We start from the raw sequence: 57,671 nt of genomic DNA on the forward strand, positions 1-57,671 counted from the left end.
ATCTGACGGACAAGATTTAAGCATCGTAAATGTAGCACTGCTGACTTGTTGGGTTATAGTTGTATCTGTGACTGCCGTGTCGCTTAAGTTCCCAGCTACTTTATTATTGCCTGTGGTGTATGGATTTGCAGCCCTTTTAACTGTTGCGAGCTTGTTTATACCCCATCATATATTACTGCAAAGTGTAGACGTTGAGCTTGGTTTGGTTGCTCATATATCACTTTCCTTACTTGCTTATTGTATTTTGATTATTGCAACCTTATACGGCGTACAATTTTACTTTATAGATAAACGCCTTAAGCGCAAAGACCTCGCTATTGTGCACAGTCATTTGCCTCCACTGATGGTAGTGGAGCGCCAGCTATACCAACTTCTTAATCTTGGCACTGCACTGCTTACAGTTGCGCTCGTTTGCGGATTTGTATTTCTCGATGGCATGTTTGCCAAAGAGTTTATCCATAAAACCATACTTTCGTTGGTAGCATGGGCAATTTTTGTTGTTGTCGCACTTGGCCATATGAAACAAGGCTGGCGTGGTAAACCTGTGGTCATTACCATCATGGTTGCAGCATTTACCCTCACATTGGCCTATTTTGGCAGCCGTTTTGTACAAGAAGTGGTGCTAAACAAGTTTTAACTTGACTCTAGTAGCTCACTCTAGCTTAATACCCATTGATTTATAAAAAAAGGATCCATCGTTGGACGACATATCGACAAGTACCCTGTTTATCACATTAGGATTATTGGTACTTTTTTCTGCTTATTTTTCTGGTTCAGAAACCGGGATCATGTCAATCAATCGTATACGCTTGCGACATCTTGCAAAGCAAGATCACCGCGCAGCTAAACGAGTCAGTAAGTTACTTAGCCGTCCCGATAGGCTTATAGGTCTCATTTTAATTGGTAACAACTTAGTAAATATAGCGGCGGCTCAAGTAGCCACTATTATAGGTATTCGTTTATATGGTGATTTAGGTATTGCGGTAGCAACAGGTGTGCTTACCTTAGTTGTACTTATATTTGCTGAAGTAACGCCTAAAACACTTGCAGCGCTCTATCCTGAAAAAGTAGCCTTCCCAAGCTCAGTAATTCTTAAAGGGTTACTTAAAATAATGTTCCCGTTTGTTGTAGTTGTAAACTGGCTAACTAACGGCATATTACGTTTATTTGGTATTAGTGCGGCTCAAATTGATGAGCACAGCATGAGTAAAGAAGAATTAAAAACGGTAGTTAATGAGTCAGGTGCTTTATTACCTGCTCGCCACCAGAGTATGTTGACTTCTATTTTAGATTTAGAGCAAGTCACTGTTGAAGACATTATGATCCCACGTAATGAAATTGTGGCGATTGATATAAACGACGATTGGAAAGTAATTAGCCGTCAACTAACACATGCGCAGCATACGCGTGTTTTACTGTACCGTGATAACATTGATGATGCCGTTGGTTTTATTCACTCACGTGATGCACTGCGCCTTTTAACAAAAGAGCAGTTTGACAAACCGTCGCTGTTGCGTGCCGTTCGCGAAATATACTTTATCCCTGAAGGGACGTCACTAAATACCCAGCTCTTTAAGTTTCAACAATCCAAAGAGCGAATTGGTATAGTGGTCGATGAATACGGCGATATTCAGGGATTAGTAACACTTGAAGACATTTTAGAAGAAGTGGTGGGCGACTTTACTACCACTCAAACGCGTACGCCAAGTGAAGAAGTAACTACGCAATCTGATGGCTCGTTTATTGTAGATGGTGGCGCAAACGTTCGTGACTTAAACAAAGAAATGGAATGGGACTTCCCTCTTGATGGTCCTAAAACATTGAGTGGCTTAATTGTTGAATATTTAGAAGATATCCCCGACGCAAATATCAGTTTACGTATTGCGGGTTATCCATTAGAAGTACTCGAAGTAAAAGAAAACATGATTAAGTTAGTTAAAATACAGCCTAAAAAGCGTACTCGCCAATAACAAATAAGGAGCCAATAGGCTCCTTATTCACGCTGTTTTTCGATTACGTAAATAACCGTTCCAACCAACCTTTATCAAGTTCATCCTCACATCGTTTTAATTGCGCACCATAACGGCTCGCTCTGTTTTTTACCTTGTTAGCTACGCTCATGAGCCACTTTTTTTTCTTGTAAGTGCCACGTTTATATCCACCCCAACCTTCATGATAATTGAGGTATTGAGCGTAAGCATCCCATTTAGAAATGCCGTTTACTTTATGCGTTTTATAAACAAACCATGCCATAAAGTCGATTGCATCATCAAAGTCATCTCTATCAGCTCCACTGTTCCCTGTTTCACGAACGTAATCAGCCCAAGTAGGTGTTTTGGCTTGTGAATAGCCATATGCCGAGCTTGCTCTACCTGTTGGTATGATCCACAAAAAGTATTCCATTGGTGGCGCTGCATCGTGTTTAAATGAACTTTCTTGATACATCATGCTCATGAGTACATGTTTAGGAGAGCCCCATTTATCTTGCGCGTCTTTTGCATCAAAGTACCAGTCAGGCTTTTCTTCAAAAATTTTACACAGATCGTTTGGCTGTTTAGGGGGCGCTGTAGCACACCCGGCAAGGGTAAAAGCGAGAGTGAGAGATAAAATAAGTGCTTGTTTGTTCATTTTTTGTGTTCTCACTGAACTTTTATAAAAAGTGTCGGTCGTAATAATTAATGCAGCTGTATAGCATTGTTTCATCCCTGAATAGTATTTACGCAGCCATATTAGGCTGCGTTTTTTTTGCGTGCATATTGGGTATCAGTTTTTATGAAAGTACTCATCTAAAAACATTGTAAACGACTGCGCATCTGCATCTTCTATACTACGCTGAGCTTCATTTGACTGCTCAACTTGCTGCTCAAGCCACGGCTTTAAAAACTCACTGTAGTCTGTGTTTACGTGGCTTTGCTTATACTTATTTGCTAAGTCTAAGGCAAAATGACCATTGTCTAAACCTGACTCTTTTAGTTTTGCTACATATCGCCCAGAGTAAGTAAGCGAAGGATCATTAACCCATGTGCTCATGCGCTCAATTGTTTCTGAGTAGTAACTAACGCCGTAAGCTTTATCCATCCACTTTGCAACATCTGTTAATTGAGAGAATATTTGATGACCCCAAGATTGCAGACTACGCGGAGTATTATTATCATTGAGCATCAACCCTTGCTCTCTGCCCTGATTTACCACCGCATCTAAGTTTTCAGTACTACGAGCTTGTTCTTGCCAATCCATTTGTGGTGAATCTTTTAATAAGCAATACGTTAAAAATACATCTAAAAAGTGAATTTGCTCTATATCGATACCCACTTCACTAAACGGATTTACATCTAGTGCACGAATTTCAACATACTCTATACCTGCCCTTAATAAAGCATCCGTTGGTGTCTCACCACTGTTTGCATTACGTTTAGGGCGAATTGGCGAGTAAAACTCATTTTCTATTTGAAGAATGTTTTTATTTAACTGTTTTGGCTGTTCGCTAGTGTAGTCGTCAATATCACTGTAAATATCTGATGGCGTATTGATAGCTTTTTTCAAACCGGCAACGTATTCATCAAGCGAGTTATACATAACACGCAACGACGATTGTGCACTATTTGTGTACCCTAAGTTACCTAAACGCAGAGCAGTTCCTACCTCTAAATATAAGGTGCCTTTACCTAACTTTTTAAATGGTAAATCTGTTTTTCGACCTTGCAAAAATGAGTTACACAGTGCAGGCGATGCGCCAAACATGTAACTAATAAGCCACAGCTCGCGTTTAAAGTTTCTTATCAGGGATAAATAACCATCAGATATAAAATCTTGCAAGCTCGCATTACTTTGCTTTAATGAGCGCAGAGACTTCCAAAGTGACTCTGGAAAAGAGATATTAAAATGCACACCAGCAATAGCCTGCATCATACTGCCGTATCGATTTTTAAGCCCTTCACGGTAAAGCGTCTTCATTTTACCTATATTTGAGCTACCAAACTGAGCAAGTACAATATCGTCTTGATGATTTATAAAACAAGGCATACTGATGGGCCAAAGCAGTTCATCACCCATATTTTCAAGCGTAAATTTTTGAAGGTCGCGCAGCTGCTTCAGGGTCTGTGTTGATGACTCGCTAACAGGCGTAATAAACTCGAGTAAAGACTCCGAAAAATCAGTCGTTATGTGCCCGTTAGTTAATGCACTCCCCACCCCTTTTGGATGACCTTGAGAAGAAATAGCACCGTTACTTTGAATTCTTAGCGACTCGCGTTCAATGCCACGCTTAATGCCCTTAATTGCGTTTTGGTGTTCACCAGTTGATAACGCGTTAAGCGCATTTGTTAGATCATGTGTTGTCAAAAATATTTCCTCAGGCCACGTGGCGTAATCATTCGGTTATGGGGGCTAATTACCTATTACTCAAGATTAAATTGTTAAGAACAATATAGTTTTTTCAATTAGTCCTCATATCCATGATTTGAGCATACGCTTGATATAACTATCTTCATGCAATGATGTTGTAATCTTGCCATTGCTATTCACTTTATACAATTGCTTTACGTAGCTATTTGCTAATAAAGCAGTATTAAACCAAGCTGTTCAAAAGACCTGTAATTAATAATAAACAATTCAAACTTTATTTGGTAAACATTGTTAACTAAAAAAAACTTGATACAGATCAATAAAGCATTAGATTTACCTTAAATATAAATATAAACGAGCTGTAATTTTGCTTTGTATAAATAACTGAATATACTTCAATTAATTAAAAAGGATGATAGTGAATGCAATGCACAGTAATAAAACACTAATTAATGAAGAAGTTCTCTTTGATGAGTCACAAGAGCTTGTTTCTACAACCGATCTACGAGGTGTTATTACCTACGCCAATACAGAGTTTTGCACCGTTGCGGGTTACTCAATACAAGAGCTTGTTGGCAAAAATCATAATATAGTTCGTCACCCAAATATGCCCAAAGCGGCGTTCAAAGAAATGTGGGAAACATTAAAACAAGGTCACTCTTGGCGCGGTATGGTAAAAAACCGCTGTAAAGATGGTCGCTACTATTGGGTTGACGCTTTTGTTACCCCAATTTTTGAACATGGTCAGCTCGTTGGTTATCAATCAGTAAGAACAAAGCCAAGCCAAGCGCTTAAAGATAAGGCGCAAAGCTTATACGATACACTTAATGCTAAAAAATCGTTATTTAGTATTCGTGAGCAAACAGGAGTAAGGCAAAGTATCACCATCGCGTGTGTGTTACTTTGGTTAATAAGCTCTGCGGTATTTGGCCCAATAGCCATTACTTTGCTTAACGTTATTGTTTGTGTATTAGTAGTCGCCCTAAATTACGATGAGCTTGTTGCAACCCCAAAGATATTACGTGAGCATAAAGCGAAATCAGATTCTGTTTCTCGCTATATTTACAGCGGCACCACAGCCCACAGCGTGAGTGACTTCAAAGAACAACTGCTAAATGCCAAGTTGCGTACTGTACTTGGGCGAATGAAAGATTCAACTCTTAATTTTAATAGTATTGCGACTAATTTAGACAAACAATCAACACTTACAGAGCAAGGAATTGCCTCTCAGGGAGAGCGTTTAGAACAGATTGCATCTGCGATGACACAAATGGGATCGACCATTGGCGAAATTTCAGTAAACACAGCTGAAACCGCAGATAAAGTTAATGCAACACACAGCAGTTGCTCTGAAATTAAAATACACATTGCCGATAACAGTAATATGATCTCAGATCTGGCCGTTCAAGTTGAGCATGCAGCAAGCACTGCAAGCAGTTTGGCATCAGAAGCTGATAAAATTGGTCAAGTAATGAGTGAAATAGAAGGCATTGCAGATCAAACAAACCTACTTGCACTTAACGCAGCAATAGAAGCAGCAAGGGCAGGTGAACACGGAAGAGGGTTTGCTGTCGTTGCCGATGAAGTAAGAACTTTATCGTCTCGTACACAAAGTGCTACAACACAAATTCACAGCTCAATAAAAGAAATACAAGATACCTTATTTAGCTGGTCAAAAGTGATGCAAGAGACTAAAGAACAGGCAGATAATTGTGTAAATACCACAGAAAAAACGCAAGTGGAACTGGAAGGTATTTTTTCTCAAATTAGTGAAATATCGCATTTAGCCATTCAAATATCGTCTGCAGCAGAAGAGCAACAAATGGTGAGTAACGATATCAGCAACAATGTGACTGATATTAAAGCCTTTGGCAATAACAATTTGAGTTTAAGCTTTGAAGTAGCTAAAGGTGCAGCAGAACTGGTTGAAGGCTCACGAAAAGTAAATGACCTACTTTTAACTTTTAAAGTATAAACACTATAGGTTAAAAAACCGCTTAGTTTCAGGAGATAAGCAACTAAGCGGTTTTTATAATTATTTATCGGCTAGTAAATACTAACCCATCACTGCCAGCATCAATAACAATGACACATCCCGGAATATAATCACCATTAAGTAACTTTTGCGCCAACGGATTTTCAATTGTTTGTTGAATGGCTCGTTTTAATGGACGTGCACCATACACAGGATCAAATCCACTTGCAGCAATAGTGTCGAGAGCTGCGTCGCTAATTTCTAATAAGTACCCCATCTCAGTTAAACGTTCACGTAACTTCATTAACTGAATATCAGCAATCTCTTTAATGTGCTGATTCGCTAGCGGATGAAATACCACAGTTTCGTCAATGCGGTTTATAAACTCAGGTCTGAATTCACTGATCAATACATCCATTACTTTTGATTTTAGTGTTGCGTAATCATTATTACCCGCCTGCTCTTGAATAATATCTGAACCTAAATTTGAGGTCATGATGATTACGGTATTTTTAAAATCAACAGTACGCCCTTGTCCGTCGGTTAACCTGCCGTCGTCGAGTACTTGCAATAAAATATTAAACACGTCGGGATGTGCTTTTTCTATTTCATCAAGCAATATGACCGAATATGGCTTACGACGAACAGCTTCTGTTAAGTAGCCCCCTTCTTCATATCCTACATAACCAGGAGGCGCTCCCACTAAACGAGCAACAGAATGTTTTTCCATAAATTCAGACATATCAATGCGTACCATGGCATCTTCTGTGTCAAACATAAACCCAGCAAGGGCTTTAGTCAGCTCTGTTTTACCTACGCCTGTTGGCCCTAAAAACAAAAATGAGCCAATCGGTCGGTTAGGATCAGCAAGCCCTGCTCGGGAGCGACGAATCGCATTTGACACTGCCACAACGGCCTCGTCTTGCCCTATTACTTTACTATGCAGTTTATCTTCCATTTGCAACAGTTTTTCACGTTCACCTTGCAACATGCGTGACACTGGAATACCTGTCCACCGAGAGAGTATTTCTGCAATTTCATCTTCGCCTACTTGGTTTTTAAGCAGCGTCATGTCTTGCATTTCAGCTTGTGACGCTAAATCTAACTTGCGTTCAAGCTCTGGAATACGACCATATTGCAACTCAGACATGCGCTGTAAATCACTTGCTCTGCGAGCAACGTCTAAGTCGAGTCGAGCTTGCTCAAGCTCAGCTTTAATTACTTGCGTACCTTGCAGTGATGCTTTTTCTGCATTCCAAATTTCATCGAGTTCGCGGTATTGGCCGTCAAGATCGGTTATAAGCTCTTGCATTTCACTGCGGCGCTTTTGACTCGCCTCATCTTTTTCTTTAGCGAGAGCATTATCTTCAAGTTTTAACTGAATAATGCGGCGTTCAAGCTTGTCCAATGACTCAGGCTTCGAATCAATTTGCAAACGAATAGAAGAGCCGGCTTCATCAATTAAATCTATTGCTTTATCAGGTAACTGACGGTCGCTAATATAACGATGCGATAACTGCGCGGCAGCAACAATTGCAGGGTCGGTGATTTCAACTGAGTGATGCAGTTCATAACGTTCTTTTAAACCACGCAATATTGCAATAGTGTCTTCAACTGAAGGCTCTTCGATTAATACTTTTTGAAAACGGCGCTCAAGGGCTGCATCTTTTTCTATGTATTTACGGTATTCGTCTAGTGTGGTTGCGCCTACACAATGCAGCTCGCCACGTGCGAGCGCAGGCTTAAGCATATTGCCTGCATCCATTGCGCCATCGCTTTTACCTGCACCCACAATGGTATGAATTTCATCAATAAATAAGATGACTTGGCCTTCTTCTTTTGCCAACTCGTTTAAAACCGATTTTAAACGCTCTTCAAATTCACCTCTAAATTTAGCACCAGCAACCAAGGCTCCTAAATCAAGTGACAGTACGCGTTTATTTTTTAATCCCTCTGGTACTTCACCATTAATAATACGCTGCGCTAAGCCTTCTGCTATGGCGGTTTTACCAACCCCAGGCTCGCCAATAAGTACCGGGTTGTTTTTAGTTCTGCGCTGTAATACCTGGATAGTACGGCGTATTTCGTCGTCTCGACCTATAACAGGGTCAAGCTTGCCTTGCTCTGCGCGTTCGGTTAAATCAATTGTATACTTTTCTAAAGCTTGACGCGTTTCTTCCGCATTCGGGTCGTCAACCTTTTGACCCCCACGGATTGCTTTTATGGCGCTTTCTATTTTTGTTGCAGTGATATTAAGCGATCTCAATATATCCCCAAGCGGACCTTTGTCATCGCACGCAGCAAGAACAAATAACTCACTAGAAATAAATTTATCTTTGCGCTTTTGAGCGTACTTATCACATAAATTTATAAGCGTAGCCATATTATTAGATAACTGTACATCGCCCCCAACCCCTTCAACTTTAAATAGCTTTTCTATTTCTTGGGATAACTTTGTATTAAGCTCGTCTGCACTGACACCTGTTTGAGCAAACAGTGCACGAACGCTTGAGCCGCTTTGCTGGAGCAATGCATACATTAAATGAACGGGTTCAATAAATTGATGGTCGCGACCAAGGGCCAGCGATTGCGCATCAGAAAGCGCAGATTGAAATTTACTTGTAAATCTATCTAAACGCATGGGGGTTACCTATTAAAAAATCTAATTGATTAATAAATGGGTATGTTGCACGATTTGTTCAAGATGCTAAAGAAAATATATTCGTTAAATTGTTAATTACTTGCGCCAGATCAAACTTGCCATACGCCCTGTTTGTCCATCGCGACGATAAGAAAAAAATAAATCAGGTTGAGATACAGTGCAATATTCGCCGCCAGTAATATTTTTAACGCCAAGCTGGGTTAATAAAATATGTGCAATACCATAAATATCAGCAAGATACTTATTATTTGGCTGTAAATTAAATACATCAGTAAACTGCGGGGATTGATTGTTAAATAACTCAAATACCTCGGCGCCTACCTCAAACTGTTGCGCCCCGATTGCGGGTCCAAGCCATGCGTAAATTTTATTTTTGGGCGCGGTAAAGCATTTAAGTGTATTTTGGATAATGCCTTGTTCTAACCCTCGCCAACCGCCGTGAATAGCCGCCACCTCAGTCCCATCATTACTCGCAAGCAATATAGGTAGGCAATCAGCAGTCATTATAGCCAAGGGTTGGTCAACTAAACGCGTATAGAGTGCATCGGCATCATGTAATTTATTAAAATCAAACTTCTTATCAACTGTAATTACATTTGCACTGTGTATTTGATTCAGCCAGATAGCTGGCTTTGGGAGGATATTATTGAGTACTAAGCGATTTTGTAATACATCAGCGTGGCTATCATTAACATGAAGCCCCAAATTTAAACTATTGTATGGGGCCTTTGACACACCGCCTTCACGTTTAGTACTTAAAGTACTTACACTGTGGAGGCTTTGCCATGGTGCTGATAGCAACTGCATTATCTATCGATATCTGGGTTAGCCTGTGTATCTTCACGAAGTGCTAACGTCATCTCTACCATATCATCTGGGATAGGTGCTTGCCATGTCATCATTTCGCCCGTAATTGGATGCGCAATACTTAGTTTTACTGCATGTAAGGCTTGGCGTTTAAAGCTACGAAGTAACTCAAATAACTGCGGTGTTGCACCCTTTGGTGGACGCGGACGGCCATTGTATGACTGATCGCCAATTAGCGGATGATTTAAATAAGCCATATGTACACGAATTTGGTGAGTACGGCCCGTTTCTAAACGCAAGCGTAAACGCGTATGCGCACGAAATTTTTCAGCAACACGGTAATGCGTTATAGCAGGCTTACCCATTTCATGCACTGCCATGTGAGTACGCTGTGTTGCATGGCGGCCAATTGGTTTTTCAACCATTCCACCAGCGGTCATAGTCCCGTTACAAAGCGCTTCATACTCACGAGTGAAGTTTTCGCGTTTTTGCAATGCTTTAACAAGGTGTGTTTGCGCCTGAATTGTTTTAGCAACAACCATTAAACCTGTTGTATCTTTATCTAGTCGATGAACAATACCCGCACGAGGCACATTTATTATGTCAGGGTAATGGTGCAATAATGCATTAAGCACAGTGCCATCTGGATTACCCGCACCAGGATGAACCACTAATCCCATCGGTTTATTAATAACTAAAATATGGTCATCTTCATAAACAATGTTTAAGTCGATATTTTGTGCAAGGTATTCACGCGGTGCTTCAATGGTTGTTTCAATATTTAACACTTCGCCGCCTAACAATTTTGTACGCGGTGTGTTTAATATTTCGCCATCAACGGTGATTTTATCATCCAAAATCCACGTTTTTATACGTGAACGTGAATAATCAGGGAACAATTGCGCTAATACTTGGTCTAGACGTTTACCACCTAAGTCGGTTGGAACCTCGGCTTGAAGAGAAATTTGCTCTGTCATTCGTAACTTTACCCAATTTACCAGTGCAAGCTTTGCTCGACTGGGTTAGAATCGCTTTTAATAAAAGCATAATATAATACGTATAGTTTACTCGGTTTTACCGACTTGGCCTAGCCGAAGACATCGAAGGTAACAAATAAAATGATAAATAAAATAGGGAAACGTGCATTTGCCATCGTTTTTTCAGTTTCGGTACTTAGTTTAGGTGCCTGTTCGTCAGCACCTGACCAAGAAGACATTCAACGCGTACCAAATAGATCAGCACAAGCTTTATACGAAGATGCAAAAGAAACGCTAGATTCAGGCTTATATGCCCGTGCAATTGAGCTTTTATCAGCTATTGATTCGCGCTACCCATTTGGGCCATTCTCAAAGCAAGTGCAAATGGATTTAGTGTACGCTCACTACCAGTCGGGTAACACTGAACAAGCATTAGCAACTATTGACCGCTTTATTCGTTTGAACCCAAATCATAAAGATCTAGATTACATGTATTACATGCGTGGCTTGGTAAATATTAAAGCAGACAAAAATGCGTTCCAAGAATACTTTGGTATTGATAGAGCAGACAGAGATGCTAACAGAACACGCGTTGCCTTTACTGATTTATCAACACTTGTAAAACGTTTTCCACAAAGCGGTTACGCACCTGAAGCAAAACGTCGTTTAGTATGGTTATTAAACCGTATGGCACGTTACGAGCTAAAAGTAGCCACATACTACTACGAGCGTGAAGCGTACTTAGCCGCAGCTAACCGTGGTAAGTTTGTTGTTGAACACTACTCGCAAAGTAGTTACTTGAATGCAGCACTTGATATGATGCAAAAAAGTTATGAAAAGTTAGGTTTAACCGAATTAAGCCAAAACGCAAAAAAAGCCCAAGCGCTAAATAAAAGAACACAGTAAATACAAAAAAGGCGCTTTTAAAGCGCCTTTTTACTGTCTGAGCTTTTTTAAACTTAGTTTAAATTGCGTCTTCATCTTCTTCTGCGGTACGAATACGAACTACACGCTCAACCTCAGTGACAAATATTTTACCATCACCGATTTTTCCGGTTTGCGCGGTTTTTACAATAACCTCAATAGCACGGTCAACACTTTCGTCAGCCAATACGATATCAAGCTTCACTTTCGGTAGAAAATCAACCATATACTCAGCACCACGATAAAGCTCTGTGTGGCCTTTTTGTCGACCAAAACCTTTCACCTCACTGACTGTCATACCGTTAATGCCCACTTCTGACAACGCTTCGCGTACGTCATCAAGTTTGAATGGTTTTATAATTGCTTCTATTTTTTTCATGTTAATTACTTTTTAAAGCTTTAGATGCCACGATTTTAGACAATCATAAGGTTCATAGCAAACAAAGCAATTGAATTACGGTGATAAATTAATCAGCCATGATATAATTTTGGGCATATAAGAATCGTAATATAAAAATTAGCTGTAAATGAGATCGTTATGAAAATTAAACAATCAGGATTCACACTTTTAGAATTAATGGTAACCGTCGCAATTGTTGGCATTATAGCGTCTATCGCTTTTTGGAATAGCAGCGACATGTTAGAAGAAAATCGTGCTGAAAACTTTTTACTAGAGCTGAAAAGAAATATTAGTTATGCCCGCTCACAAGCGGCAAGCACCGATGAAATAGTTGTAATATGCGCAGCGCAACACGGCGAAGTAAAAAACCAAAACGACACTATGCAATGCCGAAATAAATGGGACAAAAATAAAATTATTATTGTTTTTATCGACTCAGATAACAGTGGTAACTACAACAGCTCTACAGACTCTTTACTACGGGTAATGGAAAAAATTAGCCTAGAAGATAAAGTTAAATTTACAGGCAACTCAAAACGGTTACGTTTTAATACAAGCGGTCGAATTACAACAAACCCAGGGGAGTTTGTTTTTTGCCCTAATAATGGAACAGATAACAATAAAGCCCTTAGCGTTTCTCAATCTGGCACAGCGTTTTACTTAGGTGATAGCACAAAAACGTGCGGTTAAAAAACAACCAATTTATCTTGTCATATTTTTTTCATTTACTAAACTAAATTAACGCTTATTAATTTAGGACTTCAGGGATGAGGTTATCAATATCGAAAAGTAAAGGGATCACGCTTCTTGAACTTATGATTACACTGGCTGTTGTAAGCATAATCAGTCAAATATCTATGTGGTATTACCCAGATTTTCTAGCAAAAAACCGGCTGGAGAACCACGTTAATCTTCTGCACCGAACTATCAATTATGGTCGACTTTACGCAATTGAAAATAGTACTTACGTTACTCTTTGCTCGTTAAACGAAGGCGAGTGCTCAAAAGATGAATGGGATGGTCAAATGTCTTTGTTTATCGATCTAGATAAATCAACAACATTAGATGACGATGAATTGTTACTTAGTACCTTTGAAAGAATAAATGAGGCTGATGCGCTTGAATACCCTCGCACTGCAATTACGTTTCGCCCTGATGGCTCATTAAACGGTTTTCAAAATGGGACGTTTATTTACTGCCCAAATGAAAAAGCCAACCTAGAAGGGTTGGCTTTATCGGTAAGTCAAACGGGCAGAATACGGATTAAATCAACCGATAAATGCCAAAAAAATTAAACTCAACGGCCCCAGCAATAGTCAATATCTGAGTTACCTTTGGCACCTTTAGCGCCCTTTAAACCTGTATCGGTAATAGATAACTCCTTACAGTCGTTATCACCTTTTACAGCACCTGCAATTGGCTTTGCTTTTATAGTAAATGCATTGCCATCAACGACATCAATAGATAATTCAAAATGCCCATTTTCGGTTTTATTTTGAAGCCCTAAGTCTGCAAATGTTTCTGTGTATTCACGGTTATCTACAAAGAATTGCTCTTGTTTATTTGCCGTATCTAAAAGTGCTGCAGCAGCTTCCGCTCTTGATGCTCGTTTTACATATTCTGTGTAATTGGGCACTGCAACCGCTGCTATAATGCCAACAATAGCCACCGCTATCATCAGCTCAATCAAGGTAAATCCTCGTTGCTTATTCATTTTTATTCCTTAATTTCCAACTTCATCATTTTCTTCACGCTTATAAATATACGTTTGTTGCGTTCTAAATCCAAAGCCTAATGTATTATCAGGGTTAACAAGCTGTACTTTACCATCAACTACATTTAAACCAGGGCCTGTGATCTCAACTGGCCTCATTGGGTTTTGTGCATTTTCTCCTTTAATACCCGGCCCAATGAGATAAAATTGGCTTTCTTGTGTTACAGATAGGGTTGGGTTGTCATCGCACTTACCATCGCCATTACCATCGGCACATGAAGGGCCTTCTCCAAAGTAAAGTTGCGGTGTATCAGGTACATCATAACTGGTTGAAAATTTCAGATCATCATACACTTTTGTACCGTAATGCAGATGGAAAGCATACAATGAGCCCCCTCCGCCACTTAGTGAACATTGATTCTCTGTTGATGTTTCTGACGCTGGAGTAAAACTAGTAAAGTAAGCAACACCACCAACAACAGTTGAAGCGGCAAGTGACTTTTCACCAGTGCCTAACTCGTAACGCCAGCCATTAAATTTAGCTAAGTCTATTTCTAAATCTACAAAATCGTCCACATCATCAAGTGCATTACCAAACGGGTCTGAATTCATGAGCATTAAATCATCTGGTTTAATGGTGTCTGGTGCGTTTGTTTTAAACGTTTGTGTGACTGTGTTCTCATCTCTTATCATAAACAGTTGGTCTTGCTCGTTTGTACCGGTTGGTTTAGAGCGGTTACCACTACCAATAACTATTGCATCATACGGTGTATCCAAACGTGTAATCACTTTTTTACCGTTGATCGTCGTTTCTGATACTTTGCTGTAAATAGTACGCGCAACCAGTGGCTTGTAAAAAAAGCGCCTGTCTTCTGTTGCTTTGTTACTGCCAAGTTCTGCCAGTTTGAAATGACTAAAATCATTGGTGTTTGAGCCGGGCATATCTATACGCCACACATCACCGCCTGTATCGGCTGCGTATATTCTGTCTATGTAGCCATCATAGTCAGAGTCTAATGTAGTAATATCGGCAGCAATGCTGTGCTCGCCCTTAAACCCATTAATGCTAGGTGTCAAAGCCCATACTCTTTTACCAGTTTCAGCCTCAACAATATATATACCTCGGCCAATACCATCATTACTTCGAATAGCCTCATCTTTATTTATATCGTAGCCTGCTCCAAATATAAGTAATGGTTTATCACCAAATGCTTTAATATAGGCTATCTGTGGCTTAGACCACGACTGACCTAATTCTTTGAAATCTCCTTTACCGCCTTCAATTGGGTTATCCCACAGCTTTTTAGGCTCATCTGGGTTAGTAATATCAAGCGCATAGTAATTTTCACCACCGCGGCGCATACCTGCAAACGCCCACACTTTGTCGTCCCCGCTGGCGTCGATAATGCCATCATTTAATCCATCGCTGTTTAGGTTTTTATTACTAAAATAAACACTAATGGGTCCATCCATACCATAAACTTTTGTATCAGCTTGGTTATTCCTAAGCGGCTCAATAATGTCGTATAAGGCTGAAGGAATAAATGCCCAGCTTTCACTCACACTGGTATCAGAATCTTTAAACATATGTAAAAAGCCTGCATTAGTGCCAATTAAAACCCTGATATCATCGTTACCATAATCAATGGCTACAGGTTTTGAATGTAAAGGGTCGCCAAATATATCTTTACGCTGATCTACACTTGACCCATCACCATCTTCATCGTCTACATCTATACCCATAGCCCATTTAATATCCTTGCTCGATAAGCTAATCGGGTTATCGTCAACCAAATCAAGAATATCTGTTACAGTACTTGTATTAAACGTAATAACTTGTCCTTGATTCTCTGTGTATAAGTTACGGCTGTCTGAATCAAGATTAGTTAAATGAAGATTTACCCCACCTTGGGCCACTAAATTACCATCGGCAGCTTCACCGCTAGGTAACCAAAACGTTTTGGCACTTTCGTCAATCAGTCCATTTTCATCAAGAGCCTGGTTGCCCGTTGAGTCAACAATTTGACTGCCCGATACTTTTAATTTCTTAAGGTTACCACGCCAACGTGCACCGGTTTCAGGATAAAACATTGCAAAGTAAATAGCGTCGCGGCTTCGGGTTTGATCTACGTTATTACTTGCCACAGAAGGAGATGAAAAGCTGTCGTTTACCTCTCTAATACGAGAAATTGTATTTTTGAGTGCTTCAGACAAAGCTTCAGATGTTCGAGCTTCTAAATATTGTCCGCCACCAACAGAAGCCGCTCCCTCTAGTAGCTTAATACCGTCTTCACTCATACCTGTACCAAAACCAATGGTATACACTCTACCCGTATCTAAAACATCGCTAGTGTCTGTGTATAAATCTACCTTTGTGTTGTTGGTGCCATGAATAATTTTAGATAAAGCCACTAAATAGCTATTTGAATAGTCACCATCAACAAAAGGAATTGAGTCGTCAAATATATCATTGTGAACATTTCTTATTTGATTATCACGGCCACTATCATTCGTAGGGTCGCCATCTGTCATTAATATCAAATTTATTGAGTTGTCACACCTTAAAGGATCGCCTGAATTTTTTTTAAAGGGCGACTTATAGTTCCCGCTTGCATCTGCGCTTTTATCCCGATTATTTATACCATTTGCAAAATCGAGACTTGCACCTGTTATATAACGGTATGCCTCCCAGAGAGTCTCTGTTATTGGCGTTGAACCGCTTGCTGGCAAGTCATCAATTTCTTTTAATATATTTGATTTGCTAGCACCAGACCTTGCAAGTACATAACCTCCAGAGTTTCCGTTAAAACGCATTAAACCAAAATCAATATCATCGTTATCATTAACTAGTTGTGTGATCGCATTTTTAGCGACTAAAAGTCGGCTATCTTCACAAATAGCTTGAGCAAATCCGTTAACCGATTTGTAGCACTGCTGTGTGTAATTAAAATAAGGCTGACTTTTAAAACAATCTGATTGATAAAATTGTCCATTTTGGTAGCGACGATAACACTGCCCACCATCAGTCACATCCCAAGCCATACTGCCTGACGTATCAAATATCATTAATACTCTTGGGTTTTCATCAGTTTCTACATTATGGTTTACATATAACTCAATGTCTTCTGCACTTGCTGTTGCACTGACCGCCAAGCCAAGTAATGCCGCTAGCACTTTATTTAATTTAAAACTCATCTTAAATTCCCTTACTCATACTAGCCATTTCTTGTGCTACACCCGTCACAATTGTGAGTGAGTGCTTCGCTTTAGAACCATATTCAACAGTTGTAGCAACCTGTAACATGTTGCACGATATACCCGCGGTAAAGTTAAAACGCCTTGGGCACTCTAAATCAAGCGCTCCTTTGTTTAGGTTAATCATTTTACTTTGCATATCGCCATGTGTTGCAATCGTCATACCTTCGCCATTATCACCTGAGTGATGTGATACTTCATCCGGCGTTAAAAAAAACTGGTTTGCAGCTCCTTTATTAGCCTCATCAGAAATCATTCTTTGCACTTCACCAATCAGTTCATTTTCAGCGACTTCTCGCTCTTGCGCTGCATTTGTAATTTTAACGTCAATACTACTGCTGCTCATAAGTGTTACAGCAATACCGGTAACGGCTATAACCATGATCAATGCTGTAATAAGCACAACACCCTGCTGCTTGTTAGGTGAGTTTTTTAAATACGCCATAAGTTTGATCCAACGTTGTTTAATCGAATAGTGGTAGTAAATACGGTGCGTCTGTAACTGTCGTTAAATGTTAATTGACGCTTATTATCGTCTTCGCCCAAAGTATACGTTTGATTTTTTATTTTAAGCCCCGGATCTTCTTGTAAAGCTCTTATCAATAAGAATACTTGAACAGTTAAAATACCCTTTCGGTCTTCCCAGTCTGAATGTTCCATATCGCTGATACTTTTATAGGTATCAATGCGGCTGTCACTATTTGTGTCGAGACCAAAAACAAAACGCATATTTTCTACGCCTTCCATGATTGTCTCTGTAGAAATATTGCCGCCCACCAAGCGTTTTCTCATCAATGCGGGAACCGTAATATTTTTATTATTAACTTTATAGGTTTGCTCAGAAACATAATAAACATGGTGGCTATAAGGCCAAACAGTTGCATTAATATTTAGCGCACCAGCATTAACCACGCCGCGCACAAATTGCGCTCTTTCTTGCTCAGCAACAAAGTAATTTTGACCTGCTTGGGTTTCGTTTCCTGCAGCTCCTACTGTTAAACGATTTCCCTGTAAAAACTTAAGCTGTAAAATATCTGTACTTTTTACAGGGTTACTCACACAGTTAAGTTCTTTAGACTCTTCAGCAACCTTTGCATAAATAGTTCTAAAGTTAGTGGTAGACGCTAAATCAGGAAAACTCCCATTATTAGCCCCTTCAAAACAATCTGGTGCAGGGGTTGTTGCTGAAGCCCTTGTGGTATTACCTGCGACAAATGAGTCATCGTAGTATGTGCCCCAAAACCCAATTTGTTCTATATCTCGCTGCATAATATTAATAGCAAGACGCGCAGACTCTTGGATCTCGCCGATGGTCATGGTGTCTTTTGTGGTTACTTTCATACCAATGTAGGTAAACATAACGCCACCAAGAACTAAACCACCTATAAAAAGCGAGATCATCATTTCTACAAGGGTAAACCCTTTTTGCTTCATGCTTAGCTCCTTAAGTAAATGTAACTAGTTAAAACAACTAAACGACGCTTTTTGTCTGATTCGCCACACTTAATCGCAGCTGTTGCATCATTAGCTGTAAACTCTTGCCTACCTTGCCATGAAATAATCACTTCTAAGTTAAACGCTTTACCACCTGACCCACCAACTGCCGTTGGCGTAATACACACAGTTGCATCATCTAAGGCACCTGTGTTCTCTCGCGCTCTGATTGCTCTTTTCCATTGTTCTAAATCTAAAGCCGCCACTTGCGCTGCACTACAGCTTGCACTGAAACAAGTTTGAGACGTTGATGTGGAGGTTTCACTGTTAAATGTTTTAGCATAAAGCCCAGCTAATTGCGGTGTATCATTTGCACGAATGCGCTGAATAATGTCGTTTCCAAGCGCAACAGCTGCAGCTCGCTGCATAGAATCAAAGCTTGCTTGCTTAGCCTTAGCTTGCAAAGCAACGGCCCCCAATAAGCCAAAGCTTAAAATAATAAATGCAATGAGTACTTCAATTAGTGTGAAGCCTTTTTGAAATTTTGTTTGAGACGATTGCATACCAAAACCAAATAAAAATTATCTGATTATAAGTTTATGACATTAAAATTTAGATTCAATACTTACTAGGATGAGCGGTAGGATTTGTTGATAAACGGTTAACAACTAGGCTTTTAATATATTTTTAACTGCTTTTAACTCCCGTCGACTTACAGCTAAAGGCTCTGGGCAACCAGCAAGTTCAATAGTATGTAAACCAGCACGTTGTGTTTTTAAACACAGCAGTTTATTTTTATTAACCAGGGTGTTTCTATGAATTCTTAACAATTGAGCGGGATAAAGTAGCTCTAACTGTTTTAAACTTTGTTCAACAAAGGCTTCTCCACCTTCAAAAACCATATTCGTGTATTTTTCCTGCGCATTAAAATAGAAAATATTTTCAAGAGCTACACTTTTAGTCACCCCTGCTATCTGATAACTAATTTTAGGTGATTGCTGCTTTTGTACATGCGCTTTATTTATACGCCCTAGTTGTTCTAGTACTTTAGCTAAAGACTGCTCGGTAACCGGTTTAACTAAATACCCTGCAGCACTTAACTGCAGTGCATCCAATGCATGTTCAGGGTGAGCTGTTATAAATACTATTGCTGGCGGCAAAGCCAAGCTGTTAAGCTCATACGCAACTTGCAGGCCATTAACACCGGGCATATCAACGTCTAAGAAAATTAAATCGGGATTATACTTGTTAGCAAGCTTCAACGCTTCATTACCATTTGCCGCTTCTGCTTTTATCGTTATGCTGTTTTCATTTGCTAAAAGCCGTTTTAAGCGCATTCTAGCTAATGGTTCGTCATCAACAATTAGCACATTCATAAGCTATTCTCAATGTGCTTAGGGATAACGACTTTTACTCTGTATACGTTGTCCCTATTGGTAATAGTAAGCTGCGCTTTATTTTTATAGTAAATATTTAAACGCTGACGAATATTTTCAAGTGCCATGCCGTTATTAGGCCTAGTCTGCACTTTTGATGCTGTGATTGGGTTTGAAACAATCATAGTAATATAACCCGTGGTTATGTGCAGCTCTACATTAATGGTTGCGCCGTCTTCACTTGTTTCAACACCATGGCATACTGCATTTTCAAGCAATGGCTGGAGTGATAGACACGGTATATTCAATGCTGGTAATTCTTCTGGAATGAGCCAATTAACTTTTAATCGCTCACCAAAGCGCCATGTTTCTAAAGCAATATATTGCTTACTCAGTGTTACCTCATCGTTTAGTAGCACGCTTTTACCAGAACGCATTGCTGCTTGAGATAATGCAGCTAATGCTAAGATAGCTTGCTCTGCGGCCGCGGCATCGTGATGCGTTAATTCTGCTGCTGTATTTAAGCTGTTATATAAAAAGTGTGGACGAATTCGTGCCTGTAAAGCATCTAATTCTGCACGTGAAAGTGCCTTAGTTTGCTTTTCTTTTTCAGCATGAATAAGTAAAAACTGCACAAACAACGCAACCAAAAAAGCGACAATAATAATATTTTGCATTACAAAATAAATAAGGTGTTTAGTTGTATTAATATCAAACGCAAAGCGCGAAAATAAAACACTAAATAAGCTGGTAAATAATAAAAAAGAAACAAAAAAAAGTGAAAGTTGCAAAACATGAGAACGATTTTGCAATAAAGGTCTGGCTATATATAACGAGGACGTACTTGATAAAACGATTAAGTGTAGAAATAAGCTAATTATCCCAAGCCTAAGCCATATATCCCCCTGAGCGTGCGGAGCAAATGCTAAAACGACCGCTATAACTTGAGTGACAACAAGCGAGGCAAGTACACCTCGCTCATTAAAAAGAGCCGAAAAAAGCAGTGCATCCGATTGAAGCGACTTGCTCATGACAGCTCTCCTTGTAATCTAAATAGTTAATTTATATAGATTAACGCAGCTCCACAGGAACAGCAAATACGATATTTTCTTCTTCGCCTGGATTTTCGACAACTTGCTTACCGCCAAGTTCTTTCAAACGACTGATTACTTGTTGAACAAGCACTTCAGGCGCAGATGCACCGGCAGTCACTCCCACTGAATCAGCACTTGAAACCCATTGCTCTTGTACGTCAGTCGCATCATCAATTAAATAAGCGGTTGTGCCCATTTTATCCGCAAGTTCGCGCAATCGATTTGAGTTTGAGCTGTTTTTTGCACCGACAACTAAAAGCACATCAACTTTATCAGCTAAATCACGCACAGCATCTTGGCGATTTTGTGTTGCATAACAAATATCATCCTTGCGCGGGCCGTCAATTGCTGGAAACTTTTCTCGTAATGCGTCAATGACATCTGCGGTGTCATCAACAGAGAGCGTTGTTTGACTACAATAAAATAAATTTTCTGCATCTTTAACATTAAGCGCAATAACATCGTCAACGGTTTCAACTAAATATATACCGCCAGCATTGTTGTCGTATTGCCCCATGGTGCCTTCAACTTCAGGGTGACCATGATGACCAATAAGAATACATTCAGTCCCCTTGCGGCTTGCTCGGGTTACTTCCATATGTACTTTGGTAACAAGTGGACATGTTGCATCAAACACTTTTAGTTCTCTGCGCTTGGCTTCAGAACGAACGGCTTGCGAAACGCCATGAGCACTAAATATAACAATGCTATCGTCTGGTACTTGGTGCAATTCTTCGACAAACACAGCACCACGATTTTTTAAGCCATCTACAACATATTTGTTATGAACAACTTCATGACGCACGTAAATTGGCTTTTCAAAAATATCTAAAGCGCGCTCTACTATACTAATTGCTCTGTCAACGCCAGCACAAAAACCACGTGGGTTAGCTAATAAAATATCCATTAGCCCTCTACCTCAATAATATCCACTTCAAATGTTAAGCGCTGCCCAGATAACGGGTGATTAAAATCAATCGTAACCGACTCACCTTGCACTTCACGCACTAACCCAGGAAGTTCTGTTCCATCAGGTTGTGTAAACGCAATAATGGCACCTACTTTAGCAGGTGTCTCTGCGCCAAATTTACTACGATCAACGTAATAAATATTATCTGGATTTGGCTGACCAAATGCATCTTCAGGCTCTAATTCAAACGTTTTACTTTCGCCTGCACTTAAACCCAATAGGCACTTCTCAAAATTTGCTGTTAAGCTACCATCGCCCATTGTTAATTTTGCAGGTTTGTTATGCACTTTAGTTGAATCAGCGGCAGAGCCATCTTCAAGTTTTATAGAAAAATGAAAAATAACTTGCGAGTTCTCACCAATTACAGCTTGGCTCATGCTTTGTGCTCCTTCGGACTCTCGCCTGTAAAGGCGTCAAATAATAACAATGCCGCGCCAACGCAAATAGCACAATCAGCAAAGTTAAATACAGGAAAATGTGAGTCTTCATAAAATACGTGAATAAAGTCAATTACATAACCGTAAGCAATACGGTCGTATAAATTACCAATAGCGCCAGCAAGCACTAACGAGTAAGCACCACATAACACTTTATTAGTAGCAGGTAATCTTTTTAGCCACCACACTAATAAGGCACTTATCGCAATTGCAATTGCGCTTAAAAACCAACGTTGCCAACCACCGGCATCACTTAAAAAACTATAAGCAGCACCGTAATTATGCACATAGGTAATACTAAAAACAGGTAGTAAATTGATAGACTCGCTATAAGCCATAGTATTTACAACAAGTGTTTTGCTGGCAAAGTCTATTGCTAAAAGCAATAGACTCAACCACAACCACACTAAACCACTTTTTTGGGCTAGTTTGCTCACTAACAATATCCCCTAAGCGAATTGACGCTTTTCGCCTTCGCCATCAACATTACTGACACAACGACCACAGATTTCAGGGTGAGTAGGTTCAACACCTACATCGTCGCTGTAATGCCAGCAACGCTCACATTTAGCGGCATCTGTTGCTGCAACACTAATGTACAAACCTTCAATTTCTGTTTCTTGCGTATCTGCAGGTTGGCTATCAACGCGAGTAACGTTAACAGCTGATGTTAACAGTACAAAACGCAGCTCATCACCCAATGCTGTTAATTTATTTGCCAGCTCTTCTCCCGCAAATAAATTAACCGTTGCTTGAAGTGCAGCACCAATAACTTCTTCTTTACGTGCCGCTTCTAATAAACGGTTCACTTCGTCACGTACATTTAAAATTGCTTGCCAGTCATCATTACTAAACTGGGTATTTGTTGGTGCTTGTAAACCTTCATACCACACTGATGTGAATACGTAATCACTGCGTTCACCTGGCAATGCTTCCCAAATTTCTTGCGCTGTAAAGCTCATAATTGGTGCCATCCAACGCGTCATTGCTTCAGCAATATGATAGAGCGCTGTTTGACAAGAACGTCGTGCATGGCTGTCGCTCTTTGCAGTGTACTGACGGTCTTTAATCACATCTAAATAGAACGAACCAAGCTCACCCGTACAGAAGTTCATCAGCTTTTGTGTAACTAATAGCATTTGGTAGCTATCGTAAGCGGCTAAAATTTCGTCCTGCAGCTGAGCTGCACGTCCAACAATCCACTTATCAAGCTCAACCATATCATCTACAGCCACTTGATCTGTTTTAGGATCAAAACCATTTAAGTTAGCGAGTAAGTAACGGCTCGTATTACGAATACGGCGGTAGCGATCTGCTGAGCGTTTAAATATTTCGTCCGATACAGTCATTTCTGCCGTGTAATCAGTAGAGGCAACCCATAAACGTAAAATATCTGCACCTAGCTTATTCATAACGTTTTGTGGAGAGATAACGTTACCTAACGATTTAGACATTTTTCTGCCGTTTTCATCAACGGTAAAACCATGCGTAAGCACTTGTTTATAAGGAGCATGACCATTAATTGCAACCGATGTCATCATCGACGACATAAACCAACCACGGTGTTGATCAGACCCTTCTAAATATAAGTCGGCTGGGCCGACTAATTCTTCACGCGCATCAACAACACACGCATGCGACACGCCTGAGTCAAACCATACATCGAGTGTATCTTGCACTTTCATGTATTGTTTAGCGTCTTCTTCGCCTAATAGTGTTTCTGGCTCTAAGTCATACCATGCTTGTATGCCTGATTTTTCTACTAGTTCTGCAGCTTGCTCAATAAGCGCTTGGGTATTTGGATGTAATGCACCGGTGTCTTTATCAACAAATAAAGCAATCGGCACACCCCATGTACGCTGGCGAGAAATACACCAATCTGGACGGCCTTCAACCATGTTTGCAATACGGCTTTCGCCCCACTCAGGGAGCCACTGTGTATTTTTGATTTCAGCAAGTGAATCTTTACGTAAATTAGCTTGATCCATACTAACAAACCATTGCGGCGTAGCACGGAAAATAATAGGGGTTTTATGGCGCCAGCAATGCGGATAACTGTGAGTAAGTGCATGGTGATGCACTAAAGCGCCACGCTCTTTTAATACTTCAATGACGCTCGCGTTAGCTTTAAATACATGCTGACCTGCGAATAATTCTGTATCAGGCAAGTACACACCGTTTGCGCCAACTGGGTTAGCAACTTCAAGGTTGTAGTTTAAGCCTGCCACGAAATCTTCTTGACCATGACCCGGTGCTGTATGCACCACGCCAGTACCTGAGTCCGTAGTTACGTGTTCTGCAACAATCACCGGTACACTAAAATCATAAAAAGGATGTGCTACTTGCAAGTTTTCAAGTGCAGCGCCTTTTACATAGCCTAAAACGTGGTAATGGTTAAAACCAAAACGATCCATAGCATCTTTTACAAGCTCTGAGCCTAAAATTAAACGTTGCTCAGCACCTTCATCTTCAACTTGAACCAATGCATATTCTAGGTCAGCATGGACAGCGACTGCACGGTTGGCCGGAAGCGTCCATGGTGTTGTAGTCCATATTACAGTGCCAACATCACCTTTACCTTTATGCCCTTGTGCCATATCAAATGCATTAACTACAGCGTCTTGATCATCAAAAATAAAACGCACATCAATTGCTGGCGATTGTTTATCTTGATACTCAACTTCAGCTTCAGCTAACGCAGAACCACAATCTGTACACCAGTGCACAGGTTTTGCGCCTTTGTGTAGGTGACCATTTTTAATAATACGACCAAGCACACGAATTGCATTCGCCTCAAAGTCAAAGTTCATTGTTAAATAAGGCTTGTCCCANTCGGCAAACACACCTAAACGTTTAAAATCAACTTTTTGACCTTCAACTTGCTTTTTAGCATATGCGCGGCATTTTTCACGAAACTCGCTCGCAGTTACTTTAACGCCAGGCTTACCTACTTTTTTCTCAACCATTAACTCAATTGGTAAACCGTGACAGTCCCAACCTGGAATATACGGCGAGTCGAAATCTGATAAGGTTTTAGACTTAACAATAATGTCTTTTAAAATTTTATTGACTGAGTGACCTAAGTGGATGTCGCCATTTGCATACGGAGGGCCGTCGTGCAAAATAAAGGTTTTTTTACCTTTTTTAGCGCTGCGGATTTGACCGTAAAGGTCGTCTTCATACCATGCTTTTAGCATTTTTGGTTCACGTTGTGCCAAATTGCCACGCATTGGAAACGGTGTTTCCGGTAAGTTCAAAGTATGTTTATAGTCGCTCATTTATCCTACATTCCGTCTCTATCGGCTACCTGATTTAAACCAAAACACTGTTTAGCGGCGGCAACATCTGTTGCTATTTGCGCCGTTAATTGTGTTAATGTCTCGAATTTTTTTTCATCGCGGAGTTTTTGTATCAACTCAACGTGCATAAATTGTCCGTAAATGTCTTGTGCAAAGTCAAAAAGATGAACTTCTAGAAGTGCACGTGTCCCATTAAATGTGGGTTTATTGCCTATATTAGCAACTCCAAAAACCCGTTTCCCTGCAATGGTCGCTTGCACAGCAAACACTCCATTTACGGGGCAAACTTGGCGTTTGAGCGCTATATTTGCGGTTCTAAAGCCAAGTTCACGGCCTCGTTTCCAACCATGTATAACACGCCCAGAAATCGCATAATTATGACCAAGCATTACTTTGGCATCAGCTAAGTTGCCACATGCCAATGCTTCACGTATTAACGTGCTGCTTACTCTAGCATTTAACTGGTGAAAACTCGCAGTGCTTTGTACATCCATGCCCGCTTGTTTACCCATATTAACAAGTAAATTAAAATTACCTTTACGTTGTTGGCCAAACCTAAAGTCGTCACCCACCGTTAGCGCTTTAACACCGAGTTTTTTTATTAGTATCTCGTTCACAAACTGTTCTGCGTGCATATTTGCAAACTGCTGGTTAAAGCTAATGCAAATAACTCGCTCAATGCCTAAATCGCTCAATAAACGCAGCTTATCACGTAACCGAGTAAGCCTTGCTGGGGCATTGTTTTTTGCAAAAAACTCTTGAGGCTGAGGCTCAAACAACAACACCGTACTAGGTAAGTTATGTGCTTTAGCGTCGGCTAACAAGCCTTTTAACACTTGCGCATGACCTAAGTGAACGCCGTCAAAATTACCAATAGTTAACACACACCCAAAATGCTGTGGGCGAATATTGTGTATACCTCTAATTAACTCCATGCCACCTAAAGCCTTTTTTCAGCAAGTATTATCACGACTTATACCAAGGAAAAGCCACAAGGCTGCCGATTATAATCTTTTTTTTAGTTTGATTCAGTAATTGCTACACTTTTTATCGTATTTAGTCTTACGCCCATTAAAAAGAGCATTGTAAAGTAGCTAACTCCTGCTAGTGCAACAAGGGCAATTAATAATATAACTTGCTGTACGAACGCCCACGAGGCCCAGTAATAGTAACTACTTACATACCATGTAACACACCCCATAACTATACTTGCAACAAAACACTTTATAGTGAAACGCAAACTCATAGAAGAAAACTGATAAACGTTTTCTTTTTTAAGCTGCCTGTAAAGTAAAAATGCATTACAACTGGCTGACATTGATGTCGCGAGTGCTAACCCTAAGTAACCAATAAAGGGTGCCAACATAATGTTAAATACCATATTTAACACTAAGGTTATAATCCCAATTCGTACCGGCGTTTTAGTATCTTGGCGGGAATAAAAACCAGGCGCGAGCACTTTAATCAACATAAAGCTAACTAACCCTACAGAGTAAGCAACAACACCTAAACTTACCGCTTTTACATGATCAACACTGTCCTCTTTAAAAGCACCATGATCGAATAACACCGTAATTATAAGTGGGCTAATTATCATTAAGCCAACCATTGCTGGTATACCTAAAAATATTACAAAGCGAACCCCCCAATCTAACGTCTGCTGAAAATCACTGAGTTTTTTACTGCTGTGCAATTTAGAGAGTGCGGGTAAAATGACCGTTGCTATACCAATTCCAAATAAGCCAAGCGGAAACTCTATTAGCCTATCTGAGTAATAAAGCCATGCTATAGAGCCTGTCATCAGTAATGAGGCTATCATGGTATCTAGTAATAAATTAATTTGGCTTATCGATACGCCAAACAATGCAGGCAGCATCAGCTTGCGCACTTTTTTTACGTTCTCGTCTTGCCAAGCCCAACGCGGACGAGCCAACATTTTAGCGCGGTATAAAAACGGCAGTTGAAATAACAATTGAACAATACCACCTACAAATACACCAACGGCCAACGCATAGGCGCCTACACTAAATTTATCATGTAAAAAGATTGCACAGGTAATAATTGATATATTTAGCAACACAGGGGTAAACGCTGCAACGGCAAAACGATTGTAAACGTTCATTACAGCCCCGCTCAGCGCGACTAAACTTACAAAAAACAAGTATGGAAAAGTAAACTTTAATAACGAACTGGCTAGTTCAAACTTTTCTGCATTAGGGCCGCCCTGCCACCAATCAATAAACCACCCTGTACCAAATAAAGCGGCGATAACTGGCGAAGCCACCACACCAAAAATAGTGACTAACAGTAAAATAGTACTCAGCGTACCGGCTGCTTGGGCAACAAAGAGCCTTACTTTATCATCACCTTCCTGCTCCTTTATTTCACTTAAAACGGGTACAAATGCCTGTGCAAAAGCGCCTTCTGCAAATAAGCGACGTAAAAAATTAGGAATTCGGTTAGCAAATAAAAAAACATCAGCTGCAGCACTTGCTCCTAATAAATTAGCAACAACAGCATCTCTTACGAGTCCTAAAATGCGCGATATCATAGTCATACAACTAACAATCATACCGGAGCGAAATAAACCTTTTGACACCTTAAACCTACTTAAAAATCCCTAAGACACACGATTATGCCACAGTCTTTTTTATAAATCGCTTTAAAGCACTAGGCTGAGGGTCTGTGCTTTGTTACAATAGCGTCATTAACTGCTAAAGCGGCAAATTGATGCTCGTTATAAGGAGCAGTTTTTCTTGGATTGTTAAATTTAAATTGACATTCATGATAGAAACAGGCATATTCCACGGCCTTTAATTTAAGCTTTATTTTAAGATTGTTAGGAGCAAACCTTGGCTAACATCAAGTCTGCAAAAAAACGCGCTATCACAAGCGAAAAGAACCGTCAGCACAACGCAAGCCGTCGCTCAATGATGCGCACTTACTTCAAAAAAGTAGTTGTTGCTATTGAAGCTGGCGATAAAGAAGCTGCACAGCAAGCTTTCTCTGTTGCTACACCTATCCTAGACCGTTACGCAACTAAGGGTCTAATTCACAAAAACAAAGCAGCTCGTCATAAGAGCCGTTTAGCAGCTAAGATTAAAGCGCTATAATTTGTTTTTGCTTGAATATAAAAAACCGGCTTTTGCCGGTTTTTTTTTACTTTAAATATTGTGATTTACATTATTTCTAAATCAGGATAAAACTTTTTAAGCATGGCGGCTATTTTCTTTGGCGTAAATGGTTTTACAATAAACCCTTTAGCCCCTTTATCTATAGCATCCTTCACGTTATCAACACCTGAATGAGCAGAGACCATCACCACATTTGTTTCGGGGCTCATTTCGTTAATTTGTGCGATTAATTCTTTACCATCTCCATCTGGCAATTCAATATCTAAAAAAATCATACTGTATTTTGCAGCTTGGCATTCACTAATACACTGTGAGGCGGTAGATGCTTCCTTTACATTGTCTATCCCTAGATGCATGAGCGTTTGACTCAAAAAACTACGCACCGTGCTAACGTCATCCACAATTAAAATTGATAGCTGCGTGTCCATCTTCATTCCTCATAGGCTATAAGCTAACTTTACGTTATTATAATAATTAGCTTAGTATATAAATTTACTATTTGAATTATAAAGACCTATGTAAAAAAGGCCAGATCTGCTTTATGTCAAAAACACCAAAAAAACAATCCTTGCTAGGTAAAACACCAGCAAGAAAAAAAACAACACAAAAAAACAAAACTCAGGCAACTTCTCAAAGGCAGGCTCAAACAAATCAACACAATATTGATGCTGCGTTAAATAGCCAAGAACCTAAAGCCAAAAAAGGACTGTTAATAACGCTCGCTATTATTGCAGTAATCATTGTCGCTTTTCCAAAACCAACTTTACTCACCTATAAAAAATTAGGGATGGTTAGCGAAAGTATTTATTGGCCTGGTGTATTTGGATACGGTGCAACGCTTATAGACTCTAATTTACACCCTAAGTTTGACGATAAGCGCAAATCTCTTTATTTATGCCGTGATTTACAGAACCCGCAGAGCTGTCAAAAGTATCAAGTTATTGCTGACGACGGTCTAATTTCAGCGATTAAAAGTTACTTTTAGCATAAATAAAACTAATCTGAAAATATAAAATTACTTGGTTGAAAGGTGCGCAAAAGATCACCATAATGGCGCTCCTTTTTTCAACAACTGAACTATTGAAACAACCATGCTAAACGAGCTAGATTGGCTTTTAAACACGATACTACTTGCACTAGGTTTAGGTGCATTCTTTATTAACCACATAACATTACTGCGCGTAGCTGCGATAAGTGCATGTGGCCTGCTATTTTTATCATTTAGCTTAGATCTTATGTCGTCGAGTGTTATTTCAAATATGAGTTTGGTATTGATCAATACATTTTACCTGTTTAAGGTTTATACATTTGGGCAACTTAATGTAACTCAGAGCTAACAACTTCCCTTAGAATTTTTTATAGCCCAGCATTGCTGGGCTTTTTTATTGTATAAATCAAAATGGTTGGGAAATTGGGTGAACTAAGATAATATTTACCTCGTATTACATTATTTTTGAGATTTCGGTATGTCTTTATCTGATTTTGATTTATTTTTATCTTCTATGGAAGATGTGACCCCTATTAGCAGTGATACCATTAAGCCGTTATCAAATAACCCTCACTCTTCACTTGCGCAGCAACAAAAGCGACAAGCGGCTGAAAACACTTTATCGGTAGATGAAAACTACTTAAGTTCAGAGTCTGTAGAGCTTGTTGAGCCATTTGCTATATTAAGCTTTAAAAAAGACGGTGTACAAGGTCCTGTATTTAAAAACTTGCGTTTAGCAAAGTATCAAGTTGACGCGACCTTAGACCTTCATGGCCAGCTACTTAACAATGCACGCAATACGCTCTTTAATTTTATTAATGACTGTCAGCAGCAAAATGTACGTGTGGTGCTTATTAGGCATGGTGTAGGAATCAAAAATAAAACTAAACCGGGAATACTTAAAAGTTTTGTAAATAAATGGCTACCTGAGTTGCCCGCAGTGTTAGCATATCATACTGCACAGAGACATCATGGTGGGAGTGGCGCAACTTATGTTTTGCTTAAAAAAAGTGCCGATAAAAAACACGAAAATAGAGAAATTCACAGCAAGCGGTAAACCTGCTGTGTCAATTTTTTATAAAACAGTTGGCTGATTAAACCATGCAGATACGCCTAATATTATTATTGAAATTATAATTAAGCTTAACCTAGCACCGCCCTGATTTGTTTTCATTTCACCCTCTTTATATTTTTATTGTTGAGAACACATATAACATTAATAAAAATTACATATGTTAACAAGCTGTTTCTTTAAATATTTATCAATATCCTTTCGTTCTATCTATTCGATTATTTAAAGTAATACCTTGCTGCAAGCGTTCAACGTTTTCTGCTATTTGTGCTGTAACACTGTTTATATCTGATAATGCAGCACAATGCGGTGTAAGGGTTATTTTATCATGCTGCCAATAAGGGTGTTCTTTACCAAGAGGTTCGTGTTCAAAAACGTCAATAACTGCAGCTCGAAGTGAATTTTCCTCTAAGGCATTAAGTAAATCAGCTTCTATAACATGCTCACCTCGCGCAACATTTATAATAACAGCATGATTAGGAAGCATACTAATTGTACTTTTATTAATAATACCTTTCGTTTTTTTGGTTAATGGCAACAAACATATTAGATAATCAATATTGCTAAGCATTTTTTGAAGCCCTTGTTCGCCATAAAATAAATTAACTGTATTACTCGTTTTATGTGTATGAGCCCAAGCATTTACACTAAAGTTATTGGCAATAAGTTGTTTCGCACATGCTTTGCCTAGCTCCCCAAAACCCAAAATCCCTACCTTATTTTGTTCATAAGCGCGTTTAGGTTTCCATTGCTGCTGTGTTTGCTTAATAAAGTATTCTTTTAATCGTAATTTTTGCGCTAAAACGTGAGTTAAGACATATTCGGCCATGTCTTGCGCTAACTTTTCGTCAACTATACGTACTACATCTATATTGTCGCCAAGCAAACTTAAATCAATGCTGTCTACACCGGCACCGAATGACGATACCGCTTTAAGGTTTGGTAACTTTGCCCACATATCTTGTGGTGCTTTCCATGCTAATACAAAATCAATACTTTCTAGATTATTACAATCTGGCCATTGCTGTATTTGTGTAGAGGGTAATCGGGCTTGTAATTGCTCTATTAACTTTGTGTTATCTCGCCCTGTAATTGCTACTAATACCGACATAGTTACTTCCAAAATAAGTTTATATAAAAATCAATGCTGACCAATCAATCACTAAGCAGCCTTCTTTACACTTTAAAAGGTCACACAACTGCAAAATAACTGTCACACCCTTTTTTTACTCTATATACATGGCAACCAAGCTAAATTGCAAAGAGGTTTGTATGATCAGTGTCGATAAAGTAATTGCAGCAAATTTACCACAATTAGAAAGCTCACCAAAAGTAAAAAGCCTAGTAAAAAAGGGGTTAGGCTATTTATTGCATGAACAAGAGTTTGTTGCCTTTGCAGACACCTACCCTCATTTACAAGGGCTAGAATTTGTTGAACAAGTTCTCGATGAGCTAAATTTTGATACACGTTATAAGCCAAAGCAAATAGAGCATATTCCTAGCGAAGGTAAATTAATTATTGTTGCAAACCACCCTATAGGCTCTTTAGATGCGCTTGCATTAATTAAAGTGATCTCAAGCGTAAGAAAAGATTTAAAAGTTGTCGCAAACCGTATGCTTATGTCGGTAACCCCTATGCATGATTTGCTTTTACCTGTGAATAATTTATCAGGCACAAGTAAAAAACAAGAGCTTCATAATATTCACCAGCATTTAAAGAATGAGGGGGTATTATTGATATTTCCCGCCGGCGAAGTTTCACGATTAAGCCCAACAGGTATCAAAGATTGTAAATGGAACAGCGGATTTTTACGTATGGCAAAAAAAGCGAATTGTCCTATATTACCCATTTATATTAAAGCTAAGAACAGCCCGTTATTTTATGGTACTTCAATAATTTATAAACCATTAGCTAGCTTATTATTAGTAAAAGAAATGTTTAAACAACGCCAAAAATCGTTAGAGTTTGAAATTGGTGCGTCTATCCCTCCTGCGTCATACCTAATAGAAAACTTGAAAGACAAAGAGGTTGTTAACTTAATTAGAAAACAACTGTATCGCCTCACAAGCAAAAAACCGTTACCACTAAAAACACAAACACCGATTGCTGTTCCAGAATGCAGAAAAGAGCTGAAAAAAGCGATAGAGGCGTGCCAGCTTCTGGGGAAAACACAAGATGGAATGCATATTCATCTATATCAATATACAGGTAGCTCACCTATTTTTAGAGAACTGGGTAGGTTGAGAGAAATAGCGTTTAGAGCCGTCGGTGAAGGCAGCGGTAAACGCCGCGATATAGATAAATACGATATGGATTATCAACATCTCGTGCTTTGGGATCCAACACAGTTAGAGTTAGCTGGTGCCTATAGATTAGCATGTGCTAAAGAAATTATTGATAAGCATGGTCGTAAAGGGCTATATACCGATAGCCTGTTTACATACACCGATGCCATGGAACCCTATTTGGAGCAAGGAATCGAGCTTGGCCGTAGTTTTGTTCAGCCAAAGTATTGGGGCCGTAAAAGTCTAGATTATTTGTGGTACGGTATTGGTGCTTTTATTAAAAGCTACCCTCAATATCGCTATTTATTTGGTGCTGTTAGCGTACCTAACACGCTAGCTGATCCAGCAAAAGCCATGCTAGTGCATTACTACCAACATTATTATAAAGCAGATGAGATACTTGCCACTCCTAATAACGAATTTAAACCCAGTGAACAACAGCTCGGACAATGTGACATCATTTTTTGCAAAAACGATGTAAAAGAGGACTTTGTAGAACTCAAACATGTACTTGCTAATATGGGCGCGCAAGTACCTACGCTATTTAAACAATACACCGAGCTATGCAAACCTGGCGGAGTGAAATTTTTAAGTTTTAGTATAGATCCCGACTTTAACAATTGTATTGACGGTTTAGTCTTAGTTGACTTACACAGTGTAAAAGAAAATAAAGCCAAACGATATTTAAGCTAATCAAGGCGAGGTGCCCCTCGGTGCTACCTACCTGCTGTTAAAAAGCGAGCTCATTTAAAATTAGTGTCATTTATAAAAATACGTGAAAGTAAATCATAATAAATAGCCTCAACTTTAATTAAGTCATCAATAGATACATGCTCATTAATTTGATGAATTGTTTTGTTTTTTAACCCAAACTCAATCACTTGAGTATGACTGTTAGCAAAAAAACGACCATCAGATGTCCCTCCGCTTGTGCTTAGAAGAGGGTAGTTTCCGGTTTGACTATGTATGGCTTGTTCAACACAAGAAATTAAACTCCAAGTACTATCAGTGCGGGTATAATATGGCTCACATGGACGTTCCCAGTTAATCGTTATGCAACGTGAAAATTCATCCAACGAATTAATCAATATCGATTTGATTTCGTTACTGTTGTACCGATGGCTATAACGAATATTAAATGTGATTTCGCAGTGACTGGGGACTAAATTATCGACCACATTATCAGTATTTATCCCTGTGACTTGCAGTGTGGTTTTTGAGCCTGCATCATCTAAATGCCACACTTGCTCACTCAATTTACTGACTATTTTTGCACTAATATGTGCGGCATTAATGGTATTTTGAGGATAAGCTACATGCCCTGCTTTGCCCTTTACCAAAATACGAGCCGAAAGCGCACCACGACGGCCATTTTTAATTGTATCACCAACATATGTGGAACTTGTAGGCTCGCCTACAATACACCCATCTAAAACAATCCCATTTGAAGAAAGCTTATCAGCTATTTGCGCAGAACCAAACTCAGCTTCCCCCTCTTCATCAGAGGTAATGAGCCAATAAAAAGTCCCCGCTTTTGATGATGTGTTATTTATTAATTTTTTTGTGGCACTTAGCATCGCTGCCACGCCTCCTTTCATATCAGCAGCACCTCTTCCGTAAATTACGCCATTAATTATTTTTCCGTCAAACGGAGGGCTTAGCCAATCATCATTGTCTGCGGGCACCACATCAATGTGCCCTGAAAAAGCGATACAAGGTCCTTCTTTAAATTTAACACGCGCAATTAAGTTAGTGACACCATTACTCGTAAACTTCTCACAAAAAAAACCTAGCTCGCATAACTGCTCAACTAACCAATCTATTGCGCCGGCTTGATTTGGCGTCACTGATTTAAACTGGATAAGCGTTTGTAGTTGTTTTATTAATTCGGCGTTCAACCTATGAGATATGATTGCTTGTTGTGAAACCACTAAAGACATTTTTAACACCTTAATTACTAAGTAAGGCATTATTAAATAGTGAGAGTATGACTAAGAGATGTCAGCATTTATACATTCTGATGATTATTAATTACAAAAATTGTCAATCATTGCAGTTACAAAACAGTGTTAAAATTAATCTAAATCAATAAAACACTTTTCAATGTTCAATCATTTCTGAAACTTTGATCTAGCACAGGTTTTTCATATTTGTTAAACGCAATAATAGCGCCAATCAAAAAGTAGTTCTTGGAGAACAACATGAAAACTAAAATTAGCATTGCAATATTCACCTCTTTATTAGCACTTTCTCCGGCTGCAAACGCAGACTTCAGCGTTAATGTAGGTGCTATTAATGTAAACCCAGACAATAGCGGATCAGCAATTAACGAAGCTCCTTCATTGGGCCTAAAAGGTGACTCAAATACCCAATTGGGTATTACCTTAGATTATGCTTTTAATGATACATGGGTATTAGAATTGATTGCTGCAACACCGTTTTCTCACGATGTGAATGGAACAGGTGGCTTAGATGGTAATAAAATTGCCAATATTAAACACCTTCCACCTTCACTGGTAGCACAATACCACTTTTTAGATACAAGCTATCAGCTTAGACCATTCATAGGTGTTGGCGTAAACTATACAACCTTTTTCGACGAACAACCTTCACAAGCACTTAAAGCAACACTTGGTACGGACGATGTAGAAGTTGAGCTTGATGATTCTTTTGGCTTGTTAGTACAAGTAGGCGCTAATTACAAAATTGATGATAATTGGGGACTACACGCTATGGTTTCTATGATGGATATCGATACAGATGCAACAGTATATGCTAATGGTTCAAAGGCATTAACATCAACTGTAGAACTTGATCCTGTGGTTGCTATGTTTGGTGTAAAGTATAGCTTTTAATATTAAAGTGTTGTGTTATGTGTGCAAAAAAGGCGCTAAGCGCCTTTTTTTTTGTGTAATGAAAACAGTAACTCAGCTTCCGCTCTGGGTAACTCGCACTCGCGTATCACCTCGTCTAAGTCAGCTCCCAATTCAACCATTTTTACAGCACGAGAATAAATTTTAGCATCAGGATCATCGTACTTTTGAGCGGACTGCTGCTGTATCAAATCTTGGTTTTGTTGTTCAACTTCAAGAACTCGCTTACCTATACTAAGTAAACCTGTTCTTAGCTCTGCAGCTTCGCTTCTGAGAATATGAATCTGCTCTGCACACTCTTTAAGCTTTTGATGCAAATCACCTGCATCACTGGTGTGTTTATTTTTAAGTGCCATAATAAGCGTTAACGATATTAATCCTATCGCTAACGCGCTTATAGCAATACTAAGTAACAGCATAGTTTATCTGGTAAAGCTTATAAATCGCTTAACTCGTCCCATTCATCATCACTAAGTAATTTATTTAGATCAACCAATATAAGAAGCTCGTTATCTCGATTACACACACCTTGTATAAATTTAGCACTTTCTTCCGTACCTACATTTGGTGCACTGTCAATCTCAGAGCTACGCAGATAAACAACTTCAGATACGCTATCGGCTAGAATACCAATAACCTGCTCTTCTGCTTCAATAATTAAAATACGCGAGTTATCAGTAGCATCGGCTGCCGACAAACCAAATCGAGCGCGTGTATCAATAACGGTTACCACGTTACCACGCAAGTTAATAATGCCTATTACATAAGAAGGTGCACCAGGTACAGGAGCAATTTCAGTGTAACGCAGTATTTCTTGTACCTGCATTACGTTTACACCGTAGGTTTCCTCTTCTAACTTAAATGTAACCCATTGTAATATTTCATCATTATTATCCGCATTTTTATTTGCTGACAGTAATTTCTCTTGGTTCATGCTGTTACCCCATAATGGTCATTACTACTGACGGCTATCTAAGCCTTCTTCTAATAATGTATTTAAATTATCTACATCAATTAAAGCACACATTTTTTCTTTAATAACCCCAGCAAGCCATGGGCGCTTACTTTGATCGGTACGCCATTTTACATCTTCTTTTGTCAATGTAATGTTATTTATTAACTTTTCTGCTAATAATCCCCACTGGCTATCACCCAAGGTGATTAAATATTGATAGTCTAATGAAGCTTCAAGTTTTTCGTCGTATTTTTCTGGCATTACCCATCGCGCAGTATCAACAACATTTAATTTTTCATCTCGGTTTAGCATAACGCCTTTAAACCATTTTGGCTTACCAAACAGGTGATTTACTTCACCTAATTGGTGTATACCGCCTAAAGCTTTGAGTGGCACAGCCAACGTAAGCCCTGCAACTTCGAAAAATAATGCTTGAAATTCGCCATCAAAGTAATCTGATTCACTGTTATTTGAGAGCTTTGGCTTTGCCTCTTCGGCTAAATCAACACTTGTACTTGTTACCTCTTTTGGCGAATCTATATTTTCTTCACCAACCGTTTTTGTCTCTGTAACGTCTTGCTTATTTTTTACTACTGGTAATTGAGTGCTTAATTCTGTTTTTACTTCAACATCCGGTTTTTTAAGTCTAAGGTCCGCAGTTACATTATGTGAATCATCCGGTATATTTTCTAAAAGCTTTGCTACGGGCTCTAGATCACTCGCAAGCTCCTCTTCACAAAGCAAGGCACCTAAATACTGAGTCATTACTTTTTCATTAGCAAATAGTTGCTTACTCATTCATTAACCTTGTTCAATTAAATATTCTAATAATGCTTTATAAGCAAATACACCACGAGAACGAGGGCAAAACTCTATTGGTACCTTTTGAGCCAAACTTGCGTCTCTTAATTTTGTATCAACGGGAATAACACCAGGCCAAACTTTATCACCGTACGTTTCTTGTAAAGTTTTATAAGCCTCAAGCGATGCCTTTGTACGTTTATCGTACATTGTAGGTATTATAGTATATTCATAACTTTTCGCCTGTGAGCTCTGCATTAATTCCATTGTGCGCATCATCCTATCAAGGCCTTTAAGTGCAAGAAACTCTGTTTGTACAGGCACTAAAATTCGCTCACTGGCAGCTAATGCATTAACCATCAATACACCTAAAACAGGTGGACAATCTAAAATAGCATAGTCGTAATGTTCGCTTATTTTTGCAAGCGACTTTTTCAATATTAACCCCATGCCTGTTTTATTGCCCATACTTCTATCAAGCGTAGCAATAGCCATGGTAGCCGGCAAAATATCCAAGTTTTCAAGTGTAGAAGGACACAGTGCTTGAAGTATTTCCTCGCTCTGCATACTGGTTCCGCGAGCAAAAATATCGTAAACACTGACTTCTAAATCTTCTGAATCAATACCAAAGTAATAGGTCAAAGAAGCATGCGGGTCAGTATCAATGAGTAAAACTCGCTTACCTTGTAATGCTAAAATTCCAGCAAGACTGACCGCAGTAGTTGTTTTACCAACCCCCCCTTTTTGGTTTGCTACAGTCCAAATCTTCACATTACATCCCAGTTACTTTTCATTACGTGTAGTAATACGTATGCCACCATGTGGTAAACGAATAATTTTTATTGTGTCATCGTCTGACGGCAACTCTACTTCTGGCTCTGGCTCTTTAATCTCAGCTGCTTGTTCTTCAGCCAGTTTATTTACTTCATTAGGCAATCCATATTTAGATAAAGCTATAACCACTTTGCGATTTTCAGCGCGCCCCTCTTCTGTATTATTTTCAGCAAAAGGTGAATATTGTCCATACCCTTCAATGGCCATTCTGGCTGAATTTATTCCTAATGATTCAAGCTCAACTAAAACAGAAGTCGCCCGAGCTACAGATAATTCCCAATTAGAACGAAATATTTCATTTCGAATAGTTTCATCATCTGTATAACCGCGAACCCGTATATAGTTATCTACCGGTTCAATAATATCTTTAACTATTTTAACGACTTGTTTTGCTCGAGAATGTGCAACAGCACTACCGCTAGAAAACAACATACCTGAACTCAGCTCGATAATTAGCCAATCTTGATGTAATTCTAGGTTAGCCTCACCATCACGAATCTCGTCAATAAGCGCAGATTGAAGCTTTGTTAATAAACTATCGAGCGGTTTTCCTAAATATTTTTGCTGGATATTGCTCGTATCACTTTGGCCATCGAGTAACTCGGGGCCTTGCTCTTCTTTGTTTATACTTTCACCATAGAGTAATTCTTTCTCAGGCGTGACTCTATCGGTGAGTATTCCGGTACCCTCTACCCCCGTCCCTTGCTGAGAATAAATACGTGCTGATTTATCAAACACTTGCTCTAAAGAATCCGATAGAATTTGAAAGTTTTCCTCTTTGTTTATTGCAATAGCATACATTACAACAAAAAAAGCAAACATGATGGTCATGTAGTCAGCATACGACACCAACCAGCGTTCTGTGTGCTGACTTTTTTGGGCCGAGCGACCCAAACGTCGACGCATCATTTTATGCGTCCACTAGGTTTGGCCGCTCAACACGGTAAGCTTCAAGCTTTAACTCTATATTCATAGGGCTTTGGCCATCGCTAATTGCAATGATACCTTCAGCAAGCATCTCGTGGTAAAGCATCTTTTCTTCTACACGTTGCTTAAGCTTATTTGCCATGGGTAAAAATAATAAATTAGCCAAGCCCACGCCGTATATCGTGGCAATAAAAGCAGTAGCAACTCCAGCACCTAGTAATTGGGGGTCAGTAATAAAAGACATTGCTTGAATAAGTCCAAGAACGGCCCCTAAAATACCTATGGTAGGACTATAGCCGCCCATTGCTTCGTAAACCCGAGCCGCTTCTAGTAAGCGTTCACGTTCTAACAATAAATCTATCTCAAGTGTATCTCTGAGTTTTTGTTCTGAACCACCATCAACTAATAGGCTGAGCCCCTTTGCGGCATAAACATCTGAATGCGTTAATGCCTCATCTTCTAGTGCTAAATAGCCCTCTTGTCTCGCTTTATGCGACCAACGTTTAACCTGTTCAATCGCATCATCAATATCATAGCTTGGCGTAACAAATACCCAGTGACTCATTCTAAGCATTTTTTTAAAAGTACTGGCAGATGTTTGAAGCATGACAGCACCTAAAGTACCACCTAGTACGATAATAAGTGCCGGACCATTAAAAAGCGCTGCAATCACACCACCTTCTAGATGATAGCCAATTGCTATAGCACTTAGTGCAACTATTAACCCAAGTACGGAGAGCTTATCCACAACCGGTTTCACTTTTTATCCGCGTTGCAATATCATCCAGCGCTAAACTCTCACTTGAAAGTCCCGCATTAGCAACAGCTTGTGGCATACCATAAACAACACAGCTTTTTTCGTCCTGTGCCCAAATAGTAGCCCCAGTTTGTTTTAACATTCTCGCACCATCTCGACCATCGGCGCCCATGCCAGTTAAAATAATTGCTAATACATCGCCTTGAAAAGCCTTAGCTACACTTGCAAACGTTACATCGACGCTAGGCTTATAAGTAATTCGCTCGCTATTATCTTCAAAAACACGCAATGTTTTTGAACCACCTCGTCCTTCAACCATCATTTGTTGACCGCCAGGCGCTAAATAAGCAGTTCCTGGGTCTAACCGGTCACCTTGTTGTGCCTCTTTTACTTTTATTTTGCACAAACCATTTAAGCGAGCTGCAAATGCCGGTGTAAAAGCAGCGGGCATATGCTGAATGAGTAAAATAGGATGCGGGAAATTAGCTGGTAATTGCGTAAGCACATTTTGTAAAGCAACTGGGCCACCTGTAGACGTACCAATTGCGACTAATCTATATTGCTTTCCACTGGCACGAGAAGGAAGGGAACTCTGTGTTTTGGTTAATGATGATTCAGGGGTTGAACGCTGAAAACTTCTATCCGGTTGCCTGATGGAAGATGTGCTACTTCTTTGAGGTACCGCACGCGTTGCGGGTTTAGAATACGAAACTGGCTTAAAAGTTCTGGGAATGCGTCTATTGCCAATTTCTTTAACTTTAGCTTGGAGAAGCTTTATGGCATCTTCATTATTACGTGCTATGTCTTCAAACTTTTTAGGCAAAAAGTCCATCGCCCCCGCATCAAGAGCATCGAGTGTGGCTGTTGCGCCAGCACGGGTCAAAGAAGAAAACATTAAAATTGGTGTAGGATTGCTGGCCATTATTTCTTTAACCGCGCTAATACCATCAAGCACTGGCATTTCTACATCCATTGTGATCATATCAGGACGCAGTTGGGCCGTTTTTTCAACAGCTTCTCTGCCATTTATGGCAAATCCAATTACTTGTATGTCGCTGTCTTGCTCAAGAATTTCGCTTACTCTGCGACGAAAAAAGCTTGAATCGTCAACAACTAAAACTTTTACGGCCATTTAACTCTCTTATTAAATTTCTATGCAGGCACACTTAATTGTGTGCCTGCTTTATGATTTAGCCTGCGTAGTGTTTTAACATATTGGGAACATCTAAAATAAGTGCAATTCCACCATCTGACGTAATAGTTGCACCTGCCATACCAGGAGTGCCTTGAAGAAGTGCATCAAGGGGCTTTATTACAACTTCTTCTTGCCCTATTAAGGAGTCAACGACAAAACCAACCTGCTGAGTACCTATTTGAACAATAACAACATGACCTTGAGCTTTGCGCTGAGTACGATCTGCTCCTTTAACTAACCAATGCTCAAGGTAAAACAGCGGTATTGCTTTTTTACGTACAATGATCGTTAGTTGACCATCAACTACATTTGTTTTGGTTAAATCTAAGTGGAATATTTCACTAACACCAGCCAATGGTAGTGCAAATGTTTGTTCACCAACTACAACCATTAAGGTAGGTAATATGGCAAGTGTTAGCGGTACTTTAATTTCTAAAATTGTACCAACACCTAGCTCTGACTGAATACTCACTGAGCCATTAAGTTGAGTGATTTTAGTTTTTACAACATCCATACCCACACCACGCCCTGAAATATCAGAGATCTCTTCCTTAGTAGAAAAACCTGGTGCAAATATTAAATTGTACGCTTCGGTATCTGATAAACGGCTCGCTTGATCGTGATCTAAAACGCCTTTACTGATTGCAATTTTTTTGAGCTTCTCAGCATCCATACCCGCACCATCATCTTTGATAGTTAACAAGATATGGTCGCCTTCTTGCGAAGCTGAAAGCGTGACATTACCCGTTCTAGGTTTGCCAGCTGCTTCACGAGCTGCTGGCATCTCTATTCCGTGGTCAACTGAATTTCTAACTAAGTGAACAAGTGGATCTGCAAGTGCTTCAACCAAGTTTTTATCTAAATCAGTTTCTTCACCAACAAGCTGTAAACTAATATCTTTATTTAAGCTTCGTGCTAAATCACGAACAACGCGAGGGAAGCGGCCAAATACCTTTTTAATTGGCTGCATTCGCGTTTGCATTACTGCGCCTTGGATATCAGCCGTCACAACATCTAAGTTAGAAATGGCTTTACCCATTGCTTCACTTTCTGAGTTAGTTGCTAAACTTACCAACCTGTTACGAACAAGTACAAGCTCACCCACCATATTCATTATTTGGTCTAGGCGTTTTGTGTCAACTCGAACTGTTGTTTCGGCTTGAGGAGGAGCTGGTTTTTTCACAGCTGCAGGCGCTGGAGCAGGCGCTGCTTTTGCTGCCGGTTTTTCTGCAGGCTTTTGCACTGGTTTTGGCGCAGCAGCTTTTACGGGTTCAGGCTTTTTAACAGGCTCACTTACCTTAGCCGCGGGTTTTGGCGCTGGCTTAGACTCTGAAGCTGCAGGACTCTCTATTGATTTAGGGGCGCCGGTGCCATGAAGTTCATCTAATAAAGCCTCAAATTCATCATCACTAATTTCATCATCGCTAGTATTACTTGCCGATGTATTTGTTGATGCCGTTGCAGTATTTTCTACTGGATTATTACTTGCTGGTTGCTCTTTTGCAGGCTCACTAGCGGCAACAGCGCCAAAGCTTCCAACGCCATGAAGTTCATCGAGTAGATTATCAAACTCATCATCTGTAATGTCTCCACTGACATCACTGCTACTTGGCGAACTTTCAGCTATTGGGCTTTGACCTTTCCCGTGTAGCTCGTCGAGTAGGTTTTCGAATTCATCTTCTGTTATTTCATCTATCTGAGTTTCTTCATCGCTTTGCGCAGCTGAACCGCCGCTAAATAACTCATCAAAGGCAAATGGGTCTTCTTCATCTGCTGATGAAGTTTCTTCTGCCACAGGCGTTTCTACAGCTTCATGTTGAGGCTCATCTGCCGTATCAAATGGAGATTCACCAGCAAGCTCTTCCTCTGTTGGAGGCAAGCCCAGTTTGTGAAGAACTTCAAGTAATTCCGGATCGGCAGGCTCAGGTTTATCGCGGTTTTGAATGGTAGCAAACATCTCGTTAATAGTGTCGAGTGCCTGCAAAATCACATCCATCAACTCAGAGTTAACTGTTCGTACACCCTGTCTGAGTAAATCGAATACATTTTCTGCACCATGACATGCGTCAACTAACTCCGTCATGGCTAAAAACCCAGCACCACCTTTTACAGTGTGAAACCCTCTGAATATGGCATTGAGTAATTCGGTGTCTTCTGGATTGTTTTCCAGCTCAACTAACTGTTCAGATAAAAGCTCTAGGATTTCTCCTGCCTCTACAAGAAAGTCTTGTAAAATATCTTCATCGACTTCAAACATGCAGTTACTCTCCTCTTAGAAGCCCAAACTTGATAAAAGATCATCGACTTCATCTTGATCAGATACAACATCATTACGTGATTCTTTATCAATAATAGGGCCTTCTGGACCTGCTAAAGTTTGTTCGTCTAATGGTTCATTTGTTTTTTGTTGTTCTATTTTTTCGACTTTACCGTCGTTTTGATCAGCAAAGGCAGTCAAAAGATGGATCAAGCTTTCTTCAACTTCTCTAACAAGCTCAATAACCCGGCGAATAACTTGCCCGGTTAAATCTTGATAGTCTTGCGCCATAAGTACATTTGTCATCAAACTTTGCAGCTCATCGGTTTTATGATGAGAATTGTTCATAAACTTATCAATGCTGTGGCATAACGATTTAAACTCTCCTAACTCAATCTCTCGATTCATTAGGCGATCCCATGTCGGTTTGATATGAGATATCTCATCCGCCAACTGCTGAGCAATTGGTAGGCTAGCCTCAACAGCATCCATTGTTTTATTTGCGGCATTTTCTGTCATTTCTATAACGTAATTAAGCCGTTTTTTTGCATCTGGAATCGCATCGGTAGTTAAGTCAGTTAAGCGAGTGTCTAGCTCGAAGCTTTTTAAAGCTTCATGCAATTGACGGGTTAACTTTCCAACTTCAGCAAATATTTCAGATTGCTCCTTAGAAGCAGTATCTAAAATTAACTGATTGGCTTTGTCTTGCTCACCGTTTTCTAGATAAACAACGAGCTGACGAGCTTGTTCTAAAGTTATTTGAGGCGCAGCAAGTGCTGACATAAGCCTCTCCCCCTATCATTAGCCTAAACGTTCAAATACTTTTTCTAATTTAGTTTTGAGTGTTCCAGCAGTAAATGGCTTAACAATATAACCATTAACACCTGCCTGTGCTGCCGCTATAATTTGTTCTTTTTTAGCTTCAGCCGTTACCATCAATACCGGAATGTGTTTAAGCTTATCATCCGCACGTATTGCTCTTAGCAGGTCTATACCCTGCATTCCTGGCATATTCCAATCGGTAACAACAAAATCAAATACTTGATTTTGTAGCATTGGCAAAGCGGTTGACCCATCGTCTGCTTCTTGAACATTAGTGAAACCTAAGTCACGCAACAGATTTTTAATAATACGTCTCATTGTTGAAAAATCGTCAACAACCAGAATTTTCATGTTTTTATCCAAAACATCCCCCAGTGAGGTCTTAACCTTGTTTACTTACTACTAATTTATCCAGTCATTGATTTTAGCTTTGAGCTTAATCATCGCCTGACCATGTATTTGACTTACACGCGATTCGCTTACATCGAGTATATGCCCTATTTCTTTTAAATTCATTTCATCGTTATAGTACAAAGACAGCACCATTGCATCTCGCTCTGGCAAAGATTTTATCGCACCTAATAAAGACTCATTAAACCGCTCATTTTTAACGTTATTAAACGGTTTGTCTAGCGCTAAATCTTGATCAACTGGACTGATGACATCCTCGTCGACACCAAGGTCTTCTATACCTAGTACTTTACTTGCATTTACATCGTTTAAGATATGATGGTACTCATTTAACGAAATTTCAAGTTTTTCAGCAACTTCTATATATGTAGGCTCACGGCTTAAGCTTTTTTCTAAAAAAGCAATTGTTTCAGCCACCAAACGGGGTGCCCAATCGCCGCGTCGCATTTCGTCAAGCATTGCGCCACGAATACGAATCCCTGCAAACGTTTCAAAGCTGGCGCCTTTGGTTGCATCAAAGCTCTTAGATGCTTCAATCAGGCCAATCATGCCTGATTGTATTAAATCGTCCAGCTGAACGCTGGCAGGTAAACGCGCTATAAGGTGACATGCCACTTTTTTGACGAGTGATGCATGTTTTTCAACAATCACATTTAAATTTTGTGCTGATTGATATCCCATAACTTTATTCACCAATGTTGTCATAATTAGCCGTTTACTAGTTTCTCTATGAAAAACTCCAGATGACCCGATGGTTGGTTAGGTATTGGCCATTTAACTGCTTTTGTTGCTAGCGCTTGAAACGCCAGTGCCGCAGGCGAATTTGGAAAAAGTTCTACAATAACTTTTTGACGGCGTGTTGCCTTACGCATATTTTCGTCGTAGGGAACCGTTGCAACCAAGTCCATTGATACATCTAAAAAACGATCGGTTACTTTGGAAAGTTTAGCAAATAACTCTTGCCCTTCACGCATGCTGCGGACCATATTTGCAACAATTTTAAATTTATATACACCATGCTCACGGCTCAATACTTTTATCAGCGCGTAGGCATCTGTTATTGATGTGGGCTCGTCGCATACAACAACCATTACATCTTGTGCTGCGCGGGAAAAACTCAGCACCATGTCAGAAATACCTGCTGCAGTATCTACAATTAAAATATCAAATTCTGTATTTAATTCGCTAAAAGCTCTGATGAGTCCCGCATGCTCTGAAGGCGACAATTCAACCATGCTTTGAGAACCCGACGTCGCGGGTACAATTTTAATACCTGCGGGGCCTTCAACTAGAATTTCATCAAGTTCGCATTCACCAGATAAAACATGTGATAAGTTACGTTCAACACGCAGCCCTAGCATAACGTCACAGTTTGCTAAGCCTAAATCGGCATCAAGAACCAATACTCTGTTACCTTGCTGGCCTAATGCAATTGCAGTATTAAGAGAAACATTTGTTTTTCCTACTCCACCTTTACCGCCAGTGACAGCGATAACTTTTACGCCGTTGTTATTGTTTTGACTCATTTTGCGCAGGCCACTTGCTTGATCTAATACTGTGTTAATCATACATCCCTACTGTGCTTGGCGCCACTGCTTGGTGCCTTGAATGTTGTGCTTTTGCTCTTTTTAAATAGAGTTGCTCAGCCTTTTTAACTAGTTTTTCAGCATTTGCAACTCGAATATCTTCTGGTACTCGTTGACCGTTAGTAAGATACCCTATTGGAAGGCGATTTTGAATCGCAATACTAATAATCTCACCTAAACTTAAAGATTCGTCTAATTTGGTGAATATACAACCACTTAACTGCACTTTCTTAAAGTGTCTAACGGTTTCTTGCAACACGTGTATTTGCGATGTTGCGCTGAGCACTAAATAACTACGAATATCAACGCGCTGGTTACGCATAAGAGTATTAAGCTGCTCAGTTAAACGTAAGTCGCGTTGGCTCATACCCGCAGTATCAATTAATACTAGTCGTTTATTTCGTAAATGATATAAAACTTCAGCTAATTCATTAGCATCTTTAACTTGCTTAACGCCACAACCTATAATTCGACCATACGTAGCAAGTTGCTCATAAGCACCAATTCTGTATGTGTCGGTTGTGATTAAAGCGACTTTGTCTGCACCGTACTTTTGTGCACCAAGTGCAGCTAATTTAGCAACTGTGGTTGTTTTACCAACCCCAGTTGGGCCAACCAAAGCGTATACGCCGCCTTGACGTAAAATTTCGTTATTGGTTGTCTGCATCTGATCTTCAACCATTGTTAAAAGTGCTTTCCAACCTTGCTGACGAGACACATCGTCAGGTACAAAGCACGCCATTTGCTCTGCAACATCTTTATCTATACCCATACCAACTAAACGATCAATCATGCATGCACGAGTAGGGTCGCGTCTTGCCATGTCTTGTTGCATGAGCCCTGATACTTGATGCTCTAACAACTGACGAATGGCATTCATTTCGTCACGCATTGACGAAATTTGCTCACTTTCATTATGTTTAGTTTCTTGACGGTTTGTCACTGGGGTATCAAGGTCATCAAAATCACTTTCTAGGTCATCAAACCCTAGGCTGTCTGCTTGTGTTTGCGGACGAGCTGAAGCTTGACGTTCATTGGTAAATATAGGTCGAGGACGCTGTTCTTGCACTGGCTCTTGGTAGTTGTCTGTAGTATCAATACCTGATTGCGAAAACATAGAAGCCAGTTCTGCAGAGCGAGGACGTGGAGCTTGACGCTCTAATAATGCTTGAAGACTATCAGCTACTTTCGCTTGTGGCTCTGGTTTTACAAAATTATGCACTTGCTGTGACTTTGCAAAACTTTTTGCTGGCGCACTTTGCGGTTGCTCTTTTTTAGGGGCTGCTTTGTCATAATCAACTGCTGCTACAATTTCGACACCGTTAGCTAGCTTTTTATTCGACATAATAACCGCATCAACACCTAATTCGTCTTTAACTTCTTTAAGTACTGTGCGCATATCTTTAGCAAAAAAACGTTTTATTTTCATGATTCAACCCCTTTAAAATCTTATTGTTGGCCTACAGAGCTGACTATCTTGATCTGTCTTTCATCTGGTACCTCTTGATAAGACATCACCCTTAAACCCGGGATGGTGTACTTAACAAAACGAGATAACACAGTGCGTAACATTCCCGACGTTAGCAATATTGAAGGTTCACCGGACATTTCTTGGTTTTGATGCGCTTCGTTTAGTGACACTTGAAGCCGCTCTGCAAGTCCTGGTTCTATACCGGCACCTTCGTCGCCTGCATTTTGTAGTGACTGATGCAACATCTGTTCCAACTCAGGCGCCAAGGTTATGACAGGGATTTCTGACGACATACCTACAGCATCTTGAACTATTAATCGGCGTAATGAAATACGCACTGCAGCCGTTAATACATCGGGGTCTTGACTACGCGGGCCATACTCAACAAGCGTTTGTACAATTGAACGCATGTCGCGAATTGCAACCCCTTCATTAAGTAAGTTTTGTAGTACTTTTACAATCACAGTTAACGGTAATACGTCAGGAACTAAACCTTCAACTAAGCGAGGGTGACTTTTACCTAACATGTCTAATAAGTTTTGTACTTCCTCGTGGCCTAACAGTAGTGCTGCGCTGTTTGTGAGTAACTGGCTAATATGTGTAGCCACAACCGTGGCTGAATCTACCACGGTATAACCTAGCGATTGTGCCTCGTCTTTTTGATCTGGTTTTATCCATACCGCATCAAGTCCAAAAGCAGGGTCTTTAGTTTCAATCCCTTTAATTGGCCCAAATACTTGACCAGGGTTTATTGCCAGTTCATCACCATGCTTAAGTTCACCTTCACCTGTAGATACCCCCATAAGCGTAATTCTGTATGCATTAGGGTCAAGCTCTAAGTTATCGCGAATATGTACGGGTGGAACTAAAAAACCCAGCTCTTGAGAAAGCTTTTTACGTACTCCCTTAATACGATTTAGTAGTTCTCCGCCTTGAGATTGGTCAACCAAAGGAATTAACCTGTAGCCTACCTCTAATCCAATTACATCTACTTGCTGAACATCATCCCAACCCAGTTCTTTTTGTTCTTGTTTATTAGCAACGCCCGTACCAGCAGCTCCATTTGCAGCAGCTTCAGCCTCTGCTGCAGCCACTTTTAGTTTACTTTGTTGAGTGTAGTAAGCTAAATAACCTAATAATGCGCCTAGGCTTAAAAATGCTAAATGAGGCATGCCCGGTACTAAGCCCATGGTAATTAAGATACCAGAAGCTATAAATAATGACTTCTCGTTGCCAAGTTGTTTCTTAAACTGGTCGCCCATATTGAGTGACTCGTTTTGACGTGTTACTACAATCGCTGTACCAATCGATAGTAACAGTGAGGGAAGCTGAGCCACTAGGCCATCACCAATCGTAAGCAGTGTGTAAACTTCCATCGCTTGGCCAAAACTTAAATCGTGCTGGATCATGCCAACAAATAAACCACCAACAATGTTGATAATTAAAATGACAATACCAGCAATAGCATCACCTTTTACAAACTTACTTGCACCATCCATTGAACCATAGAAGTCAGCTTCGCGAGTAACCTCTTCGCGGCGATCACGCGCTTGCTCTGCACTAATGAATCCTGCGTTTAAATCGGCGTCAATTGCCATTTGTTTACCTGGCATTGCATCAAGTGTAAAACGTGCTGATACTTCAGAAATACGCCCTGCACCTTTGGTAATTACAACAAAGTTAATAATGATAAGAATTAAAAATACCACTAGGCCAACAGCATAGTTACCGCCAATAACAACAGACCCAAAGGCTTCTATCACTTTCCCCGCGGCATCTCCACCATTATGTCCTTCAAGTAGTACAACACGCGTACTTGCTACGTTAAGTGCTAAACGCATAATTGTGGCGATAAGTAACACGGCCGGAAACATACCAAACTCAACCGGTTTCATGGTGTAAACCGTTACGAGTAGTACCACCAACGCCAAAGCAATATTGAATGAAAAAAGGATATCAAGTAAAAATGGCGGTAACGGTAAAATGACCATTCCCAAAGCTGCAAGCACAAGCAAAGGTGTACCTACGCCTTTTGCATATTCTTTTTTGTCTGCGTTAAGTTGTTGTAATACCGCTTTAAAACTCATAATTCTACAATTTCAAAAAATTGACACTACGTAGAATTAGCAATAACTATTCCAAGTTAATAAAGGAGTAATATTAATACCTGTAAGCATCTGGGATGGGGAGCTTTTTATTAAGCTTTGTCGGGCGTTTTCCGCGACCTTTATTGAAGCGTTTCAGCTGAAAAACATAAGCTAACACCTGTGCAACGGCAGTGAAGAGTTGATCAGGAATTTGTTCACCCACTTCTGCGGTATGATAAAGCGCTCTCGTAAGCATGGGCGACTCAACAATTGGTACATCGTTACCATTTGCCACCTTTCGTATTTGCATAGCAAGTTCATCTACGCCTTTTGCAAGCACTATAGGAGCACCTGCTCGCTCTGTATCGTATTTTAACGCTACAGAATAATGCGTTGGGTTAGTAACCACAACATCGGCATCAGGCACGTCTTGCATCATTCTTTTTTGAGACATTTGCCTTTGAGTTTGCCTAATACGCGCTTTTATTTGAGGATCACCTTCAGAGTTTTTGTACTCGTCTTTTACCTCTTGCAGTGTCATTTTTAACTGCTTATGGTGAGTATGACTTTGATACGGCGCATCAATTGCCGCAATAATTACCAATGTGCATGATAATGCCAAAAACATCCACGAAAGTATTTCGAGCGCATGAATAATATTGTTAGGCGCAGACTCAATGCTTAAGTGTAAAATTTCGTCGAAAAAAGTATTAATTAGAAAAAAAGCAAAGCTTGCAACGACTAAGAATTTTAAAATAGCTTTAGTGAGCTCTACCGCTGCTTGCGGACCAAACATACGTTTAAAGCCTTTAAACGGAGACATTTTGCTTGCTTTGGGAGCGGCTGCTTGCCAACTAAAATTAAAGCCACCCAATAAAGTGTTGCCTATAATGCCTGCAAACAAAATAATGAATACAAACATAGCCATAGGAAAAATAAGCGCATCAGCCACACTAGACCAAACCGCAAACATTTTAGTAGTGTCGTAGGTTTCATTTCGATTAAGGCTAAGCATTCTGCCCATAATATTGTATAAACCCTTACCAATTTCAGGGCCGTACATTAACAGTGAAATAGCTGAAAAAATAAGTACAAACATAGTACCTAGTTCTTTAGAACGAGCAACCTGCCCTTTCTTTTTAGACTCTTCTATTTTTTTCCCTGTGGGTTCTTCTGTTTTTTCTTGACCTGAATCTTCAGCCATAACGCACTCCTAAGGCGAGCAACCAACTAAGGTACACATTAGTTCGATCATTTTAAGCCACTGAAATTCAAACTGCAGAATAAAGTTGCCTAATGTTGCCCAAATAATGACAAGCCCTGCTACAAGCGTGAATGGAAAACCAATCGCAAAAATATTTAGCTGCGGCGCCGCACGTGTCATAATGCCAAATGAAATATTAATAACCAGCATTGCTGTCAATGGGGCAAGTGAGAGCACTAAAGCTGTTGTAAACATCCAGCCGCCCCAAGTTACAATATCCCAATAGTGGTCTACCGACCACCAATTACCATCAATTGGCAGCACTTCAAAACTATGCACAACCATTTGTATCATCATTAAATGGCCATTAAATACAAAAAATAATAGTGTTGCTAAAATAAGAAAAAACTGGCCAACCGCCGGAACGCTAGCACCATTAGAGGGATCAATAACAGAAGCAAAACCCAAACCGGTTTGCATAGCAAGTATTTGACCTGCCAATACAAAGGTATTGAGGAGTAAGGTAGATGCAAAGCCAATCGCGATTCCAATAAGCATTTGCTGTATCACTACTAAAATCATTTCGAACGAAAACAGGTTAGTAAATGTAGCAGGAGGAAGCACTGGAACAACCAACAGAGTCACGACGACTGATAAACCCAGCTTTATACGTGTTGGCACATTTTTAGCGCCAAGACCCGCCATTATCATAATCATGGAGCTAATTCTTACCAAAGGGAGTAAAAAATCGCTCAACCATTGAATGACAACTGAAAACGGGTACTCCACTTGTTAACCTGCAATTTCGGGGATAAGCAGCACTAACCGAGTAAAAAAATCCATTAGCTCCTGAGTGAACCAGTGGCCACCAACAATTAACGCGCTAATAGTGATCAATAAGCGAGGCAAAAAACTCAACGTTTGCTCATTGATAGACGTAGCCGCTTGAAACACCGCAACCACTAGGCCAATAATTAAACCTGGAACAACAATAGCTGATACTAATTTAATAACTAAGAACAGTGCATCGCTAAGAATATCAACAAAAATTTCCGGTTCCATGCTGTAATCCTATCTTTTAGTTACATTCAAACAATACATACTATGTGCCTAAACCAAAGCTTTTTGCTAGGGTTCCCATCACTAAGCTCCAACCGTCTACAAGTACAAACAGCATTATTTTAAAGGGTAAGGAGACAATCATGGGGGAGAGCATCATCATACCCATAGCCATGAGTACGGATGCAACAACCAGATCAACAATTAAAAAAGGTATAAAAAACATAAACCCGATAATAAATGCAGTTTGTAATTCGCTTGTTACAAATGCGGGTATAAGTACAATTAACGGGGTCTCTTCTGGTGATTCTAGCTTGTCGTAACCAGCTATCTTAGCAAATGTTTCTAAGTCTTTTAAACGAACCTGCGAGAGCATAAATGCTTTCATTGGCTCTTTTGCGAGCTCCAATGCTTGAACTGAAGTCACTTGCTCACTCAAATAAGGTTCTATGGCTACGTCATTTACCTTTTGGTAAATAGGCGCCATGATAAAAATACTTAAGAATAAAGACATGCCCAACAGTACCTGATTTGATGGCGTTTGCTGCAAACCAATTGCCTGGCGTAGTATAGCCAACACAACAATAATACGTGTAAAAGACGTCATCATTATTACGGCGGCAGGTATAAAGCTCAGCGCCGTCATAATGGCTAAAACTTGCAACGTCACTGAGTAATCTTGTGTGCCATCTGCGTTTGTTGTAATGGTAAGCGCATCGATACCTTCAGCGCTTACGCTTGGAACAAACATAATGGCGAAAATAATTAGCAGCCACTTAATCATAGGTTCAGTTCTTTTTATTTTGTTTTGATTTGGGATTTAACAGTTTGCTAAATTGTTTAGCAAGTTCTGGAATTTCTTTTTCACTCAGTGGTGATTCTAATTTATGAAGGTAGTTAATGCTGTGCGGCGTGACGCCTAATAAATGCTGCGCATTATCAATCTCTACCACCATTAAGCGTTCGCGGGAGCCTAAGGGAAGACTTCGAACCACTTTAAATTCATCACTGTTTGCCAAATTAGGATTAAGCTTTTTTACAAAAATAGCCAGAACAACAATGAGCACTAGCACCACAATAAGCGAAAGCACCATGGAAATTAAATCGCCCGCAGGTGTAACCGACTCTGTTTTTGTAAATACAGAAGCTGTTAGCGCAAAAAAGGCACTCATCGTAGCTTTTTGATCCGCTCTACTTGGCTGATAACATCCGTTAAACGAATACCAAACTTGTCATTTACCACAACCACTTCACCATGGGCAATCAAGGTACCATTAACCAATACATCTAATGGCTCACCAGCAACACGATCTAGCTCTACTACTGAACCTTGGTTAAGTTGTAGTAAATTACGAATATTAATTTTTGAGCGCCCAACTTCCATCGATATTGTCACTGGGATGTCTAAAATTGTATCGAGCTTGCGCTTTTCTTCGCCCGTTATTTCGCTTTTTTCATCACTTAATTCATCAAGTTCGGCAACTTGCGCTTCGCCAGCATCATCGCCGCCTTCAGCCTCAGCAAGTGCGGCTGCCCATTCGTCCATTGTATCTTGATCATCGCTCATACGTTTAACCTTTTAATCAATTACCAGTCTAAGTCTACACCGTCTGAAAGGTGTAAATCTTCTTCTAATTCTGCTAACTCTGCATCTGAGTCAATTTTCTTGCCGCCTTTAGTAAATACATGCAGCTCAGATTTAACTGAATCAGGTCGTTTAATTTTTTCACTAATTTGTAGGGCGACATTATCACGAGAACGACCCATTTTAGCTCTGAATGTGGGCAGCTCTTCTACAAATACAGTAATATGCTCTGGCATTTCAACAGGAATAATATCACCTGCTTTAAGCTCCATTATTTGTTGAAGTGTTAAGTCGACCTCTAGAAGCTGAGTCGACATATCAACTTCAACATCCATTATTTCATCTCGTAATGCTTTACTCCAACGTAAGTCGGTATCTTCGGTGTCTGATTGAACACCTGCATCCAAAAGTTCCCTTATTGGTTCGAGCATTGAGTACGGCAAAGCAATGTGAAAATCACCGCCACCGCCATCAAGTTCAATATGAAAAGAGCTAATAACCACAACTTCAGTCGGGCTTACAATATTAGCCATAGCAGGATTTACCTCTGAATCGAGGTACTCAAACGACACATCCATGACCGGTGCCCATGCCTCTTTATAATCTTCAAAGATTATTTTTAGTAGCATTTGCACAATTCGGCGCTCTGTGGGGGTAAATTCACGGCCTTCAATTTTTGCGTGGTAGCGACCATCACCGCCAAAAAAGTTATCCACCAAAATAAACACTAAACGTGCTTCCATGGTGATCAAACCGGTTCCTTTTAACGGTCTAAAACGCACCATATTTAAGCTGGTTGGTACAAACAAGGTATGTACGTACTCACCAAACTTTATCATTTGAACGCCATTAATGGATACTTCCGCTGTACGGCGCATCATATTAAATAGGCTAATTCGCATATGGCGAGCAAAGCGCTCATTAACAATTTCCAGCGTCGGCATGCGACCACGTACGATTCGATCTTGCGAAGAAAAATCGTACTGTAGCGTACTTCCCCCGCCATCTTCGCCATCGTTTATATCTTCCTCTTCAACGTCATCAACACCGTGTAATAGCGCATCAATTTCGTCTTGGGATAATAAGTCGCTCACGCTAACCCCTTATTGCATTACAAAGCCGGTAAACAATACCCGCTCAATTACTTTACTGCCTTCAACGTCATTTAAGGCGGTTTGCACTGTCTCCAGTGCAGAAAAACGCAGTGTTTCTTTGCCTGCACTGGTACTTAACTCATCTGCAGTAGTCGTTGAAAATACGCTGAGTAACTTACCTTCGATAAGCGGGATATGCTTTTTAGCGGTTTCTTCATTAACTTCGCCACGAACCAAAAGCTGCACTTTAATTTGTACAATTCTATCTCTGCTAGAGCCCGGTACGTTAAATACAAATGGTCTAGGCATCGCAACGTAAAGAGCGCTGCCTATCTCTGCAGATGAACCAGAAGCCTCTGGCGCTTCTTCTGAAAGAGTTGTTTCTTCATCTAACGTCTCAACTGGCTCATCCGAGCCCGACATTAAAAAGAAACCCGCAGCACCACCTACAACTAGCAATGCTGCTGCAATAATAATTATCAGCTTTTTTTTACTTTTAGGCGCTTCTTCTATTTCTAAACTTGTTTCTTCAGCCATCATCATTCCTTATATCGCAAAGGTATTTGCTTGTTTTAGTTATTATAATAGCAGTAGTTAGGCATAGTAATCTATTGATGATGATGTTTGTAGCGCAGAAGTTTGTTCTGGGCTATTTACTGGCTCATCACTTTCACTATTTGCTACTCCATTTTGGGCCAATTGCTCCCCCGAACCCGATTCATTTTGCTCAGCATTTTCGCCACCTGACTGGCCATATGAAATAGTGCTCTCACCCAGCTCCAAACCTTGCTGTGCTAGCATTTCGCGTAAACGAGGCATAGATTGTTCAAGTGCCTCTTTGGCCTGCTGGTTCTGTACCACAAAGTTAATTTGTGCTTGTTCTGCATCGCTACGAACGCGTATTTGCATGCTGCCCATTTCAGGTGGGTCAAGACGAATTTCAGCCTCTTTGTTATTAATGCTTAACATTGAACTAACGCGCTCTTGTAACAACTTGGCCGCGTCACTTTTAACTATGTTAATCGCCTGCATCATACCAGGGTCAATACTCACCTGCTTTGTCTGTGCTGTACTTTGTAACTGCTGATTTTGCGTAACCTGTTGATCCAATATCCCCATTTCATAATCAATCGAATCATAATAGCTTTGGGTACTGGTTTGGGTTGTATTTAATGCATTAGTTATAGTGTTAAACAACTGCGTAACTTTAGCCGGTGACTGCTCAGCCGTGGTATTTTTTAGCCCCTCTTTTTGCAGTTGGTCAAGCGCTTTTGTTAGATCTTCATCACTAGTAGGCTGTGCAGCTAATTTAGTTGGATCTGCGCTACTTTCAGAACCTGATTTCACACTCACTTTTTGTGGCTTATTCACCGTATTTGGTGTTTGTGAAGCTATAAAAGTAACTGGCTTTGTTGTCTCTTCACCTTTTACCGCTAAAGTAACTGCTTTGTCTATTTGCGATTCATTTGCTTGCGGCAGTTTCTGTGAATCGTTTACAGCTTTTTGAGATATTGTAAATTTAGTATCTGCCGCAATCGAGACTTTTAGCTCACCTATCGCTTGCTTAATAACCGCTAACTGTTCACCTTTTGGTTGCTCGGTTTTAATAAAAGTATTTAATTGAGTCAGTAGTCCCTGCTTTTCAGTCCCAGAAAGTGTATTAAACTGCCCGCTAGGCGACGACTTAACTTCAGTGCTTTGTGTCTGCTCGTTATCCGTTATAAATTGAGTGAGCATTTGCTTTAAAGCCGTCAACTTTTCAACGCTATTTGATGAAGAAAGCGAATCTGCTTTAATCTGATCATTTAATTTTGAAAGTTGTTCAGGCGTTAAACTTGCTAATACCTTATCTGTTTTTATTGCATTCGCATCTTTAACCGTTAGCGCATCTATCGCGTCTGCTTTTTCGGTTTCAGTGATACTTGAGTTAGCTGAAATTGCTCTTGACGTATTTTCTGCTGGTTCCGTAACTGTATTTTGAGCTACAGCATTTTGAGCTACGGTATTGGCATTAATTTTATTACTGTTCTCTGGTGTGCTTTGGGTAGTCGCAATTTTATCAACATCCGTTTTTAAAACAGTGTTATCAGAATTTATACTCGCTTCAGAAAGTGCTGAGCTTTGTGAAGGGGTTATTTTATCCGCAAAAGTGCCTTTGTTAGCCTCTGCCCCGCCGTCTTTTGCATCAGTTCCCTGAGCTATACTTTGCGTTTCTGCAGTATGTTTAACTGTATCCGATTTTATATTTAGCTGTGTTTCAACAGCCTGTGCGATAGACGTTTTATTTTGTTTTTCTGAATTTAACGAGCTACTAATATCAGCATCACCGACTAATTTTGCCACACCACTTTTACTGCTGTCAGCAATTGGCGAATGAGGTCTAATTATTTTACCTACCTCATCTTTAACAGGTAAATCTTTTGCTGGCACAGCAACATAACCTTTAACCGGCAGCTTCTCGTTTAAATCAGCAATAACGAGCGGAGTTTTTATTGTAGATGTATCTGTTAGGTGTGTATCTTTCGCATTTTCGCTTGGTTTTGTGACTTCAGTATTTATTGATTGGGATGAATTAATTTGTTCGAAAATGTCATTGCCAGACCCT

Annotated in this window: 57 protein-coding genes and 1 pseudogene (1 of these 58 only partly in view); 12 read left to right on the top strand and 46 right to left on the bottom strand. The window is 39.9% G+C overall.

All coding sequences use genetic code 11. From position 1 onward, the window contains the following. Together ATS71_RS02900 and ATS71_RS02905 are read left to right on the top strand one after the other, a co-directional pair. A partial coding sequence (locus tag ATS71_RS02900; RefSeq protein WP_058403559.1) for a cytochrome C assembly family protein occupies window positions 1–637 on the top strand: 637 nt, incomplete at its 5' end. A 61-nt stretch (window positions 638–698) separates the two neighbouring features. Then, complete coding sequence (locus ATS71_RS02905) at window positions 699–1,970, top strand: HlyC/CorC family transporter (protein WP_152995619.1); 1,272 nt, start codon at window positions 699–701, stop codon at window positions 1,968–1,970. 43 nt (window positions 1,971–2,013) lie between these two features. Here ATS71_RS02905 and ATS71_RS02910 read toward each other — a convergent pair whose 3' ends face one another. Together ATS71_RS02910 and gshA are read right to left on the bottom strand one after the other, a co-directional pair. Then, window positions 2,014–2,628 carry a transglycosylase SLT domain-containing protein gene (locus ATS71_RS02910; RefSeq protein ID WP_058403561.1) on the bottom strand — a complete coding sequence of 205 codons (615 nt, stop codon included), beginning with the start codon at window positions 2,626–2,628 and terminating at the stop codon, window positions 2,014–2,016. Between the two features lie 135 nt (window positions 2,629–2,763). After that, complete coding sequence (gshA, locus tag ATS71_RS02915) at window positions 2,764–4,341, bottom strand: glutamate--cysteine ligase (RefSeq protein WP_058403462.1); 1,578 nt, start codon at window positions 4,339–4,341, stop codon at window positions 2,764–2,766. Window positions 4,342–4,771: 430 nt separating this feature from the next. Here gshA and ATS71_RS02920 point away from each other — a divergent pair, with 430 nt between their 5' ends. Next, window positions 4,772–6,319, top strand: a complete 1,548-nt coding sequence (locus ATS71_RS02920) for a methyl-accepting chemotaxis protein (protein WP_058403562.1) — start codon at window positions 4,772–4,774, stop codon at window positions 6,317–6,319. Between the two features lie 64 nt (window positions 6,320–6,383). On the opposite strand, the gene clpB is transcribed toward ATS71_RS02920, so the two are convergent. The 3 genes from clpB to rluD all read right to left on the bottom strand — a co-directional run bounded on the left by clpB (window position 6,384) and on the right by rluD (window position 10,765). Then, window positions 6,384–8,960: an ATP-dependent chaperone ClpB gene (gene clpB / locus ATS71_RS02925; protein WP_058403463.1), complete on the bottom strand. Its 2,577-nt coding sequence runs from the start codon at window positions 8,958–8,960 to the stop codon at window positions 6,384–6,386. A 96-nt stretch (window positions 8,961–9,056) separates the two neighbouring features. Continuing rightward, window positions 9,057–9,788, bottom strand: coding sequence for a peptidoglycan editing factor PgeF (pgeF, locus tag ATS71_RS02930; RefSeq protein WP_058403464.1), 732 nt, complete (start codon window positions 9,786–9,788; stop codon window positions 9,057–9,059). Further along, window positions 9,788–10,765 carry a 23S rRNA pseudouridine(1911/1915/1917) synthase RluD gene (rluD, locus tag ATS71_RS02935; RefSeq protein WP_058403465.1) on the bottom strand — a complete coding sequence of 326 codons (978 nt, stop codon included), beginning with the start codon at window positions 10,763–10,765 and terminating at the stop codon, window positions 9,788–9,790. The genes pgeF and rluD overlap by 1 nt, the downstream gene beginning before the upstream one ends. A gap of 141 nt (window positions 10,766–10,906) precedes the next feature. Here rluD and ATS71_RS02940 point away from each other — a divergent pair, with 141 nt between their 5' ends. Beyond that, window positions 10,907–11,671 (top strand): outer membrane protein assembly factor BamD, encoded by a 765-nt coding sequence (locus tag ATS71_RS02940; RefSeq protein WP_006792791.1) that lies wholly within the window; start codon window positions 10,907–10,909, stop codon window positions 11,669–11,671. A gap of 58 nt (window positions 11,672–11,729) precedes the next feature. Here the strand turns inward: ATS71_RS02940 and glnB are convergent, their stop codons facing one another. After that, the gene (gene glnB / locus ATS71_RS02945; RefSeq protein WP_006792790.1) at window positions 11,730–12,068 is read right to left on the bottom strand and encodes a nitrogen regulatory protein P-II; all 339 of its coding nucleotides are present in this window, start codon (window positions 12,066–12,068) and stop codon (window positions 11,730–11,732) included. A 159-nt stretch (window positions 12,069–12,227) separates the two neighbouring features. Between glnB and ATS71_RS02950 the strand changes: the two genes are divergently transcribed. Both ATS71_RS02950 and ATS71_RS02955 read left to right on the top strand, forming a co-directional pair. Then, window positions 12,228–12,779: a GspH/FimT family pseudopilin gene (locus ATS71_RS02950; protein WP_058403466.1), complete on the top strand. Its 552-nt coding sequence runs from the start codon at window positions 12,228–12,230 to the stop codon at window positions 12,777–12,779. 77 nt (window positions 12,780–12,856) lie between these two features. Then, window positions 12,857–13,384 carry a GspH/FimT family pseudopilin gene (locus tag ATS71_RS02955; protein ID WP_058403467.1) on the top strand — a complete coding sequence of 176 codons (528 nt, stop codon included), beginning with the start codon at window positions 12,857–12,859 and terminating at the stop codon, window positions 13,382–13,384. Between the two features lie 2 nt (window positions 13,385–13,386). On the opposite strand, the gene ATS71_RS02960 is transcribed toward ATS71_RS02955, so the two are convergent. The 14 genes and pseudogenes from ATS71_RS02960 to murJ all read right to left on the bottom strand — a co-directional run bounded on the left by ATS71_RS02960 (window position 13,387) and on the right by murJ (window position 28,225). Then, window positions 13,387–13,803 (bottom strand): type IV pilin protein, encoded by a 417-nt coding sequence (locus tag ATS71_RS02960; protein WP_058403468.1) that lies wholly within the window; start codon window positions 13,801–13,803, stop codon window positions 13,387–13,389. 9 nt (window positions 13,804–13,812) lie between these two features. After that, a complete protein-coding gene (locus tag ATS71_RS02965) occupies window positions 13,813–16,998 on the bottom strand; it encodes a pilus assembly protein (protein WP_058403469.1) in 3,186 nt (1,061 codons plus the stop codon). A gap of 1 nt (window position 16,999) precedes the next feature. Then, complete coding sequence (locus ATS71_RS02970; protein ID WP_058403470.1) at window positions 17,000–17,503, bottom strand: hypothetical protein; 504 nt, start codon at window positions 17,501–17,503, stop codon at window positions 17,000–17,002. Continuing rightward, a complete protein-coding gene (locus ATS71_RS02975; protein WP_058403471.1) occupies window positions 17,491–18,492 on the bottom strand; it encodes a PilW family protein in 1,002 nt (333 codons plus the stop codon). The genes ATS71_RS02970 and ATS71_RS02975 overlap by 13 nt, the downstream gene beginning before the upstream one ends. Window positions 18,493–18,494: 2 nt before the next feature. Further along, window positions 18,495–19,055, bottom strand: coding sequence for a type IV pilus modification protein PilV (gene pilV, locus ATS71_RS02980; RefSeq protein WP_058403472.1), 561 nt, complete (start codon window positions 19,053–19,055; stop codon window positions 18,495–18,497). Window positions 19,056–19,160: 105 nt separating this feature from the next. Then, window positions 19,161–19,868 (bottom strand): LytR/AlgR family response regulator transcription factor, encoded by a 708-nt coding sequence (locus ATS71_RS02985; RefSeq protein WP_058403473.1) that lies wholly within the window; start codon window positions 19,866–19,868, stop codon window positions 19,161–19,163. After that, window positions 19,865–20,899, bottom strand: a complete 1,035-nt coding sequence (locus ATS71_RS02990; RefSeq protein WP_058403474.1) for a sensor histidine kinase — start codon at window positions 20,897–20,899, stop codon at window positions 19,865–19,867. Before ATS71_RS02990 ends, ATS71_RS02985 begins: the two co-directional genes overlap by 4 nt. A gap of 40 nt (window positions 20,900–20,939) precedes the next feature. Further along, on the bottom strand, window positions 20,940–21,869 hold the full coding sequence (gene ispH, locus ATS71_RS02995) for a 4-hydroxy-3-methylbut-2-enyl diphosphate reductase (protein ID WP_058403475.1): 930 nt from the start codon (window positions 21,867–21,869) through the stop codon (window positions 20,940–20,942). Then, window positions 21,869–22,309: an FKBP-type peptidyl-prolyl cis-trans isomerase gene (gene fkpB / locus ATS71_RS03000; protein WP_006792779.1), complete on the bottom strand. Its 441-nt coding sequence runs from the start codon at window positions 22,307–22,309 to the stop codon at window positions 21,869–21,871. Before fkpB ends, ispH begins: the two co-directional genes overlap by 1 nt. After that, a complete protein-coding gene (gene lspA / locus ATS71_RS03005) occupies window positions 22,306–22,806 on the bottom strand; it encodes a signal peptidase II (RefSeq protein WP_010555931.1) in 501 nt (166 codons plus the stop codon). The genes fkpB and lspA overlap by 4 nt, the downstream gene beginning before the upstream one ends. Window positions 22,807–22,818: 12 nt before the next feature. Beyond that, window positions 22,819–25,200: isoleucine--tRNA ligase (gene ileS, locus ATS71_RS03010; RefSeq protein ID WP_235591401.1), on the bottom strand; the 2,382-nt coding region annotated here is incomplete at its 5' end. A 1-nt stretch (window position 25,201) separates the two neighbouring features. After that, window positions 25,202–25,647: pseudogene (locus ATS71_RS18775) on the bottom strand (class I tRNA ligase family protein); the annotation flags it as partial. Between the two features lie 5 nt (window positions 25,648–25,652). After that, on the bottom strand, window positions 25,653–26,603 hold the full coding sequence (gene ribF, locus ATS71_RS03015) for a bifunctional riboflavin kinase/FAD synthetase (RefSeq protein ID WP_058403477.1): 951 nt from the start codon (window positions 26,601–26,603) through the stop codon (window positions 25,653–25,655). Window positions 26,604–26,686: 83 nt separating this feature from the next. Then, complete coding sequence (gene murJ / locus ATS71_RS03020) at window positions 26,687–28,225, bottom strand: murein biosynthesis integral membrane protein MurJ (protein WP_058403478.1); 1,539 nt, start codon at window positions 28,223–28,225, stop codon at window positions 26,687–26,689. A gap of 295 nt (window positions 28,226–28,520) precedes the next feature. Between murJ and rpsT the strand changes: the two genes are divergently transcribed. Further along, on the top strand, window positions 28,521–28,781 hold the full coding sequence (gene rpsT / locus ATS71_RS03025) for a 30S ribosomal protein S20 (protein WP_006792774.1): 261 nt from the start codon (window positions 28,521–28,523) through the stop codon (window positions 28,779–28,781). A 65-nt stretch (window positions 28,782–28,846) separates the two neighbouring features. Here rpsT and ATS71_RS03030 read toward each other — a convergent pair whose 3' ends face one another. Continuing rightward, window positions 28,847–29,230 carry a response regulator gene (locus ATS71_RS03030; protein WP_058403479.1) on the bottom strand — a complete coding sequence of 128 codons (384 nt, stop codon included), beginning with the start codon at window positions 29,228–29,230 and terminating at the stop codon, window positions 28,847–28,849. Between the two features lie 113 nt (window positions 29,231–29,343). Between ATS71_RS03030 and ATS71_RS03035 the strand changes: the two genes are divergently transcribed. The 3 genes from ATS71_RS03035 (at window position 29,344) to smrA (ending at window position 30,847) form a co-directional block, all read left to right on the top strand. After that, a complete protein-coding gene (locus tag ATS71_RS03035; protein WP_058403480.1) occupies window positions 29,344–29,787 on the top strand; it encodes a hypothetical protein in 444 nt (147 codons plus the stop codon). Window positions 29,788–29,893: 106 nt separating this feature from the next. After that, complete coding sequence (locus tag ATS71_RS03040; protein ID WP_006792771.1) at window positions 29,894–30,139, top strand: hypothetical protein; 246 nt, start codon at window positions 29,894–29,896, stop codon at window positions 30,137–30,139. A 129-nt stretch (window positions 30,140–30,268) separates the two neighbouring features. Beyond that, entirely contained in the window at window positions 30,269–30,847 is a 579-nt protein-coding gene (gene smrA, locus ATS71_RS03045) for a DNA endonuclease SmrA (protein WP_058403481.1), read from the top strand. Between the two features lie 205 nt (window positions 30,848–31,052). Here smrA and ATS71_RS03050 read toward each other — a convergent pair whose 3' ends face one another. Then, window positions 31,053–31,973, bottom strand: coding sequence for a 2-hydroxyacid dehydrogenase (locus ATS71_RS03050; RefSeq protein ID WP_058403482.1), 921 nt, complete (start codon window positions 31,971–31,973; stop codon window positions 31,053–31,055). A gap of 161 nt (window positions 31,974–32,134) precedes the next feature. Here ATS71_RS03050 and ATS71_RS03055 point away from each other — a divergent pair, with 161 nt between their 5' ends. Continuing rightward, complete coding sequence (locus ATS71_RS03055; RefSeq protein WP_058403483.1) at window positions 32,135–33,841, top strand: lysophospholipid acyltransferase family protein; 1,707 nt, start codon at window positions 32,135–32,137, stop codon at window positions 33,839–33,841. 50 nt (window positions 33,842–33,891) lie between these two features. On the opposite strand, the gene dapE is transcribed toward ATS71_RS03055, so the two are convergent. Continuing rightward, window positions 33,892–35,088, bottom strand: coding sequence for a succinyl-diaminopimelate desuccinylase (gene dapE, locus ATS71_RS03060; RefSeq protein ID WP_058403484.1), 1,197 nt, complete (start codon window positions 35,086–35,088; stop codon window positions 33,892–33,894). A 261-nt stretch (window positions 35,089–35,349) separates the two neighbouring features. On the opposite strand from dapE, the gene ATS71_RS03065 reads away from it, so the two are divergent. After that, window positions 35,350–36,003, top strand: a complete 654-nt coding sequence (locus ATS71_RS03065) for an OmpW/AlkL family protein (RefSeq protein WP_058403485.1) — start codon at window positions 35,350–35,352, stop codon at window positions 36,001–36,003. A 35-nt stretch (window positions 36,004–36,038) separates the two neighbouring features. Here the strand turns inward: ATS71_RS03065 and ATS71_RS03070 are convergent, their stop codons facing one another. From ATS71_RS03070 to ATS71_RS03180, 23 genes are all read right to left on the bottom strand, one after another. Next, complete coding sequence (locus tag ATS71_RS03070) at window positions 36,039–36,440, bottom strand: DUF2802 domain-containing protein (protein WP_058403486.1); 402 nt, start codon at window positions 36,438–36,440, stop codon at window positions 36,039–36,041. Between the two features lie 17 nt (window positions 36,441–36,457). After that, entirely contained in the window at window positions 36,458–36,955 is a 498-nt protein-coding gene (locus tag ATS71_RS03075; RefSeq protein WP_058403487.1) for a chemotaxis protein CheW, read from the bottom strand. 24 nt (window positions 36,956–36,979) lie between these two features. Then, a complete protein-coding gene (locus ATS71_RS03080; RefSeq protein ID WP_058403488.1) occupies window positions 36,980–37,774 on the bottom strand; it encodes a chemotaxis protein CheW in 795 nt (264 codons plus the stop codon). Between the two features lie 3 nt (window positions 37,775–37,777). Continuing rightward, window positions 37,778–38,548: a ParA family protein gene (locus ATS71_RS03085; RefSeq protein ID WP_058403489.1), complete on the bottom strand. Its 771-nt coding sequence runs from the start codon at window positions 38,546–38,548 to the stop codon at window positions 37,778–37,780. Window positions 38,549–38,560: 12 nt separating this feature from the next. Further along, on the bottom strand, window positions 38,561–39,520 hold the full coding sequence (locus ATS71_RS03090) for a flagellar motor protein MotB (RefSeq protein WP_058403490.1): 960 nt from the start codon (window positions 39,518–39,520) through the stop codon (window positions 38,561–38,563). A 1-nt stretch (window position 39,521) separates the two neighbouring features. Next, window positions 39,522–40,286 (bottom strand): flagellar motor protein, encoded by a 765-nt coding sequence (locus ATS71_RS03095; protein ID WP_058403491.1) that lies wholly within the window; start codon window positions 40,284–40,286, stop codon window positions 39,522–39,524. After that, on the bottom strand, window positions 40,279–41,427 hold the full coding sequence (locus tag ATS71_RS03100; protein WP_058403492.1) for a protein-glutamate methylesterase/protein-glutamine glutaminase: 1,149 nt from the start codon (window positions 41,425–41,427) through the stop codon (window positions 40,279–40,281). Before ATS71_RS03100 ends, ATS71_RS03095 begins: the two co-directional genes overlap by 8 nt. A gap of 58 nt (window positions 41,428–41,485) precedes the next feature. Further along, window positions 41,486–43,747, bottom strand: coding sequence for a chemotaxis protein CheA (locus tag ATS71_RS03105; RefSeq protein WP_058403493.1), 2,262 nt, complete (start codon window positions 43,745–43,747; stop codon window positions 41,486–41,488). Window positions 43,748–43,762: 15 nt separating this feature from the next. Further along, window positions 43,763–44,530 carry a protein phosphatase CheZ gene (locus ATS71_RS03110; RefSeq protein ID WP_058403494.1) on the bottom strand — a complete coding sequence of 256 codons (768 nt, stop codon included), beginning with the start codon at window positions 44,528–44,530 and terminating at the stop codon, window positions 43,763–43,765. A gap of 18 nt (window positions 44,531–44,548) precedes the next feature. Then, the gene (cheY, locus tag ATS71_RS03115) at window positions 44,549–44,932 is read right to left on the bottom strand and encodes a chemotaxis response regulator CheY (protein WP_008132609.1); all 384 of its coding nucleotides are present in this window, start codon (window positions 44,930–44,932) and stop codon (window positions 44,549–44,551) included. 39 nt (window positions 44,933–44,971) lie between these two features. Continuing rightward, entirely contained in the window at window positions 44,972–45,661 is a 690-nt protein-coding gene (locus tag ATS71_RS03120; protein WP_058403563.1) for an RNA polymerase sigma factor FliA, read from the bottom strand. A 26-nt stretch (window positions 45,662–45,687) separates the two neighbouring features. Then, window positions 45,688–46,548, bottom strand: a complete 861-nt coding sequence (locus tag ATS71_RS03125; protein ID WP_006792753.1) for a MinD/ParA family ATP-binding protein — start codon at window positions 46,546–46,548, stop codon at window positions 45,688–45,690. Further along, complete coding sequence (gene flhF, locus ATS71_RS03130; protein ID WP_058403495.1) at window positions 46,541–47,995, bottom strand: flagellar biosynthesis protein FlhF; 1,455 nt, start codon at window positions 47,993–47,995, stop codon at window positions 46,541–46,543. Before flhF ends, ATS71_RS03125 begins: the two co-directional genes overlap by 8 nt. A gap of 20 nt (window positions 47,996–48,015) precedes the next feature. After that, window positions 48,016–50,124, bottom strand: coding sequence for a flagellar biosynthesis protein FlhA (gene flhA, locus ATS71_RS03135; RefSeq protein ID WP_058403496.1), 2,109 nt, complete (start codon window positions 50,122–50,124; stop codon window positions 48,016–48,018). Window positions 50,125–50,197: 73 nt separating this feature from the next. Continuing rightward, the gene (gene flhB / locus ATS71_RS03140) at window positions 50,198–51,328 is read right to left on the bottom strand and encodes a flagellar biosynthesis protein FlhB (protein WP_010555918.1); all 1,131 of its coding nucleotides are present in this window, start codon (window positions 51,326–51,328) and stop codon (window positions 50,198–50,200) included. A gap of 9 nt (window positions 51,329–51,337) precedes the next feature. After that, complete coding sequence (fliR, locus tag ATS71_RS03145; protein ID WP_006792749.1) at window positions 51,338–52,117, bottom strand: flagellar biosynthetic protein FliR; 780 nt, start codon at window positions 52,115–52,117, stop codon at window positions 51,338–51,340. Between the two features lie 3 nt (window positions 52,118–52,120). Further along, window positions 52,121–52,390 carry a flagellar biosynthetic protein FliQ gene (locus tag ATS71_RS03150; RefSeq protein ID WP_006792748.1) on the bottom strand — a complete coding sequence of 90 codons (270 nt, stop codon included), beginning with the start codon at window positions 52,388–52,390 and terminating at the stop codon, window positions 52,121–52,123. A 40-nt stretch (window positions 52,391–52,430) separates the two neighbouring features. After that, window positions 52,431–53,171, bottom strand: coding sequence for a flagellar type III secretion system pore protein FliP (fliP, locus tag ATS71_RS03155; RefSeq protein WP_058403497.1), 741 nt, complete (start codon window positions 53,169–53,171; stop codon window positions 52,431–52,433). Window positions 53,172–53,175: 4 nt separating this feature from the next. After that, window positions 53,176–53,559 (bottom strand): flagellar biosynthetic protein FliO, encoded by a 384-nt coding sequence (gene fliO, locus ATS71_RS03160; protein ID WP_058403498.1) that lies wholly within the window; start codon window positions 53,557–53,559, stop codon window positions 53,176–53,178. After that, a complete protein-coding gene (fliN, locus tag ATS71_RS03165; RefSeq protein WP_006792745.1) occupies window positions 53,556–53,954 on the bottom strand; it encodes a flagellar motor switch protein FliN in 399 nt (132 codons plus the stop codon). The genes fliO and fliN overlap by 4 nt, the downstream gene beginning before the upstream one ends. 20 nt (window positions 53,955–53,974) lie before the next feature. Next, window positions 53,975–55,066, bottom strand: a complete 1,092-nt coding sequence (gene fliM, locus ATS71_RS03170) for a flagellar motor switch protein FliM (RefSeq protein ID WP_010555915.1) — start codon at window positions 55,064–55,066, stop codon at window positions 53,975–53,977. A 9-nt stretch (window positions 55,067–55,075) separates the two neighbouring features. Next, a complete protein-coding gene (gene fliL / locus ATS71_RS03175; RefSeq protein ID WP_058403499.1) occupies window positions 55,076–55,603 on the bottom strand; it encodes a flagellar basal body-associated protein FliL in 528 nt (175 codons plus the stop codon). Between the two features lie 57 nt (window positions 55,604–55,660). Then, window positions 55,661–57,671, bottom strand: partial view of a flagellar hook-length control protein FliK gene (locus tag ATS71_RS03180; RefSeq protein ID WP_058403564.1) — the 3' portion only. Its footprint extends 260 nt past the window's final position; only the last 2,011 of its 2,271 coding nucleotides appear in the window; its start codon lies beyond the right edge, outside the window; the stop codon is at window positions 55,661–55,663.

Origin of the sequence: Pseudoalteromonas sp. H71 (assembly GCF_001468485.1) — a bacterium.
GTDB lineage: Bacteria > Pseudomonadota > Gammaproteobacteria > Enterobacterales > Alteromonadaceae > Pseudoalteromonas.

Excerpts from the sequence above, each read along its gene's own strand:
- ATS71_RS02920 (WP_058403562.1), top strand. The coding sequence starts at position 4,772 with ATGCACAGTAATAAAACACTAATTAATGAAGAAGTTCTCTTTGATGAG.
- flhB (WP_010555918.1), bottom strand. The coding sequence starts at position 51,328 with ATGGCTGAAGATTCAGGTCAAGAAAAAACAGAAGAACCCACAGGGAAA.
- flhA (WP_058403496.1), bottom strand. The coding sequence starts at position 50,124 with ATGAGTTTTAAAGCGGTATTACAACAACTTAACGCAGACAAAAAAGAA.
- ATS71_RS02960 (WP_058403468.1), bottom strand. The coding sequence starts at position 13,803 with ATGAATAAGCAACGAGGATTTACCTTGATTGAGCTGATGATAGCGGTG.
- pilV (WP_058403472.1), bottom strand. The coding sequence starts at position 19,055 with ATGCAATCGTCTCAAACAAAATTTCAAAAAGGCTTCACACTAATTGAA.
- ATS71_RS03150 (WP_006792748.1), bottom strand. The coding sequence starts at position 52,390 with ATGGAACCGGAAATTTTTGTTGATATTCTTAGCGATGCACTGTTCTTA.
- ATS71_RS03040 (WP_006792771.1), top strand. The coding sequence starts at position 29,894 with ATGCTAAACGAGCTAGATTGGCTTTTAAACACGATACTACTTGCACTA.
- pgeF (WP_058403464.1), bottom strand. The coding sequence starts at position 9,788 with ATGCAGTTGCTATCAGCACCATGGCAAAGCCTCCACAGTGTAAGTACT.
- murJ (WP_058403478.1), bottom strand. The coding sequence starts at position 28,225 with ATGACTATGATATCGCGCATTTTAGGACTCGTAAGAGATGCTGTTGTT.
- smrA (WP_058403481.1), top strand. The coding sequence starts at position 30,269 with ATGTCTTTATCTGATTTTGATTTATTTTTATCTTCTATGGAAGATGTG.
- ATS71_RS03090 (WP_058403490.1), bottom strand. The coding sequence starts at position 39,520 with ATGATGCGTCGACGTTTGGGTCGCTCGGCCCAAAAAAGTCAGCACACA.
- ATS71_RS03065 (WP_058403485.1), top strand. The coding sequence starts at position 35,350 with ATGAAAACTAAAATTAGCATTGCAATATTCACCTCTTTATTAGCACTT.
- ATS71_RS02940 (WP_006792791.1), top strand. The coding sequence starts at position 10,907 with ATGATAAATAAAATAGGGAAACGTGCATTTGCCATCGTTTTTTCAGTT.
- ATS71_RS02975 (WP_058403471.1), bottom strand. The coding sequence starts at position 18,492 with ATGAAGCAAAAAGGGTTTACCCTTGTAGAAATGATGATCTCGCTTTTT.
- clpB (WP_058403463.1), bottom strand. The coding sequence starts at position 8,960 with ATGCGTTTAGATAGATTTACAAGTAAATTTCAATCTGCGCTTTCTGAT.
- ATS71_RS03070 (WP_058403486.1), bottom strand. The coding sequence starts at position 36,440 with ATGCTGTTACTTAGTATTGCTATAAGCGCGTTAGCGATAGGATTAATA.
- flhF (WP_058403495.1), bottom strand. The coding sequence starts at position 47,995 with ATGAAAATAAAACGTTTTTTTGCTAAAGATATGCGCACAGTACTTAAA.
- ATS71_RS02965 (WP_058403469.1), bottom strand. The coding sequence starts at position 16,998 with ATGAGTTTTAAATTAAATAAAGTGCTAGCGGCATTACTTGGCTTGGCG.
- ATS71_RS02985 (WP_058403473.1), bottom strand. The coding sequence starts at position 19,868 with ATGAATGTGCTAATTGTTGATGACGAACCATTAGCTAGAATGCGCTTA.
- ATS71_RS03050 (WP_058403482.1), bottom strand. The coding sequence starts at position 31,973 with ATGTCGGTATTAGTAGCAATTACAGGGCGAGATAACACAAAGTTAATA.
- fliN (WP_006792745.1), bottom strand. The coding sequence starts at position 53,954 with ATGAGCGATGATCAAGATACAATGGACGAATGGGCAGCCGCACTTGCT.
- ATS71_RS02955 (WP_058403467.1), top strand. The coding sequence starts at position 12,857 with ATGAGGTTATCAATATCGAAAAGTAAAGGGATCACGCTTCTTGAACTT.
- fkpB (WP_006792779.1), bottom strand. The coding sequence starts at position 22,309 with ATGAGCCAAGCTGTAATTGGTGAGAACTCGCAAGTTATTTTTCATTTT.
- ATS71_RS03030 (WP_058403479.1), bottom strand. The coding sequence starts at position 29,230 with ATGGACACGCAGCTATCAATTTTAATTGTGGATGACGTTAGCACGGTG.
- ATS71_RS03120 (WP_058403563.1), bottom strand. The coding sequence starts at position 45,661 with ATGGGATATCAATCAGCACAAAATTTAAATGTGATTGTTGAAAAACAT.
- glnB (WP_006792790.1), bottom strand. The coding sequence starts at position 12,068 with ATGAAAAAAATAGAAGCAATTATAAAACCATTCAAACTTGATGACGTA.
- ispH (WP_058403475.1), bottom strand. The coding sequence starts at position 21,869 with ATGGATATTTTATTAGCTAACCCACGTGGTTTTTGTGCTGGCGTTGAC.
- ATS71_RS03110 (WP_058403494.1), bottom strand. The coding sequence starts at position 44,530 with ATGTCAGCACTTGCTGCGCCTCAAATAACTTTAGAACAAGCTCGTCAG.
- ribF (WP_058403477.1), bottom strand. The coding sequence starts at position 26,603 with ATGGAGTTAATTAGAGGTATACACAATATTCGCCCACAGCATTTTGGG.
- rluD (WP_058403465.1), bottom strand. The coding sequence starts at position 10,765 with ATGACAGAGCAAATTTCTCTTCAAGCCGAGGTTCCAACCGACTTAGGT.
- ATS71_RS02950 (WP_058403466.1), top strand. The coding sequence starts at position 12,228 with ATGAAAATTAAACAATCAGGATTCACACTTTTAGAATTAATGGTAACC.
- ATS71_RS03055 (WP_058403483.1), top strand. The coding sequence starts at position 32,135 with ATGATCAGTGTCGATAAAGTAATTGCAGCAAATTTACCACAATTAGAA.
- dapE (WP_058403484.1), bottom strand. The coding sequence starts at position 35,088 with ATGTCTTTAGTGGTTTCACAACAAGCAATCATATCTCATAGGTTGAAC.
- ATS71_RS03100 (WP_058403492.1), bottom strand. The coding sequence starts at position 41,427 with ATGGCCGTAAAAGTTTTAGTTGTTGACGATTCAAGCTTTTTTCGTCGC.
- ATS71_RS02990 (WP_058403474.1), bottom strand. The coding sequence starts at position 20,899 with ATGAGCAAGTCGCTTCAATCGGATGCACTGCTTTTTTCGGCTCTTTTT.
- ATS71_RS02970 (WP_058403470.1), bottom strand. The coding sequence starts at position 17,503 with ATGGCGTATTTAAAAAACTCACCTAACAAGCAGCAGGGTGTTGTGCTT.
- ATS71_RS03080 (WP_058403488.1), bottom strand. The coding sequence starts at position 37,774 with ATGAGTAAGCAACTATTTGCTAATGAAAAAGTAATGACTCAGTATTTA.
- fliO (WP_058403498.1), bottom strand. The coding sequence starts at position 53,559 with ATGAGTGCCTTTTTTGCGCTAACAGCTTCTGTATTTACAAAAACAGAG.
- ATS71_RS03105 (WP_058403493.1), bottom strand. The coding sequence starts at position 43,747 with ATGTTTGAAGTCGATGAAGATATTTTACAAGACTTTCTTGTAGAGGCA.
- ATS71_RS03075 (WP_058403487.1), bottom strand. The coding sequence starts at position 36,955 with ATGAACCAAGAGAAATTACTGTCAGCAAATAAAAATGCGGATAATAAT.
- ATS71_RS02910 (WP_058403561.1), bottom strand. The coding sequence starts at position 2,628 with ATGAACAAACAAGCACTTATTTTATCTCTCACTCTCGCTTTTACCCTT.
- ATS71_RS03035 (WP_058403480.1), top strand. The coding sequence starts at position 29,344 with ATGTCAAAAACACCAAAAAAACAATCCTTGCTAGGTAAAACACCAGCA.
- fliL (WP_058403499.1), bottom strand. The coding sequence starts at position 55,603 with ATGGCTGAAGAAACAAGTTTAGAAATAGAAGAAGCGCCTAAAAGTAAA.
- fliP (WP_058403497.1), bottom strand. The coding sequence starts at position 53,171 with ATGATTAAGTGGCTGCTAATTATTTTCGCCATTATGTTTGTTCCAAGC.
- ATS71_RS03125 (WP_006792753.1), bottom strand. The coding sequence starts at position 46,548 with ATGATTAACACAGTATTAGATCAAGCAAGTGGCCTGCGCAAAATGAGT.